This window comes from Ruegeria sp. H6, assembly GCF_056532975.1.
Genome location: NZ_JBQFOA010000009.1, coordinates 109976 through 166930, shown reverse-complemented (window position 1 = coordinate 166930; position 56955 = coordinate 109976). Strand labels below are relative to the sequence as shown.

Annotated in this window: 53 protein-coding genes (2 of these 53 only partly in view); 26 read left to right on the top strand and 27 right to left on the bottom strand. The window is 59.3% G+C overall.

Annotation, left to right across the window (positions count from 1 at the left end; translation table 11 throughout):
- A protein-coding gene (gene msrP / locus ACR0AG_RS15710) for a protein-methionine-sulfoxide reductase catalytic subunit MsrP (protein ID WP_480840570.1) crosses the window boundary here: on the bottom strand, positions 1-793 show its 5' portion. The gene continues 110 nt to the left of window position 1, outside the view; 793 of the gene's 903 nt are visible here — the first part of the coding sequence; it begins with the start codon at positions 791-793; the stop codon falls past the left edge of the window.
- A gap of 563 nt (positions 794-1356) precedes the next feature.
- On the opposite strand from msrP, the gene ACR0AG_RS15705 reads away from it, so the two are divergent.
- Positions 1357-2013, top strand: a complete 657-nt coding sequence (locus ACR0AG_RS15705) for a hypothetical protein (RefSeq protein WP_480840568.1) — start codon at positions 1357-1359, stop codon at positions 2011-2013.
- Positions 2014-2223: 210 nt separating this feature from the next.
- The gene (gene clpB / locus ACR0AG_RS15700; protein WP_480840566.1) at positions 2224-4842 is read left to right on the top strand and encodes an ATP-dependent chaperone ClpB; all 2619 of its coding nucleotides are present in this window, start codon (positions 2224-2226) and stop codon (positions 4840-4842) included.
- A 76-nt stretch (positions 4843-4918) separates the two neighbouring features.
- On the opposite strand, the gene ACR0AG_RS15695 is transcribed toward clpB, so the two are convergent.
- On the bottom strand, positions 4919-6604 hold the full coding sequence (locus tag ACR0AG_RS15695) for a tryptophan halogenase family protein (protein ID WP_480840564.1): 1686 nt from the start codon (positions 6602-6604) through the stop codon (positions 4919-4921).
- Between the two features lie 301 nt (positions 6605-6905).
- Between ACR0AG_RS15695 and ACR0AG_RS15690 the strand changes: the two genes are divergently transcribed.
- Positions 6906-7328: a tellurite resistance TerB family protein gene (locus ACR0AG_RS15690; protein ID WP_480840562.1), complete on the top strand. Its 423-nt coding sequence runs from the start codon at positions 6906-6908 to the stop codon at positions 7326-7328.
- On the opposite strand, the gene dacB is transcribed toward ACR0AG_RS15690, so the two are convergent.
- From dacB to ACR0AG_RS15665, 5 genes are all read right to left on the bottom strand, one after another.
- Positions 7329-8807, bottom strand: a complete 1479-nt coding sequence (dacB, locus tag ACR0AG_RS15685; RefSeq protein WP_480840560.1) for a D-alanyl-D-alanine carboxypeptidase/D-alanyl-D-alanine endopeptidase — start codon at positions 8805-8807, stop codon at positions 7329-7331.
- A 67-nt stretch (positions 8808-8874) separates the two neighbouring features.
- Positions 8875-9495, bottom strand: coding sequence for a nicotinate-nucleotide adenylyltransferase (locus ACR0AG_RS15680; RefSeq protein ID WP_480840558.1), 621 nt, complete (start codon positions 9493-9495; stop codon positions 8875-8877).
- 32 nt (positions 9496-9527) lie between these two features.
- Entirely contained in the window at positions 9528-9899 is a 372-nt protein-coding gene (locus ACR0AG_RS15675; RefSeq protein WP_480840556.1) for an MOSC domain-containing protein, read from the bottom strand.
- 168 nt (positions 9900-10067) lie between these two features.
- Positions 10068-10337, bottom strand: a complete 270-nt coding sequence (locus tag ACR0AG_RS15670) for a hypothetical protein (protein WP_480840554.1) — start codon at positions 10335-10337, stop codon at positions 10068-10070.
- Positions 10338-10373: 36 nt separating this feature from the next.
- On the bottom strand, positions 10374-10790 hold the full coding sequence (locus ACR0AG_RS15665) for an imm11 family protein (protein WP_480840552.1): 417 nt from the start codon (positions 10788-10790) through the stop codon (positions 10374-10376).
- 112 nt (positions 10791-10902) lie between these two features.
- Here ACR0AG_RS15665 and ettA point away from each other — a divergent pair, with 112 nt between their 5' ends.
- Positions 10903-12558, top strand: a complete 1656-nt coding sequence (ettA, locus tag ACR0AG_RS15660) for an energy-dependent translational throttle protein EttA (protein WP_480840550.1) — start codon at positions 10903-10905, stop codon at positions 12556-12558.
- 42 nt (positions 12559-12600) lie between these two features.
- Positions 12601-13266 carry a hypothetical protein gene (locus ACR0AG_RS15655; RefSeq protein ID WP_480840548.1) on the top strand — a complete coding sequence of 222 codons (666 nt, stop codon included), beginning with the start codon at positions 12601-12603 and terminating at the stop codon, positions 13264-13266.
- Positions 13267-13348: 82 nt separating this feature from the next.
- Here ACR0AG_RS15655 and ACR0AG_RS15650 read toward each other — a convergent pair whose 3' ends face one another.
- Positions 13349-13948 carry an REP-associated tyrosine transposase gene (locus ACR0AG_RS15650; RefSeq protein WP_480840546.1) on the bottom strand — a complete coding sequence of 200 codons (600 nt, stop codon included), beginning with the start codon at positions 13946-13948 and terminating at the stop codon, positions 13349-13351.
- 205 nt (positions 13949-14153) lie between these two features.
- Here ACR0AG_RS15650 and ACR0AG_RS15645 point away from each other — a divergent pair, with 205 nt between their 5' ends.
- Positions 14154-14360 (top strand): cold-shock protein, encoded by a 207-nt coding sequence (locus ACR0AG_RS15645; protein ID WP_170573203.1) that lies wholly within the window; start codon positions 14154-14156, stop codon positions 14358-14360.
- Positions 14361-14539: 179 nt separating this feature from the next.
- Positions 14540-15094 carry a L,D-transpeptidase gene (locus ACR0AG_RS15640; RefSeq protein ID WP_480840543.1) on the top strand — a complete coding sequence of 185 codons (555 nt, stop codon included), beginning with the start codon at positions 14540-14542 and terminating at the stop codon, positions 15092-15094.
- A 5-nt stretch (positions 15095-15099) separates the two neighbouring features.
- Here the strand turns inward: ACR0AG_RS15640 and ACR0AG_RS15635 are convergent, their stop codons facing one another.
- Both ACR0AG_RS15635 and ACR0AG_RS15630 read right to left on the bottom strand, forming a co-directional pair.
- Positions 15100-15711 (bottom strand): SOS response-associated peptidase, encoded by a 612-nt coding sequence (locus tag ACR0AG_RS15635; RefSeq protein WP_480840541.1) that lies wholly within the window; start codon positions 15709-15711, stop codon positions 15100-15102.
- A gap of 9 nt (positions 15712-15720) precedes the next feature.
- Positions 15721-16341: an arylesterase gene (locus tag ACR0AG_RS15630; protein ID WP_480840539.1), complete on the bottom strand. Its 621-nt coding sequence runs from the start codon at positions 16339-16341 to the stop codon at positions 15721-15723.
- A gap of 66 nt (positions 16342-16407) precedes the next feature.
- Here ACR0AG_RS15630 and ACR0AG_RS15625 point away from each other — a divergent pair, with 66 nt between their 5' ends.
- Positions 16408-17103 (top strand): ABC transporter ATP-binding protein, encoded by a 696-nt coding sequence (locus tag ACR0AG_RS15625; RefSeq protein ID WP_480840537.1) that lies wholly within the window; start codon positions 16408-16410, stop codon positions 17101-17103.
- Positions 17100-19628, top strand: coding sequence for an ABC transporter permease (locus ACR0AG_RS15620; RefSeq protein WP_480840535.1), 2529 nt, complete (start codon positions 17100-17102; stop codon positions 19626-19628). Before ACR0AG_RS15625 ends, ACR0AG_RS15620 begins: the two co-directional genes overlap by 4 nt.
- A gap of 8 nt (positions 19629-19636) precedes the next feature.
- Here ACR0AG_RS15620 and ACR0AG_RS15615 read toward each other — a convergent pair whose 3' ends face one another.
- Entirely contained in the window at positions 19637-20083 is a 447-nt protein-coding gene (locus ACR0AG_RS15615) for an RrF2 family transcriptional regulator (RefSeq protein ID WP_480840533.1), read from the bottom strand.
- Between the two features lie 95 nt (positions 20084-20178).
- On the opposite strand from ACR0AG_RS15615, the gene ACR0AG_RS15610 reads away from it, so the two are divergent.
- Complete coding sequence (locus ACR0AG_RS15610; protein ID WP_480840531.1) at positions 20179-20790, top strand: gamma-glutamylcyclotransferase family protein; 612 nt, start codon at positions 20179-20181, stop codon at positions 20788-20790.
- Positions 20791-20815: 25 nt separating this feature from the next.
- Here ACR0AG_RS15610 and gltX read toward each other — a convergent pair whose 3' ends face one another.
- Entirely contained in the window at positions 20816-22141 is a 1326-nt protein-coding gene (gene gltX / locus ACR0AG_RS15605; protein WP_480840529.1) for a glutamate--tRNA ligase, read from the bottom strand.
- Between the two features lie 138 nt (positions 22142-22279).
- Here gltX and ACR0AG_RS15600 point away from each other — a divergent pair, with 138 nt between their 5' ends.
- On the top strand, positions 22280-23212 hold the full coding sequence (locus ACR0AG_RS15600) for an MBL fold metallo-hydrolase (protein ID WP_480840526.1): 933 nt from the start codon (positions 22280-22282) through the stop codon (positions 23210-23212).
- 4 nt (positions 23213-23216) lie between these two features.
- On the opposite strand, the gene ACR0AG_RS15595 is transcribed toward ACR0AG_RS15600, so the two are convergent.
- From ACR0AG_RS15595 to ACR0AG_RS15585, 3 genes are all read right to left on the bottom strand, one after another.
- Complete coding sequence (locus ACR0AG_RS15595) at positions 23217-24548, bottom strand: NAD(P)/FAD-dependent oxidoreductase (RefSeq protein WP_480840524.1); 1332 nt, start codon at positions 24546-24548, stop codon at positions 23217-23219.
- Positions 24549-24707: 159 nt separating this feature from the next.
- Positions 24708-24971 carry a hypothetical protein gene (locus tag ACR0AG_RS15590; RefSeq protein WP_480840522.1) on the bottom strand — a complete coding sequence of 88 codons (264 nt, stop codon included), beginning with the start codon at positions 24969-24971 and terminating at the stop codon, positions 24708-24710.
- Positions 24972-25267: 296 nt separating this feature from the next.
- On the bottom strand, positions 25268-26926 hold the full coding sequence (locus ACR0AG_RS15585; protein ID WP_480840520.1) for an NAD+ synthase: 1659 nt from the start codon (positions 26924-26926) through the stop codon (positions 25268-25270).
- Positions 26927-27081: 155 nt separating this feature from the next.
- Here ACR0AG_RS15585 and ACR0AG_RS15580 point away from each other — a divergent pair, with 155 nt between their 5' ends.
- A complete protein-coding gene (locus tag ACR0AG_RS15580; RefSeq protein WP_480840518.1) occupies positions 27082-28554 on the top strand; it encodes an MORN repeat-containing protein in 1473 nt (490 codons plus the stop codon).
- Positions 28555-28560: 6 nt separating this feature from the next.
- Here the strand turns inward: ACR0AG_RS15580 and ACR0AG_RS15575 are convergent, their stop codons facing one another.
- Positions 28561-29226 (bottom strand): SDR family NAD(P)-dependent oxidoreductase, encoded by a 666-nt coding sequence (locus tag ACR0AG_RS15575; RefSeq protein ID WP_480840516.1) that lies wholly within the window; start codon positions 29224-29226, stop codon positions 28561-28563.
- 290 nt (positions 29227-29516) lie between these two features.
- Here ACR0AG_RS15575 and ACR0AG_RS15570 point away from each other — a divergent pair, with 290 nt between their 5' ends.
- On the top strand, positions 29517-31091 hold the full coding sequence (locus tag ACR0AG_RS15570) for a 2-isopropylmalate synthase (protein ID WP_480840514.1): 1575 nt from the start codon (positions 29517-29519) through the stop codon (positions 31089-31091).
- 156 nt (positions 31092-31247) lie between these two features.
- On the opposite strand, the gene ACR0AG_RS15565 is transcribed toward ACR0AG_RS15570, so the two are convergent.
- Positions 31248-32033 carry a 23S rRNA (adenine(2030)-N(6))-methyltransferase RlmJ gene (locus tag ACR0AG_RS15565; protein ID WP_480840512.1) on the bottom strand — a complete coding sequence of 262 codons (786 nt, stop codon included), beginning with the start codon at positions 32031-32033 and terminating at the stop codon, positions 31248-31250.
- A 155-nt stretch (positions 32034-32188) separates the two neighbouring features.
- Between ACR0AG_RS15565 and ACR0AG_RS15560 the strand changes: the two genes are divergently transcribed.
- Genes ACR0AG_RS15560 through ACR0AG_RS15535 form a run of 6 tightly spaced genes read left to right on the top strand, consistent with a single transcriptional unit; the run spans position 32189 to position 38753 of the window.
- Entirely contained in the window at positions 32189-33235 is a 1047-nt protein-coding gene (locus ACR0AG_RS15560; protein WP_008756832.1) for a rod shape-determining protein, read from the top strand.
- Positions 33236-33291: 56 nt separating this feature from the next.
- The gene (gene mreC, locus ACR0AG_RS15555; RefSeq protein ID WP_480840510.1) at positions 33292-34194 is read left to right on the top strand and encodes a rod shape-determining protein MreC; all 903 of its coding nucleotides are present in this window, start codon (positions 33292-33294) and stop codon (positions 34192-34194) included.
- Positions 34187-34723, top strand: a complete 537-nt coding sequence (locus ACR0AG_RS15550) for a rod shape-determining protein MreD (RefSeq protein WP_480840508.1) — start codon at positions 34187-34189, stop codon at positions 34721-34723. Before mreC ends, ACR0AG_RS15550 begins: the two co-directional genes overlap by 8 nt.
- Positions 34720-36669 carry a penicillin-binding protein 2 gene (gene mrdA, locus ACR0AG_RS15545; RefSeq protein WP_480840506.1) on the top strand — a complete coding sequence of 650 codons (1950 nt, stop codon included), beginning with the start codon at positions 34720-34722 and terminating at the stop codon, positions 36667-36669. Before ACR0AG_RS15550 ends, mrdA begins: the two co-directional genes overlap by 4 nt.
- A complete protein-coding gene (gene rodA / locus ACR0AG_RS15540; protein ID WP_480840504.1) occupies positions 36666-37805 on the top strand; it encodes a rod shape-determining protein RodA in 1140 nt (379 codons plus the stop codon). The genes mrdA and rodA overlap by 4 nt, the downstream gene beginning before the upstream one ends.
- 15 nt (positions 37806-37820) lie before the next feature.
- Positions 37821-38753, top strand: a complete 933-nt coding sequence (locus ACR0AG_RS15535) for a 2-hydroxyacid dehydrogenase (protein ID WP_480840502.1) — start codon at positions 37821-37823, stop codon at positions 38751-38753.
- Here ACR0AG_RS15535 and ACR0AG_RS15530 read toward each other — a convergent pair.
- From ACR0AG_RS15530 to ACR0AG_RS15505, 6 genes are all read right to left on the bottom strand, one after another.
- The gene (locus ACR0AG_RS15530) at positions 38750-40765 is read right to left on the bottom strand and encodes a M3 family metallopeptidase (protein WP_480840500.1); all 2016 of its coding nucleotides are present in this window, start codon (positions 40763-40765) and stop codon (positions 38750-38752) included. The two genes, ACR0AG_RS15535 and ACR0AG_RS15530, sit on opposite strands and share 4 nt — an antisense overlap.
- A gap of 72 nt (positions 40766-40837) precedes the next feature.
- Complete coding sequence (locus ACR0AG_RS15525; protein WP_480840498.1) at positions 40838-41884, bottom strand: HesA/MoeB/ThiF family protein; 1047 nt, start codon at positions 41882-41884, stop codon at positions 40838-40840.
- Positions 41884-42339 carry a dUTP diphosphatase gene (gene dut / locus ACR0AG_RS15520; protein WP_480840496.1) on the bottom strand — a complete coding sequence of 152 codons (456 nt, stop codon included), beginning with the start codon at positions 42337-42339 and terminating at the stop codon, positions 41884-41886. The genes ACR0AG_RS15525 and dut overlap by 1 nt, the downstream gene beginning before the upstream one ends.
- 30 nt (positions 42340-42369) lie before the next feature.
- Complete coding sequence (gene coaBC, locus ACR0AG_RS15515) at positions 42370-43566, bottom strand: bifunctional phosphopantothenoylcysteine decarboxylase/phosphopantothenate--cysteine ligase CoaBC (protein WP_480840494.1); 1197 nt, start codon at positions 43564-43566, stop codon at positions 42370-42372.
- Positions 43567-43629: 63 nt separating this feature from the next.
- Positions 43630-44454, bottom strand: a complete 825-nt coding sequence (locus tag ACR0AG_RS15510; protein ID WP_480840492.1) for a ChaN family lipoprotein — start codon at positions 44452-44454, stop codon at positions 43630-43632.
- Positions 44451-45329, bottom strand: coding sequence for an RNA polymerase factor sigma-32 (locus ACR0AG_RS15505; RefSeq protein ID WP_480840490.1), 879 nt, complete (start codon positions 45327-45329; stop codon positions 44451-44453). The genes ACR0AG_RS15510 and ACR0AG_RS15505 overlap by 4 nt, the downstream gene beginning before the upstream one ends.
- Before the next feature lie 99 nt (positions 45330-45428).
- On the opposite strand from ACR0AG_RS15505, the gene cobU reads away from it, so the two are divergent.
- Genes cobU through ACR0AG_RS15485 form a run of 4 tightly spaced genes read left to right on the top strand, consistent with a single transcriptional unit; the run spans position 45429 to position 49030 of the window.
- Positions 45429-45950 carry a bifunctional adenosylcobinamide kinase/adenosylcobinamide-phosphate guanylyltransferase gene (gene cobU / locus ACR0AG_RS15500; RefSeq protein WP_480840488.1) on the top strand — a complete coding sequence of 174 codons (522 nt, stop codon included), beginning with the start codon at positions 45429-45431 and terminating at the stop codon, positions 45948-45950.
- Complete coding sequence (locus tag ACR0AG_RS15495; protein ID WP_480840486.1) at positions 45947-46525, top strand: histidine phosphatase family protein; 579 nt, start codon at positions 45947-45949, stop codon at positions 46523-46525. Before cobU ends, ACR0AG_RS15495 begins: the two co-directional genes overlap by 4 nt.
- 58 nt (positions 46526-46583) lie before the next feature.
- Positions 46584-47468, top strand: coding sequence for a glutathione S-transferase (locus ACR0AG_RS15490; protein ID WP_480840484.1), 885 nt, complete (start codon positions 46584-46586; stop codon positions 47466-47468).
- 47 nt (positions 47469-47515) lie between these two features.
- Positions 47516-49030, top strand: a complete 1515-nt coding sequence (locus ACR0AG_RS15485; RefSeq protein ID WP_480840482.1) for a YifB family Mg chelatase-like AAA ATPase — start codon at positions 47516-47518, stop codon at positions 49028-49030.
- On the opposite strand, the gene gshB is transcribed toward ACR0AG_RS15485, so the two are convergent.
- The 3 genes from gshB to rsmI form a co-directional block, all read right to left on the bottom strand.
- Positions 49027-49959, bottom strand: coding sequence for a glutathione synthase (gene gshB / locus ACR0AG_RS15480; RefSeq protein WP_480840480.1), 933 nt, complete (start codon positions 49957-49959; stop codon positions 49027-49029). The genes ACR0AG_RS15485 and gshB overlap by 4 nt on opposite strands.
- A 61-nt stretch (positions 49960-50020) precedes the next feature.
- On the bottom strand, positions 50021-50389 hold the full coding sequence (locus ACR0AG_RS15475) for a YraN family protein (RefSeq protein WP_480840478.1): 369 nt from the start codon (positions 50387-50389) through the stop codon (positions 50021-50023).
- Positions 50390-50393: 4 nt separating this feature from the next.
- Positions 50394-51251 (bottom strand): 16S rRNA (cytidine(1402)-2'-O)-methyltransferase, encoded by an 858-nt coding sequence (gene rsmI / locus ACR0AG_RS15470; protein ID WP_480840476.1) that lies wholly within the window; start codon positions 51249-51251, stop codon positions 50394-50396.
- A gap of 87 nt (positions 51252-51338) precedes the next feature.
- Between rsmI and ACR0AG_RS15465 the strand changes: the two genes are divergently transcribed.
- Genes ACR0AG_RS15465 through murJ form a run of 3 tightly spaced genes read left to right on the top strand, consistent with a single transcriptional unit; the run spans position 51339 to position 56828 of the window.
- A complete protein-coding gene (locus ACR0AG_RS15465; RefSeq protein WP_480840474.1) occupies positions 51339-52511 on the top strand; it encodes a penicillin-binding protein activator in 1173 nt (390 codons plus the stop codon).
- Positions 52471-55290, top strand: coding sequence for a [protein-PII] uridylyltransferase (locus ACR0AG_RS15460; protein ID WP_480840472.1), 2820 nt, complete (start codon positions 52471-52473; stop codon positions 55288-55290). The genes ACR0AG_RS15465 and ACR0AG_RS15460 overlap by 41 nt, the downstream gene beginning before the upstream one ends.
- Entirely contained in the window at positions 55287-56828 is a 1542-nt protein-coding gene (gene murJ, locus ACR0AG_RS15455) for a murein biosynthesis integral membrane protein MurJ (RefSeq protein WP_480840470.1), read from the top strand. The genes ACR0AG_RS15460 and murJ overlap by 4 nt, the downstream gene beginning before the upstream one ends.
- On the opposite strand, the gene ACR0AG_RS15450 is transcribed toward murJ, so the two are convergent.
- Positions 56829-56955, bottom strand: the end of a protein-coding gene (locus ACR0AG_RS15450) for a rhomboid family intramembrane serine protease (protein WP_480840468.1). 560 nt of this gene lie beyond the right edge of the window; 127 of the gene's 687 nt are visible here — the last part of the coding sequence; its start codon lies beyond the right edge, outside the window; its stop codon occupies positions 56829-56831.

Below are 56955 nucleotides of genomic sequence, written 5' to 3'. Positions count from 1 at the left end.
GACGCTCTGAGGCTTGCGACCAACGCGGGTGATCCACGTTCGGGTTCACGTTGCTGTAGAATCCGTACTCGCGCGGCGCGGACATGTTCCAGCTTGTAGGCGGCTCAACATCTGTCAACGTGATGCGCACAATCGATTTGATCGACTTGAACCCGTATTTCCACGGCACCACCAAGCGCAGCGGAGCACCGTTCTGGTTCGGGATCGGGCGGTCATAGATACCGGTCGCCATGATCGTCAGCGGGTGCATGGCCTCATCCAAACGAAGACCTTCGCGATAGGGCCACTCAAGGATCGGAAACTGAACACCGGGCATTTCATCGGGCCGCAGGGCTGTTTCAAACGCCACATATTTGGCGCCTTCCTGCACACCGGCCATGTTCAGCAGGTCAGCAAGTTCAAACCCGTTCCACGGGATAACCATCGACCAGGCCTCGACACAGCGGAACCGGTAGATCCGTTCCTCGACCGTCATTTCGGACATCACGTCCTGGAAAGCATAATCACCGGGACGATCCACCAGACCGTCGATCTTGATGGTCCAAGGCTCGGTGACCAGCAAACCGGCGTATTTGACCGGATCATCCTTGCGAGTCCCGAACTCATAAAAGTTGTTATAGTGGGTGATCTCGTCCCATGTATTGGGCTCCAGCGCCTCTTGCGCCGCAGCCGGTCGCGCCACGCCCGCAAGCCCGACACCTGCCAGTCCGGCCATCACCTGCCGCCGGTTCAGAAACGCCGCCCTCGGGGTGACGTCTGCATGTGTCAATGTGTTGGTCCAGCGATGCGCCATTTGGATCTCCGTTATTCGTTCCCCTCTTGTTTCGAGGTAGTCCGCTCATAGCACAGAGCAAAGGCAACATGCGTCACGATTGAGCGAAGAGGCTGTAACGTTCGACTTGAAACGCCGATAAACCGGCCTAAAAAGCCACAACGCCGAATTTGTTGGCCTATCCTTGGCAGAAACCCTGGAAGATCACGATTTCGTTGGGTATCCGGGAAACATCCATGGATTGATTACAGACCAGACCATTGCTCGTATTACAAGCGTTTCCCCTGTCCCTTTCAATTTTCTGGCGTTTCGCGCTGGCTTTGCCCATCATCCTGATTGGCTTGTTTCTCTACGGCTTTGCAGGCGGGTTCATCGGATTTCTCCTCGGGCTTATCTTTCCCCCGCTGGCTATCTTTGTAACCTTCTTAATCAGTGCTTCATCCGGGGTGATTCCGGCGTTGGTCGGAGCGCGGTTCGGGCTGCAGGCGCGCGGTATCGTGCCAAAGCTCGGGTATCGTGCTTTGATCGTACCCGCTCTGGCTTATGGCGCCGTAGAAGGCATCATCGCAACGATTTGCCTGGCTTTGGCGTTTGGCGCGTTTTTATTGCTGACCTCTTTCAGTTCTACAAATTTGGCTGTTCTGGCTGACAACCCTGAACTGGCGGCAAGGCTTTGGGACCCATCGCAAACCCTTCCGGTTGTTGCCGCTCTTGCTATTTCCTTTCTGGGTATTTGCGCGATACGTGCTGGTTTGCTTGTTCCCATCGCCTCAGGCTCGATTGGGCGTGACCCGGATGATCGTCCCTACACACCGTTTCGACACTTTGGTGCGTCGTTTGCTTCGATTTATGCCTTGGTAATTCTCAGCTATTTGGGCTTGATTATTATCTATGCCCTCGGAGTTATTTTGGTTTTTGCGTCGGGATTTGTCACCCAGTTGCAGGAAGACATTTTAGAACTGGGCAATATGATCAGCGGCACCGCTTCGATCCGCCCCCTCTGGTCTTTGATTTGCCTGCTGATTGCCAATATCCTGATAGGGTTTTGGGCTTTCAGCCTTCAATGTGCTGGCGGCGCGCTGGGGTATCTCAAACTGCGCGATGAGCTAGGGACCGCCATGCAATTCGACGCGGCACAACCCGTTCCGCAACCGTCGCCGGCGATCCCATCTTCGGGTCCGCGTTTATCTTCAGACGAGCTGCGCGCCTTGCGCAAAAGCCGCGAAACCGGGCACCATTAGTGCGAACCCATCCAAGTTTCGAGCGCCCGTTTGACCCGTGATCAAAGGCCGGTGTCTTCGATTTCAATCAGACTGAAAAACGGTGCTTTTTAGTGGGCTCTGGGGCTTGAATACACTCAGATATTTCCCAGATTGAATGTGAGGCCCAAACAGATGCGTGCCGCCAAGCGGGCGCATCAAACCAAGGGCGCTTATGAAAAGGAGAATGCTATGGACTTGAACAAGTTCACCGAGCGGGCACGGGGATTCGTGCAGGCGGCGCAGACCATTGCGCTGCGCGAGGGGCACCAGAGACTGGAACCCACGCATATTCTGAAAGCATTGATGGATGACGATCAGGGGCTGGCCAGCAACCTGATCACACGCGCAGGCGGCGCGCCCAACCGCGTGGTTGAGGCGTTGGATGCCGCGATGGGCAAGATCCCCAAGGTCAGCGGCGACGCGAGCCAGATCTACATGGACAGCCAGACCGCGAAAGTTCTGGACGAGGCCGAGAAAATAGCCACCAAGGCGGGCGACAGTTTTGTGCCGGTCGAGCGCGTGTTGATGGCGCTGTGCATGGTGAAATCCAAAGCCAAAGAGGCGTTGGAAGCCGGGGCCGTTTCCGCTCAGAAACTGAACGAAGCCATCAATGATATCCGTAAGGGCCGCACTGCGGACAGCGCATCAGCGGAAGAGGGCTATGACGCTCTCAAGAAATATGCACGCGACCTGACCGAGGCTGCGGCTGAGGGCAAGATTGACCCGATCATCGGGCGCGATGAGGAAATTCGCCGCTCGATGCAGGTTCTGTCGCGCCGCACCAAGAACAACCCGGTTCTGATCGGTGAGCCCGGCGTCGGTAAAACCGCGATTGCCGAAGGCATGGCCCTGCGCATCGTCAACGGCGACGTGCCGGAATCGCTGAAGGACAAGAAGCTGCTCGCGCTCGACATGGGCGCGCTGATCGCCGGTGCGAAGTATCGCGGTGAGTTCGAAGAGCGCCTCAAGGCCGTTCTGACCGAAGTGACTGAGGCCGCCGGTGAGATCATCCTGTTCATCGACGAGATGCACACGCTGGTCGGCGCAGGGAAATCCGACGGCGCGATGGATGCGGCCAACCTGATCAAACCCGCTTTGGCGCGGGGGGAATTGCATTGCATTGGCGCAACGACGCTGGATGAATACCGCAAATACGTCGAAAAAGACGCAGCCCTTGCGCGCCGGTTCCAGCCCGTCGTCGTGGCTGAACCGACCGTTGAGGACACGATCAGCATCCTGCGCGGCATCAAGGAAAAATACGAATTGCACCACGGCGTGCGGATTTCCGATTCGGCGCTGGTTTCGGCGGCGACCCTGTCGCATCGCTATATCACCGACCGATTCCTGCCCGACAAGGCTATCGACTTGGTCGATGAAGCGGCGTCGCGCCTGCGGATGGAGGTGGATTCCAAGCCCGAAGAACTCGATCAGCTGGATCGTCAGATCCTGCAGATGCAGATCGAGGAAGAGGCGTTGAAGCTTGAGGACGACGCGGCCTCCAAGGATCGTCTGGAAACCCTGCAGAAGGATCTGGCCGACCTGCAAGAGCAATCGTCAGAGATGACAGCCCAATGGCAGGCCGAACGTGACAAGCTGGCCGGTGCGCGGGATCTGAAAGAACAGCTCGACAAAGCACGCGCTGATCTGGAGATCGCCAAGCGCGAAGGCAATCTGGCCAAGGCGGGTGAGCTGTCCTATGGCGTCATCCCCGAGCTTGAGAAAAAGCTGACCGAAGCCGAGAACGCCGAAAGCAACGCCATGATGGCAGAGGAAACCGTGCGTCCGGAACAGATCGCCAGCGTCGTTGAACGCTGGACGGGTATCCCGACCTCGAAAATGCTGGAAGGTGAACGCGAAAAGCTGCTGCGGATGGAAGATGAATTGCATTCGCGTGTCATCGGTCAGGATGCGGCGGTCACTGCCGTTGCCAACGCCGTGCGCCGTGCCCGTGCCGGTCTGAATGACGAGAACCGCCCGCTGGGCTCGTTCCTGTTCCTCGGGCCGACCGGCGTGGGGAAAACCGAGCTGACCAAGGCTGTGGCGAACTTCCTGTTCGACGACGACAATGCGATGGTGCGCATCGACATGTCCGAGTTCATGGAGAAACACGCCGTTGCCCGTCTGATCGGTGCCCCTCCGGGCTATGTCGGCTATGACGAAGGCGGTGTGCTGACCGAAGCCGTGCGGCGCAGGCCCTATCAGGTCGTGCTGTTTGACGAGGTCGAAAAGGCGCACCCGGATGTGTTCAACGTTCTATTGCAGGTTCTCGACGACGGTGTTCTGACCGACGGTCAGGGCCGTACCGTGGACTTCAAGCAGACGCTGATTATCCTGACGTCAAACCTTGGGTCGCAGGCGCTGAGCCAACTGCCCGAAGGCGCCGACAGCGCGCAGGCGCGGCGCGATGTGATGGATGCGGTCCGGGCCCATTTCCGGCCCGAATTCCTGAACCGTCTGGACGAGACCATCATCTTTGACCGGCTCAAGCGCGCCGATATGGATGGCATCGTCGATATTCAGATGGCGCGCCTGCAAAAACGTCTTGCCGCCCGCAAGATCGAGCTGGCGCTAGATGACGGAGCCAAGGAATGGCTGGCCAACGAAGGCTATGACCCAGTCTTCGGCGCCCGCCCGCTGAAACGTGTGATCCAGCGCGCCCTGCAGAACCCTCTGGCCGAGGCGCTGCTGGCCGGTGAGATCAAGGACGGCGAGATCGTTCCGGTAACCGCCGGGGCAGACGGTCTGATCATCGGCGACAGGTTGGGCACATCCGAACGCCCACGCCCCGACGATGCGGTCGTTCACTGATCGACACACATCAAAGGAAAAGACCCGCCATCCCGGCGGGTCTTTTTTTAAAGCGTCGCGTGTTCCTTCTACAAGCCTAAAACAGCTGCAAATCCTTGGCACCGCTTTGAATTTCCGCAAGATTCGGCATGTTTTGGATTGTAACCGGCGCTTGTTTTGCACCCGGCATCGCCACCGTAGGCTGCATCGCCGCCGCCATGCCAAAAGCCGGTTTTTGCAACTCTCCCCGGATATCACGCAACAGCGTTTTGTGATCAGGCATTGACTTGAGGATCTGCGCCAGATCCACTTTCGCACCCTTCCACCATTGGAACCAGATCGGCTTTTTCAGCGGCCGCACGCGATCGCGAATACCGGTTCCGTACCCTGTGTCATAGACCTGCTTGCCCAGCAGAACGGTCTGGAACACGCGGTGGTCAAACAGCGTGGCGAACTCGACATCATGCTGCATCGGCAGGCGGTGCTGCCAAAGCTCAAGGTTTTCGGCCAACCGATCCGGCACTTTCATCTCGGTGCGAGCGTCGATCCAGTATTGGTCGTCGGTCCGGTTGCCCAGTTGGTAGTGCAAGCTGATGAATTCCAGAACCTCGTTATAAAGCTTGTCCATCTGCCGGTTGTATCTGGCCCGCAATGAAGGCTCGATATCTCGGGTGGGCAGATGCTCGGCGAACCAGCGGATGGAATGGTCGATCATATGGATCGCGGTGCTTTCCAATGGCTCGATGAAGCCACCCGACAGGCCGATTGCAACGCAGTTCTTGACCCAGGCGTTGCGCACTCGCCCGACGCGCATCGGGATCACGCGCGGCGTCAGACCCTTGCCGCTTTCGCCCAGCCATTCAAGATACTCATCCGCGGCCTGATCATCCGTGCGGTGGGCCGAGGAATAGACATATCCTGTGCCGACCCGGTTATAGAGCGGTACCCGCCACGTCCAACCCGCACCCAAAGCGGTGGAGCGTGTGCAGCTTTCGATCTTGTCCGGGTCGGGATGTTCGATCTGCAGCGCCATGGCGCGGTCGTTGGGCAGATAGTCCGAGTAATCCAGAAACGGCTCACCCAGGGCCTGATTGATAATGAGCCCGCGGAAGCCGGTGCAATCAATGACCATCTCGATGTCATACCGGCCCTTGGCCTCAAGCATCAGGTGGCTGACATTGCCCTGTTCATCCAGCTCGACCGACTGCACCTCATCCTGGATGTGCTCAACACCCCGCTTGATACATATTTTGGTCAGCATGCCGGCAAACTTCACCGCATCCAGATGGTAGGCATAGCCGAACCGTTGCTCGAATTCCGGCTGCCCTAGCATGCGCGCACCTTTGCACAAGCGCGCCAGATCGTCGTGCGGCGAGATCGACTGCGTGAAATCCCGATTGCCGTTGCCAAAGCGCAGGAAATACTCGGCGGATTCCAAACCTTCCAGCATCTGACCATGGGCAAACGGATTCATATAATCGATGCGGTTGCCCTTGGCGTCGTTATTCCAGTTGCAAAATTTCACACCCAGCTTGAATGATGCGTTGGTCTCGCGGAAAAAATCCCGTTCAGAGATACCGGCTTGCCGGAGCGTGACCGGCATGCGCGGCACCGTCGCCTCGCCCACCCCAACGGTCGAGATGTTCGGGCTTTCAATCAGACAAATGCCTGGACGGTCTTTGGGCGCAGACGTTCGGGAAAACACCATATCCAGGATCAGTGCGGTCATCCATCCTGCCGTACCGCCACCAACGATGGTGATTTTGCGCAAACGATTATTCATGTGTTTAGGGTCCCTGTTGGCTCTGGGGTTTTTAGTGTCCCCTTTTCTAGCTTGAGAGAAACATAGCAGCTTTCCCGCGTTCAGCTAGGGCTTAGGCGGGGGATGCTTTGATTTTGGAACGACGACCTCGTTCACGGATCGGAAACGCGGCATTCCCCAAGCGCTCAAAGCAGGCGCTCAGACTCCAGACCCAAACACGCTGTTCTTACAATCGTGTCCCTTGCGCCATCAAACTACCTGTTGAACCTCTTCGCCCCCGCTCCTATCGTGCGGCAACAGACGTATCATTCAGGACGACCCAATGCCCGAGCAAGCCCCTCATCCAATGTCCCCGCAGGATTGCCTTGTCGCGATCATGGTGGCGATCTCTGCATCGGACGAAACGATCCGCACGGCTGAGCTGGTCAAGATCGAAGGGGCGGTGAATATGCTGCCCGTTTTTGCCGGATACGATATTGACCGCACACGGCGCGTTTCGCAGATCGTATTTGACCTGTTTGAACAAGTGGACGGGCTTGACGCCCTCTTCGGTCTGATCCGCGACAACCTGCCTGAGCGGCTGAACGAAACGGCTTATGCATTGGCCTGCGATGTTGCCGCTGCTGATGGCTCACTTGCAGAAACAGAGCTTCGCCTGCTGGAAGAGATCCGGTACGAGCTGAACATCGATCGCCTGCATGCCGCAGCCATCGAACGTGGGGCACGGGCGCGTCACACGACCTGATCAGCTGCCGTAAAGGGCCCCCCAGCGTTCGATCAAAGCACGCTGCAATTTGCGCGAACGCCTGTTCCAGCTGCGCGCGCCATCCGGCCTTTCGCGCTGAGCGCGCGGAATCGTTGCGCGGTGGCCCACATCCGCAGTGAAGATCGCAAAAGCCAGTTCATTTCCCTGAGCACTGGTCAGAAATCCACCCAGGCCCGACACGAAATTCAATGTCCCGGTTTTGGCATCCACCTTGATCGGATGATCCTTGACCACCCGACCCTGACTGTCCGTCAGGGCAAACGGTTTCAGCAGAGGCCGCAAAGCACCGGATTTGCGCGCCTGCACAAGTGCGGAAACCAGATCCCGCGGCGCGACGCGCGATGCGTCACCCAGCCCGGAATGGTCAACCATCTCGATGCCGCTGACACCATAGGTTTCCGTGGCCCATCGGTTCATCTCTGCCGCAGAATCCGCCAGTGACCCCGGGGCCGCGCCTCGCGCCACCGACGCAGCCAAACCAATCATTTCCGCAGTAATATTGGTCGAATATTTCAGCATACCCCGCAGAATGCTGTCCAACGGATCGCTTTGAAAAATCACCAACGGCGTGCCCTTGGGCGTTTCTTGCGTGACCTGCACACGGCCCAGAATGATGCCATTTGATCTGGCCAGAGTGCGAAACACATCGCCTGCATAAAGCGCAGGCTTGCGCACGGGCAGCCAACGCGCGCCCTCATTGCCAAGCGCGCCCTTGGCCACGGTCCAACGATCCTGCCGCGCACTGGGTTGGTAGGTATAGATTGGCAGGCTACGATCTTCGACCCGCATGGCCGCCATATCGACCGCCGGATTGAACCGCGCGCTGCGTGCATCCATGCGGATATCATACCCCGCGCCACCCCGTTTCCACTCAAAATGCACCCGGTTGAAATTCAATGAGATTCCGCTGATTGCAGGACTGTAGCCGACATGGTCGGGCTGACCCGGGTCAATGCTGAACACAAAAGGCAACGCACCATCATAGACCTTGAACGCGCCTTGAACCTCGGTGATCCCAGCCTCGCGCAGATTGGCCGCCATGCGCGCCAAAGCGTCGGTGTCCAGCAGAGGATCACCACCACCAACAAGGATCAGATCGCCTTTCAGAACCCCATTTTCCACCGGCCCATCCGCCAGCAGCGCGGTTTCAAACCGGTAATCAGCCCCCAGAACATCCAGCGCATACAAGGCCGTCAGAGCCTTGGCGACACTGGCCGGCGGCAAGGCCGTATCCCCACCGATCGATTCCAGCTCAGCCCCGGTTTCGACATCAGCCACCGCAAAAACAACTTCACCCTTCAGACCGGCTTGCTGAACAAGTCGCTCGGCGCCCGTTGATGGAACGCCACGTAGAACGGGTCGCAACGAAACCAGCGGCGCCTCGGCCAAACCTGCGGCGGGAAACAGCGCGGCCCCGAGCCCGCCCAAAAACAATCGACGCGAAATACGATCAACCATGGGTCAAATAAAATCCCAGAGCTTAAATTCAGACAATCACTCGATTAAGATTATGCGCTGATGGGAGTCATTCGGGCAACACCCCGGGTCCCCAGATGCCGCGATTGCGAAGATCCGTTGAACTGACGTCAACCATCGGAGCATTCACAAAGCACCAGGCCGGGGCCTGCGCCCGCCCCAACAGATGCCGCGCCTGACCGTCGATCCGGTATTTGGCGTAAAGGCGAGCCGCGGGCGACATCCGGGCCGAGATCCGGTCGCCCGGCCGGGCCACGACACCAACGGGGATCGTGTCCATGATCCGCCGCCAGTCTTTCCACTTGTGAAACTGCGCCAGATTGTCAGCGCCCATGATCCAGACAAACCGGACCTGCGGATAAAGCCTGCGCAGCGCAGCCAGCGTGTCCGCCGTGGCCCGCGTGCCGGTCACCGCCTCGATATCCGTGACCGCTACGCGTGGGTGCTGCATCACCGCCCGGGCCGCATTTACCCGTTGCGTCAAGGGGGCTGGCCCCCGCTTTTTCAACGGATTGCCCGGCGATACCAGCCACCAAACCCGATCCAGCCCGAAGGCCTTCATCGCCTCAAGCGTCACATGCACATGGCCCTGGTGCGGAGGGTCAAAAGACCCACCGAACAATCCCACGACCTGCCCGGGCCGCGCATATGGAAGAGTGCTCCGCTGCATCCCTTGCTGATGTTCAGAACTGGGACAGCTTGTCAATCAATCGGCTGCACCACATCGCCCAGCCTGACCCGCCCGGGCCGGACCACTTCGGCGCACCATCCCCCATGCCCCCGCACGGCAGAGTAGCCACCTTTACCCAGCGCCTCCTCCATCCGACTGCATGGCGCGCAGATCACGGTAAAGCGCAGGATGGCCTCACCCACCTGCACCTCGCGCCCTTTGAGCGCCGACAGATTGATCCCCGAAACCACCAGATTGCGCCGCAGGACGTCGGGTACCACCGGCTCCTGCCCCAGATAAGACCCAATCGCCGCCAGATGTTCTTGCTGGATCAGAGTCACCGCCCGTTTCCCCGCCCTGCTGCGGTCGCCTTCCAGGCCATCGACAGAGATCCAAGCGTTCATAGCGGGGACCATGTGAGCCCGTCTCTCGGGTCGGAGTCCAATCCAGCGAACGTGTCCAGATTGCGCCCAACCGACTATCAGCGCTTTCAAAGACATCTTCGGTTCTCCTTACGCCTCATCTGGACAATTGTTTCCTCAACTACAACCCGATGTCGTCTATCCGACGGGTCAGGCATCTATCAGTTTGTAGTGTTTAGGTATGCGAAGCCCTGCCTTATCAATTTCTGACTTCAATACGTCTGAGATAAAGATACGTGGCCTGTCCATCTTCACGTCCCGCCACAAGTGGGCGCCCCTCACCACTTCTCCGCTGACGGCCAGTCCATTGCAGTGCTTTTTGTCGCTGCTTGCAGCGACAAAGTAAGCACCAGCACTTTTCCACGCGCCTTCGACGCTCTTCTCCGGAAGAAAAGCATCCAGATGCTGGCCAATAACCATGAAAAAATATCTCTTTTCTGGTTGTTTCCCACGTGGCTATTGCACGTCTACACACCAGAATTGGTGTACTGAGGGCTCTATGCCCTCAATAATCTCCTTCATCGCTTCCTCTACGATCATAAACCCGTGATTCACAAAAAAGAGGGATGCTAGATTTTTCGGAGTTCTAGGCAGCACCAACTGGGTTGGTTTTTCAAAGTCCTCGAAGACCGCACCCTTGGCAGAGTATTTCTTACCCACCTTGGACAGGAACTTGACAACCCAGTCGTCGTATTCGGCTCGCTCTTCGTCTGTCAGAACCTCGTTGAAATGACGCTCGATCTTTTCTTCGTTGTCGGCGAAATCGGCCGCTTCCGGTGAAAAATCGCCGCTTCCATACGGAAACAAAACACCCCAAGTCATTAAATCTCTCAAAATCTTGCCTGCTTTGATCGGCACCATGCCAACGGTCACCCATGGGTGCAATCCTGATCGCACCTCTTACCTGACGACAACTCATTGCCCCCACCCACCGCATCCGCTATCACACCGCCCAACTCAATTTCCCCGACCCAGAGGACGCGACATGGCCGCCTATCAATATGTCTACCACATGCAGGGTGTCTCCAAGACCTATCCCGGTGGCAAGAAGTGCTTTGAAAACATCCACCTGAGCTTTCTGCCCGGCGTGAAAATCGGTGTTGTCGGCGTCAACGGCGCGGGTAAATCGACCCTGATGAAGATCATGGCCGGCCTCGACAAAGATTTCACCGGCGAGGCCTGGGCGGCCGAAGGCGCAAAAGTCGGTTACCTCCCGCAGGAACCGAAGCTGGACGAAACCCTGACCGTCCGCGAAAACGTCATGCTGGGCGTGGCGGAAAAGAAGGCGATCCTCGACCGCTATAACGAACTGGCGATGAACTACTCGGATGAGACAGCCGACGAGATGGCCAAGCTGCAGGACGAGATCGACAGCCAGAATCTCTGGGATCTCGACAGCCAGATCGACGTCTCAATGGAGGCCCTGCGCTGCCCGCCCGACGATGCCAACATCGCCAACCTTTCGGGTGGTGAGAAACGCCGCGTGGCGCTCTGCAAGCTGCTGCTCGAAGCGCCCGATATGTTGCTCTTGGACGAACCGACCAACCACTTGGACGCCGAAACGATCGCCTGGCTGCAACAGCACCTGATCGACTACAAGGGCACCATCCTGATCGTCACCCACGACCGCTATTTCCTGGATGATATCACCGGTTGGATCCTCGAACTCGACCGTGGTCGTGGCATTCCATATGAGGGCAATTACTCCGCATGGCTGGAACAAAAAGCCAAACGGCTCGAACAGGAAGCGCGCGAGGACAAGTCCAAGCAGAAGACTCTGCAGCGCGAACTGGAGTGGATGCGTCAGGGTCAAAAGGCCCGTCAGGCCAAATCCAAGGCCCGGATCAACGCCTATAACGAGCTGGCCGAACAGTCCGAACGCGAAAAGCTGACCCGCGCCCAGATCGTCATCCCCAACGGCCAGCGCCTTGGCGGCAAAGTGATCGAGGTTGAGGGCCTGTCGAAGCACATGGGCGACAAGCAACTGATCGAAGGGCTGGACTTTGCCCTGCCCCCCGGCGGCATTGTCGGTGTCATCGGCCCCAACGGTGCCGGTAAATCGACGCTCTTCAAAATGCTCACCGGTCAGGAACAACCCGACAGCGGCACAATCACGCTGGGCGACACGGTCGAGCTGTCCTACGTTGACCAGTCCCGCGACGATCTTGCCGACAACGATACCGTGTGGGAGGCAATCACCGGCGGCGCCGAGATCATCCAACTGGGCGACGCACAGGTCAATTCCCGCGCCTATTGCTCGTCCTTCAACTTCAAAGGCGGCGATCAGCAGAAAAAGGTCTCGCTGCTGTCAGGTGGTGAGCGCAACCGTGTCCACATGGCCCGGCTGTTGAAAGAGGGCGGCAACGTCCTGCTGCTCGACGAACCGACCAACGATCTGGACGTCGAAACCCTGCGCGCGCTGGAAGACGCTTTGGTCGATTTCGCGGGCTGCGCCGTGGTCATCAGCCACGACCGCTTCTTCCTCGACCGGATTTGCACGCATATTCTGGCCTTCGAAGGCGACGCCCATGTGGAATGGTTCGAGGGCAACTTCGAGGATTACGAAGAGGACAAAAAGCGTCGTCTGGGACCGGACGCGCTGGAGCCCAAGCGGTTGAAGCATAAGAAGTTTGCGCGTTGATCTCCGCTTGAAATCAGTGTTATAAAATCCCATCTGGGATCTATGAACACTGCATTTCGTTTTGCAAAATGGTCGCTAGCGGCAATTGGTGTGCTAGCGACTTTCATAGGTTTGTATGAATATTTTTGGGCCACAAGAACTGCACCCTATCTCAATACGCACATTACGTCCTGTTTGCCCGATAAAGTTGGCCACGACTTCGGCAATCGAGAAGCGGAAAGGCAAGAATTTCTTCAGTTCTTAAGTGATAATGCATGGTCTCTAGTGGTGCTCGATCTCATTATTGATCATGATGCATGCGACCATCCCGAGGCGATCTATTTTTCCGAAGAGTTCCCTGAAATAGTAGAGTTCGAATTGGGATACGATAAGCGCTATTCACCTGGGTACGGCGCACAAGGAAGGTTTCGGCAAGTCGGGGATTTCCATGACAGATCGTGGTTCTCAACTGTCAGGTTTGAACAAGAACGCTTCTTTGATGACGTGATCGCCAATAGCAGTTTTGCTGACGATGACGGCGCACACGGTATTGTCGGCGTGTTCTTCAATTCAAACATGAGTCACGAAGAAGGCTTCAACCGATATGTGATTGTCCCGGTTCGCTATTCGTCGAAGAATGAGCTCGTTTTTTCCTGTACCGTTGCCATCGAAAGTTCCAGCAGCAAGTTCGCACGTCTTGGAGCATATATCTCCGAGTGTCTTTTCTAGCGTGCGTAGGATGGGTGCTCGCACCCATCGCTCCTCAATTCACCAATCCAACCAAGTCAAATGATGGGTGAAATCACCCATCCTACGGTTCTCCGAACGCGCAATCAGTGACCACCCCACTCCACTCCGGATCAACCCGACCTGCGCGAATATCGCGATGGATCGACGAATAGGGCCATTCGGTCGGGCGCTTCACCAACCCATGTTTGACCGGATTACCCCAACAATATGCCATATGATTGCGGTAATCTTGTTCGTCGCGGATACAATGTTCCCAAAACCGGCGTTGCCAAATCGGCGCTTCGCGTTTGTTCTGCCGTAGGCCGGGCTTCAGCCCGGCATATCTGCCGGATGTTACAACCGGCAACTCCCTCGGCACAGGTACCGGGATGAAGCCCGGCCTACGCCTTGCCTCTTTTATGCGCATGGTAAAACGCGCCTTGATTGCACCCCACCTGGTGGAATAATCCGCGTCCCCTGGCGGCAGTGTCCAAACCGCGTGCAGGTGATCCGGCAACACCACAAACGCATCACACCAAAACGGTCGCTCTTTCTGCGTCACTGCAAACGCAGCACGCAAATGCATTACCTCTCGCACCAACAAATCCGATGATCGGTCGGCGAGCGAGACGGTGAAAAAATACTTCGCTCCGGATATTCGGACACGCCGGTAATTGCTCATAGAAGCATCCTGCCGTCTTCATCGCTACCAAACCGTTAACCAAATTCCACCCTTGCCACATCCCTGCCCCAATGCCATATCCAAGGGGCTAACGTTTTTCTATTTCGACCCACTGTCTCCTTTCACGGCGCTCAGTCTATCGATCCAGACAACGACGCCAGGCTGCCGCATCCACGTGGGCAGCACCAAACAGGAGAAAACGGATATGCCTGCAGGCACCGTAAAATGGTTCAACACCACCAAAGGCTACGGCTTTATCGCGCCCGAAGATGGCGGCAAGGACATCTTTGTACACATCTCGGCGGTCGAACGTTCGGGCCTCACCGGTCTGGCCGACAACCAGAAAGTCACGTATGAGCTGCGCGCCGGTCGTGACGGCCGTGAAAGTGCTGACGACATTCAGCTGGCCTAAGACATTGAAAGGGTGGGGTTTTCTCCCACCCTTTCGCTTTGACACTGCGATGCCCCGCAAAGGCGGTGTGGCACGCAGAATACATCACATTTTAGTTATGTAATCCCGGCGATTGACCAATTCTGCTATCGTTTCGAAACTGTAGCGAAAAGCTCATTGGTCTTTGGAAGGGACGAAACATGTTTACTCGCCGCGCCTTTATGGCCGGGACGGTCGCCTTTGCGCTGCCCGGTGTCGCCAGCGCAAAGAAGGCGGTCGAATACGATCCGACGCCGCAATATGTGCGCATCAAGAAAGAGTTTTTGCCGGGTCAGCTGCTGGTCGTGCCGCGTTCGTTCTACCTCTATTTCGTGACCGAACCGCGCAAGGCGATCCGATATGGCTGCGGCGTGGGCAAGGCCGGGCTGGAATTCACCGGCACCGCCACGATCGATGTCAAGAAAGAATGGCCCACATGGCGCCCCACCAATGAAATGATCGAACGAGATCCCGTTGCCTATGCGCGCTTCAAGGACAACGACTATGTGCAACCGGGGGGCGGAGACAATCCGCTGGGCGCCCGAGCGCTCTATCTGTTCCAGAATGGGGTCGACACCTATTTCCGTATTCACGGCACGACGCAGCCGTCCACCATTGGGCGTGCGGCCTCGAACGGGTGCATTCGCATGCTGAACCAGCATGTGATCGACCTGTATCAGCGTGTCCCGATCGGAACCGTCGTCACCGTTGTCTGACCTGATTAGGGCGCTGACCAGTCCACTTCATCGGCCTTTTCGACCTTTAACCGCCCGTCCGGCCACGGGCGGGTAAGGCTTTGGGCCTCGGCCTCGGTGCCAGTCAGCCAGGTCGTCACGTCCGCAGGTTCTAACAGAACGCCCATACGGTGGTGGATCGGCTGCACATCTGCATTGGGTTCACATGTCACGGCTGCAACCTGATCCACGCGCAATCCACCCGGCGCCTCCCACACGTCTGTTATCGCCGCAAAAATCAGCGGAGCGCCATCCAGGGATGAGATACGCCACGCGGTCTTCTTGCGCTTCTCACCCGTCCATTCATACCAGCCATCCACAGGAATCACCGCCCGCCCGACGCCTTGGAATGCGGATTTGTCAAACACCGTCTCGGACCGCGCGTTGATGATCGTCTCCATCACCGGACGCCCGCGCGCATTAACCCGACCAACGGGGATCATGCCCCAGCGCATCAATCCCAACCCGTCTCTGGTCAGAACCGCCACCTCCTGGCCCGGCTGGATGTTTCTGCGTGGCTCCTGCGCGATGCCATCGGACGCACCGAGATAAGCGGCGACCTCGGACATTGGTCGTGTCAGAAAGAAGCGCCCCGGCATCCGTGTCTCCTATTGCCCGGCGCGCTCGGCCAGTTGCAGGACCTGCGGGCCAAGGTTTTCGACAATTCGCGCGACCCCGGCGGCATTGGGATGAATGCCATCACCCTGCATATACTGACCCACCGCTGCAAGATCGCCCTCGCCAGAGAGACCCGCAAAAAAGCTCTCGGCGTAGAGCGCGCCGTGGCTTTGCGCCAGATCGGGATAGATCGCATCAAATCGTTGTTTATAGTCCGGGCCATAGTTCCCGGGGGCCTGCATCCCGACCAGCAGGACATCGATATGCGATGCATCGGCCGCGTTCATGATGGTTTCGAGGTTCGCGCGTGAGACATCGGGATCGATGCCTCGCAGAACATCATTGCCCCCCAGCGCGACGATCATCCCATCAACGTCCGGTGTCAGCGTCCAATCCACCCGGGCAGCCCCGCCCGCTGTGGTGTCGCCAGAAACGCCGGCATTGATCAGGCGTATGTCTGCGCCCTGATCCAGCAGCCAGCGCTGCAACTGGGGTACGAACCCATCCTGTTCCGGCAACCCATAGCCTTGGGTCAGGGAATCGCCCAGGGCGGCAATGACAACCGGTTCGGCTGTTGCCGCGAAACCCCAATTGACACATATCCCTAGCATCAATGCCTTGCGTAACGTTTGCACCGCGCCATATCCCAATTGATTGCTCCTCAGACGGACGAACCCATGACCTCACCGATCCTGACCCTTCAAAATGCCGCTTTGTCGCTGGAAGGCAATGCCGGACGGGTGGATATCCTGCACGATATAACGCTGACCGTCGACCGAGGAGAGACACTGGGCCTTGTCGGTCCGTCTGGATCAGGCAAATCCTCGCTGCTGATGCTGATGGGAGGGTTAGAGCAGGCCACCAGCGGCAACGTCACCGCACTAGGGCAGGATCTGAGCGGTATGGATGAAGACGGGCTGGCCCGGTTTCGGCGCGACCGCATGGGTGTCGTGTTCCAAAACTTCCATCTGATCCCTAGTATGACAGCGTTAGAGAACGTGGCTACCCCTCTGGAACTTGCCGGGCATTCGGATGCCTTTGCCCGCGCCGAAGCAGAGTTGGACGCGGTTGGCCTAGCGCATCGCCGCTCTCACTATCCAGCCCAGATGTCGGGGGGTGAGCAGCAACGCGTGGCGTTGGCGCGTGCGTCAGCCCCGCGCCCAGAGATTCTGCTGGCCGATGAGCCGACGGGAAACTTGGACGAATCCAATGGGGCCGCAATCATTGATCTGCTGTTCGGCCTGCGCGATCGGCACGGTGCAACGCTGGTTCTGGTGACACACAGCCACACGCTTGCGCAACGATGCGACCGCGTTGTCCGTCTGCGCGACGGGCGCATTTCAGAAGATGCACAAAGTGAGGCCGCAGAATGAGCCTGCGGCAAGCGGGCCGTCTTGCACGGCGGGAATTGCGCGGCGGGCTGCGGGGGTTCCGCATTTTTCTGGCCTGCCTTGCACTGGGTGTCGCGGCCATTGCCGCTGTTGGATCGGTACGACACGCGATCCAGGCCGGTTTGGAGCAGGAAGGGGCAGCCCTTTTGGGCGGAGATGCACAGCTGGAATTCACTTATCGCTTTGCCGATGACCGGGAACGCGCCTGGATGGCGGAAAACGCATTGGCCTTGTCCGAAGTGGTTGATTTTCGGTCGATGGCCGTGGCCGGACCACCAAAGGACGCGCAACGCGGGTTGACGCAGGTTAAAGCCGTCGATGCGGCGTATCCCTTGCTCGGCACTGTCGAGCTGGACCCAAAGCAGGATTTATCAACCGCCCTGGACGGCGCGGATGATCTTCCCGGGGCGGTCATGGACCAGACCTTGATTGACCGGCTTGGCATCGCACCGGGTGACAGATTCAGGCTTGGGACACAGGATTTTGTGCTGACCGCGGCACTGGTTTACGAACCGGACGGCGCAGCAGATGGGTTCAGTTTGGGGCCCCGAACGCTGGTTCGGACGCAGGACCTGCAGAATTCGGGTCTGCTGACACCGGGTACACTGTTTTCAACCAAATATCGCCTCAGCCTGCCGCAAGGCACCGATCTGGCCACCCTGTCCGAAACGGCCTCGCAGGACTTTGCCAATGCAGGGATGCGTTGGACCGACGCGCGAAACGGCGCGCCCGGTATCGCCGAGTTTGTTGCCCGCCTCAGCGCCTTTCTGGTCCTTGTCGGCCTGTCCGGTTTGGCGGTCGGCGGTATCGGAGTGTCTGCCGCAGTCCGCGCATATCTGTCACAAAAAACCGAAACCATCGCAACGTTGCGCACATTGGGCGCAGACCGGGCTACGATTTTCCAGACCTACATGATCCAGATCGCGGCGCTTTCGGGTATCGGCATCCTGATCGGCATCACTCTGGGCGGCGTGCTTCCGGTGCTGCTTGCGCCTGCGATAAAGGGCGCGCTACCGGTTCCGGCGGTTTTCGCCATCTATGCCAGCCCGTTGGCTGAGGCGGCGATTTATGGCCTGCTTACCGCGTTTCTCTTTACGCTCTGGCCGCTGGCGCGCACCGAAAATGTCCGTGCGGCAACACTGTTCCGCGACGCGCTGTCGTCAGCCAAAGCGCTGCCGCGCGCCGCATTCCTGATCGCGACAGCCATCGGCCTTGCCGCTCTGATCGGCATTGCCGCATGGTTCAGCGGATCAATTCGCCTGACACTCTGGACCAGTGCGGGGTTGGCCGGGGCGCTCGTCCTTCTGGTCTTTGCCGCCTTGGCAATCCGGTGGCTGGCCCGCCGAACCACTCCGCTAATGCGCGGTAGACCCGCCTTTCGCTGGGCGCTTTCTGCAATCTCGGACCCACGCGAGGGCGCGTCCTCGGTGGTTTTGTCCCTTGGATTGGGCCTTTCGGTTCTGGCCGCTGTTGGCCAGATCGACGGCACGCTGCGCAACGCGATCTCGGGCAATTTGCCGGACGTGGCCCCCTCCTTCTTCTTTGTCGACATCCAAAAAGACCAGATGCCCGGCTTTTCCGAACGGCTTGAGTCGGACACCGCGGTCAGTCGCATCGAAAGCGCCCCGATGCTGCGGGGGATCATCACGCAGATCAATGGACAGCCTGCCCGAGAAGTCGCGGGCGATCATTGGGTGCTGGATGGGGATCGCGGCATCACCTATTCCGCAACCCCGCCCGCCAATACGCGCGTCACCGCCGGTAGCTGGTGGCCCGACAATTATGACGGCACTCCACAGGTCAGCTTTGCCGCTGAAGAAGCGCAGGAAATGGGACTGAAACTGGGTGATGAGCTGACGGTCAATATCCTTGGCCGGGATATAACGGCCCGGATAACATCCCTGCGTGAGGTGGATTTTTCGAACGCCGGAATTGGTTTTATCATGTCGATGAACCCTGCGGCCCTGGCTGGCGCGCCGCACAGCTTCATCGCCACCGTCTATGCCGAAGAAGCCGCCGAATCCGCGATCCTAGGCGATCTGTCCAATCAGTTTCCCAACATCACCGCGATCCGGGTCCGCGACGCCATCGACCGGGTATCCGGCTTGCTAGCAGGGATTGCTGCCGCCACCTCTTACGGGGCGGGCATTTCGCTGTTGACCGGATTTCTGGTCCTGATCGGAGCTGCCGCAGCAGGCGAACCCGCGCGAAGGTACGAAGCCGCGGTCCTGAAAACCCTGGGCGCAGGCAAAAACACCATCCTGTTCAGCTTTGCATTGCGGGCCGTCTTTTTGGGCGCGGCAGCTGGATGTGTCGCCCTTATGACCGGTATCCTCGGCGGTTGGGCGGTGGCCACCTACATTTTCGAGACGGATTTTTCGGTGATCTGGCGTTCGGCCATCGGAATCATTTCCGCCGGAATACTGGTGACGCTGGGCGCAGGCCTCGCCTTTGCTTTGCGGCCCCTATCCGTGCGGCCCGCCCGCATATTGCGCGCCTCAGATTAGCGCCCGAGCTACCGTGCGCACACCACAGGTTGCAGGATTTTCAACAACGGCCCGTTGTCACACACCAGCGCATCCAATGTGATGTCATCCAGCGAGGCATAAAACACCTCGGCCGCATCCTGCAGCGCCACGCGCAGGCGGCATGCTTCGGTCAATGGGCAGGTATTGTCCGCATCGGCAAAGCATTCGACGATCGGCAATGGCCCTTCCACGTCGCGAAACACCGCGCCGATCCGGATCTGTTCCGCCGGGCGTGACAACGTCATCCCCCCATTCCTGCCGCGTTGGGTGCTGAGATAGTCCAATTGGCTGAGCTGGTTGATGACCTGCGCCAGATGGTTTTCCGAGATATTGCACACATCGGCAATCTCGGTCTTGGTGACCAATCGATCCTTATGCGCAGCACAATACATCAGCAAACGCACCGCAATGTTTGTCCTTTTGGTAATTCGCATGAGGTCCTCCCGGATTTCACGATGCTGCGTTATTGCATGTTCGGCAAAAAACCGGTTTGACATACATCAATCATCGCAAAAGGACCCTTATCGCCATGGCTGACCCTTATTTCTTTGGCTACGGCAGCCTTGTGAACCTTGCCACCCACGACTTTCCCAATCCGCAAAAGGCCGTTCTAAAGGGTTGGCGGCGCGCGTGGCGGCATACGGATCTGCGCCCAGTTGCCTTCCTGACAGCTGTGCCTGACCCGGCCTCCGAGATTGAAGGCATGATTGCCCATGTCCCGAACGATGACTGGGGCGCATTGGACGAAAGGGAATGGGCCTATGACCGGGTGCCCACCACGCAATCAGTATCCCACCCGCTGACCCACGCGGTTGAGATCGCCGTCTACGCGGTTCCGCATGACCGACACACCGCGCCGGACAATCATCATCCACTGCTTCTCAGCTATATCGACGTGGTCGTGCAGGGATATTTGCGGGCCTTCGGGCAAGACGGGGTGGATCGGTTTTTTGCCACAACCGATGGCTGGGATGCTCCGATCCTGAACGATCGGGCGGCGCCCAGATATCCACGGAACCAGCCCCTCAAACCCGCCGAAACCGCGCTGGTGGATGACAGGTTACAGCGTGTCTCGGCGCGCGTTCTGCAACCCGGAGAGCCCAGACAGGCCGGTGAACTGCCGGCGTCGTTCGTGTTCTAAAGATTGTTGCTGCAGGCGCCGCGGGTCAGCCCCGCGCGCGGATCACCTGCAGCAATGGCAGCAGGGTCGCCATTTCCGGCCCGCGCTCCTTCCCGGTCAGCGCCTTGCGCAGCGGCATGAACAGCCCTTTGCCCTTGCGGCCCGTGGCTTGTTTCACCGCTGTGGTCCAGGCCCCCCAGGTTTCGCCATCAAACGGACCTTCGGGCAGCAAATCCATGGCCTGAGCGATGAAGTCACGATCTTCGTCGGCGATCAGCGGCTCGGCCCCGTCGCGGCACAGCTCCCACCAGCCTTTGAGATCGGTCAGAGTGGTGATGTTTTCACGGGCCATGGCCCAGAAGGGCTCGGCCAGTTCGGCAGGAACACCTGCCTCGGTGACCGCATCACCCACCTCTGCCAAAGACAGCGTTTGCAGGTGTTTCGCGGTCAGCGGGAACAAGTCCTGTACATCGAACTTGGTGGGCGCAGCGCCGAACCGATTGATGTCAAACCCATCGATCAGTTGCGCCATGTCCGAGCGCAGTTCGACCGGATCGGACGAGCCCAAACGTGCCATCAGGCTCAGCAGTGCCATCGGCTGCACGCCCTGTTCACGCAGGTCGCGCAGGGCCAGCGTGCCAAGTCGCTTCGACAGCGCCTCACCCTGTGGGCCGGTCAGCAGCGAATGGTGGGCAAAACGCGGACATGTCCCGCCCAGCGCCTCGATGATCTGGATCTGCGTAGCGGTGTTGGTCACATGGTCCGACCCGCGGACCACATCGGTCACGCCCATCTCGGTATCATCCACAACAGACGCGATTGTATAAAGAACCTGACCATCGCCCCGGATCAGAACCGGGTCCGAGACCGAGGCCGCATCGATCGAGATATCGCCCAGAATCCCGTCATTCCACTCGATCCGCTCATGGTCCAGTTTGAACCGCCAAACGCCGTTGCCGCGTTCGGCACGCAGCGCCTCTTTTTCCGCATCCGAAAGGGCCAGCGCAGCGCGGTCATAGACCGGAGGCTTGCCCATGTTCAGCTGTTTCTTGCGTTTCAAATCCAGTTCAGTCGGCGTTTCAAACGCCTCATAAAACCGACCCATCTCGCGCAGCTTGTCAGCGGCCTCGGCATAACGGTCCAGACGGTCCGATTGACGTTCAACCTTGTCCCAGTGCAGGCCCAACCACTCAAGATCCTGTTTGATCGCGTCGACATATTCTTCTTTCGACCGCTCGGGATCGGTGTCGTCGATACGCAGGATGAACGTGCCGCCAGCCTTGCGGGCGATCAGATAATTCATCAAGGCGGTACGCAGGTTGCCCACATGGATGTAACCGGTGGGCGACGGGGCGAAACGGGTCGTAGTCATGGGTGTCTCCTGTTGGCTGTCTGGTGTCACACCAAGCGGGTTTTGTCCAGCCGCAGCCCTGGTTACGGTAACGTGAAGTGGCAAGTTCCAATCTGCGACCTATCTTTGGGGGGCTGGCACTTTCAGGGAGACCCCAAAATGACACTCAAGATGACCCGCCGAGCCGCATTGGGCGCGGCTGCCGCTATTCCGTTTGCCTCAGTCGCTGCGCCTGCGTTTGCGGCAACACCCGAAACCAAGGCCAATTCGACCGTCGCGCGTTCCTTCAAGCTGGGCGACTTCACGGTAACCACATTGTTGGATGGCTCTGTTCCGCGCGAAGACCCCAAGGCGCTGTTTGCGCAAGAAGCCTCGGACGAAGAGTTCGCCAAGCTTTCAGCCGAGAATTTCGTACCAACCGACATGGCGCAGTTTTTCTTTACACCTTCGCTTGTAAATACCGGTTCCGAGCTGGTTCTGTTCGATACCGGTCTGGGTCAAGGCGGCATTCAGGCAGCACTTGCGGATGCTGGCGTGACGCCTGACCAGATTGATGTGGTTGTCATCACGCATATGCATCCCGATCACATCGGCGGGATGACAACAAATGACGCGCCAACCTTCCCGAACGCGCGCTATGTGACCGCCGCCTCAGAATATGACTTCTGGTCCGGTCAGGACGCCGGTAACCGGGTTGGCGACCTGGTGGCTGCCAAGGTCACGCCGCTGGCTGGAAAGATGACCTTCATCGACGACGGGGGCGAAGTGTCCTCGGGCATCACCGCCGTTTCTGCGAATGGTCATACGCCGGGTCATACGGTCTATCACCTGGAAAGCAACGGTCAGAGACTGATCCTGACCGCTGATCTGGCAAACCACTATGTCTGGTCCTTTGCCCGCCCGGATTGGGGCTTCAGCTTTGACATGGACAAAGAGGCGGCCGCCGCTTCGCGTCGCAAAGTGCTGGGAATGCTGGCTGCGGACAAAGTTCCGATGGTCGGCTATCATATGCCTTTCCCCGGTGCGGGCTTTGTTGAAACCCGTGGTGACGGCTTCCGGTTTGTCCCGGTCAGTTACCAGATGATGGGCTAAGCCCCTAGTATCCCGGGTCCGGCCGCACCACAGAGCCATCCGTAAAGCGGGACAGGCGAAAGGCGGCCGGATCTACGCAAGGTGTTGACCCTGCCACAAGATCAGCAACCAACCGACCGGCCCCCGGCCCTATTCCAAAGCCGTGGCCGGAAAACCCGGTTGCAATGAAAAACCCGTCAGCCCCATCGACGCCTGAGATAACGGGGATCGCATCCGGCGTAACATCGATCATGCCCCCCCAGCTTTCCACAATCTCGGTTTTTTGCAGCGCGGGGAACACGCGTTTCGCGTTTGACCAGGCCTTTCTCAGAACTTTTTGCGAGGGCTCGGGATCCAGCACCCGGCAATGTTCGAACGGGGTAACGTCCGTTGGCAACCAACGACGATCCTGCCCGGCCTCAATTGCCCATCGGTGCGATACCCGAAAGCGCAGCGACCGCCATTCCTGTTTCAGTGCGGGCAAGAACTGACGCCCAAGCCGGAAACTGTCAGGTACAATATCCACGACGTTTTCATGGCCTGCCGCGACCGTGTAGCCACCATCTGACCGTTTTCGGACCGCAAACCTATCCGACCACAGCGCGGGTTGGGGGCCGTCTTCGGCAGGCGATGTCCGCAGGACCGAATTCAGAACCTTGAGTTGAGGCAACTCGATCCCTGCATTTCCGGCAAAAAGACGCGACCACGCCCCCCCGGCCAGAACCACTTGGCCGCAGGTGACCCGGCCACGCTCGGTCACCACTCCGACAACGCGACCCTCTTGCATATCCACAGTGCGCACAGCGCAGTTGGTCATCACGACCGCGCCGCGGTCTCGCGCGGCCTCCGCTATCGCCGGCGCGGCCCATTGTGGCTCTGCCCGGCCGTCCTGTGGTGTATAAAGTGCGCCAACAAAATCGATCTGATTGTCGGGAAAAAGGTCTGCGGTTTCCGGACCTGTCAGAATGCGCGCACCCGTTTGCAGACCTTCAAGATGGCGAATCCAGTGCTTGTATTCGTCCAGCGCCTTGTCCGAGCTGGCACCAAAGACAATACCGGACTGGGTGTAACCTGTCTTGCGCCCCAACCGCTGATCCAGGTCTTGCCAGATGCGAATTGCCTCATGCATCAACGGCACCTCGCGCGGGTCCCGCATGCCCAGACGGACCCAGCCCCAGTTACGCGAACTCTGCTCGCCTGCGATTCGACCTTTTTCGCACAGCAACACCGACAAGCCGCGCTCGGACAGTTCAAGCGCGGTTGATGTTCCAATGATTCCGCCGCCGATAACGACCGCGTCGACAGTTTTGGGAAGGTTCAGATCGGATTCTACAGGGATAGGCTTTGGACCGGGCATAATCCGCTCGTTACTGACACATTGGATCAGTATCGAGCCAAAGCCCAAAGGGCTTGGCAACAGCGGAATACCCCAATTTCAAGAAAATGCAGGACATGTGGCGGATCAGCCAATGTCATGAGTTGACGCCCGGCTGGCGTCAACCATTTCTATCATACGTTAGGCAGCGCCGGACAACAGCGGCCATCTGGTGCGCGAGGATTCATTCGCTCTCGAGTCTTTCTCGATCGCAATAGTTTCCTGCGACTTCAGATCCGGAAATTCGGAACGTTTGACAACAACTTTCTTGTCAGCATGTTCATCCGAACTCAGCAAGTCTGCGATCGTTGCGTCCAGCGCAACTTCGTCCAAATCCTGCGCCGGAGACTCCATCGTCTTGTACTGAGGAGGCGAGTGGAGCGGCTTATCATATCCATCTATCATTTTTGACCACCAAAACATTTACAGCACCCAAACAAACGAGCGCTTTTTACCCAGATCCGCGTCCCGTGCGTTTCGCCCTTTGCAAGAACAGAAACCGGTCGGCGCCACGTTTGCCCGAACTGAGACAAACCCCGTAGTCAAATATGGCAAAATGGTGTCACAATTGCAAGGTCATTATGACCAAATTCCCGCCAAATGGCTGATTTTCGACGACAATAGGGACCTCGAACAGTGACTGTTCGTCTACCGCGAACTATTAGCCCCAGTTCAGCGTCAAATAAGGCACGCAGCGACCCTCAGGTCTTGTCGCGCCATCGATTCACAATCGGATAGCGACGATCCAGCCAAAAGGCGCGTGGCGTCAGACGCGCACCGGGCGCAGACTGAAACCGTTTGTATTCGCTGATATAAATCAGATGCTCGACCCGGCGCGCGGTGGCCTCATCGAACCCTGCGGCGACGCAATCGGCAATCGACCCTTCCTGATCGACCAGAATATCCAGAATGGCATCCAGAATCGGATAGTCGGGCAGACTGTCATTGTCCTGCTGGTTCTCGCGCAGCTCGGCACTGGGTGGTTTGTCGATGACCGATGGGCGGATGACCTCACCCGCGGGGCCCATCATCCACGCACGGTGATTAGCATTGCGCCAACGGCAGGTTTCGAACACGCGGGTCTTATACAGATCCTTGATCGGGTTATAGCCGCCGTTCATGTCGCCGTAGATCGTTGCATAGCCAACCGCGACCTCGGATTTGTTACCGGTGGTCAGCAGCATCTCACCAAACTTGTTGGACAGCGCCATCAGCAGCAGCCCGCGCAGACGGGACTGGATGTTTTCCTCGGTCAGATCCTCGTCATGACCGGCGAATAAAGGCGCAAGCGTTTCCGTCACCGCCGCACGGCTTTGCGAGATCGGCACATAGTCATAGCGCACGCCCAAAGCCTTGGCCACGGCCTCGGCATCGTCCAGCGAGGCCTGGCTTGTGTACTCTGATGGCAGCATCACGCAACGGACATTTTCCGCCCCGATCGCGTCCACGGCAATCGTGGCCACCAACGCGGAATCGACCCCCCCGGACAAGCCAAGGACTGCCTTCTTGAACCTGGTCTTGCCCATATAGTCGCGCAGCGATTGAACCATCGCGCGATAGTCCTGCTCCCATTCATCCGGCAGCGCTGAGATCTCGGCCGGGGAAATGCGCCAGCCATCATCCGTGCGCGTCAGATCGATGTTGGTGATCGCTTCATCAAAGACGGGCATCCGAAACGCCAGCTCACCACCCGGATTCAGGCCAAAGGTTGCCCCGTCAAACACCTGATCATCCTGTCCGCCCACCATGTTCAGATAGATGACCGGCAGACCGGTCTCGACCACGCGCGCGACCATGTGGTTCAGACGGACATCGAATTTGTTTCGGAAATACGGCGATCCGTTCGGGATCAGCAGGAATTCCGCCCCCGTTTCTTCAAGCGTTTCCGCCACATCCTCGTGCCAGCCATCCTCGCAGATCGGGCTGCCGATTCGGATATTGCCAACCGCGTATGGCCCGCCCATCGGACCCGCATCAAAAAGGCGCACCTCGTCAAAGACCGTTTCGTTCGGCAAATGGTGTTTCAGCACCGTGCTGACGATGTTGCCGCCTTTGAGAATGAAATAGGCGTTGTACAGCTTGCCGTCTTCGACCCACGGCCCGCCAATTGCCATCGCGGGTCCTTCGGCGCAATCCCGGGCCAAGGCCTGCACTGCTGCCATCGCGGCCTGATTGAACACAGGCCTCATGATCAGATCCTGCGTGTTGTACCCGGTGATGAACATCTCGGTGAAGGCCACCAGATCCGCCGAGTCCGCGCGCGCGATTTGCCAGGCCGCACGTGCCTTGGCCGCATTTCCGTCGATATCCCCAACGGTCGGGTTCAATTGCGCCAGCGTGATGCGGAACCGGTCGGCCATCTTTGCCCTCATGTCCAGTGCAGGTTTTACACGGATTTAGCAGATCACAAGCTGAGTGAAAGGCAAATGCGGCAAAACTCGTTGCTCTGCCAATCATGCTGGCCTAGTTTCACGCAAACACGCACATTCCCGAGGCCCAGGCAGGCAGGTACATCATGAATTTGATCCGCAACTCAATTGCCGCTTTTGTTGTTGCAGCGACAGCCCAAAGCGCCGACGCCCAACAGGATGGCCAGATCGTCACCGCAGATGACGAAGTTGGCGGCGTTTATGAAGGGACCTTTGAAAACGGCCTGCGCCACGGGACCGGCACCTATCGGCTGCCCGATGGGTTTGAATATACCGGCGAATGGGTCGAAGGCGAAATTCAGGGCCAAGGCACGGCGCGATACGCCAATGGATCGATCTATGAGGGCGCTTTTGTCAAAGGCCAGCCCGAAGGCACCGGAAAGATCACCTTCAACGATGGCGGCACCTATGAAGGGGATTGGGCAGGCGGATTGATCAGCGGGGCGGGCATCGCAAACTACGCCAATGGAATGCGCTATGAGGGTGCGTTCAAAGCCGGTAAACACCACGGCAAGGGCGTGATTACCACGCCCGAGGGGTATTCGTATGACGGCGATTGGGTCGATGGTGTCAAGGAAGGCCTGGGCAACATCAGCTATTCCGACGGCACCAAATATCAGGGCGATGTCAAAGGCGGAAAACGCAATGGCAAAGGCACGCTGACCCAGCCGGACGGGATGGTCTATGACGGCGATTGGGTCGACGACCGCATCACCGGCAAGGGGCGTCTGACTTATGCCAATGGTGACGTCTACGAAGGTGATCTGACCGAAGGTCGGCGCCAGGGCAAAGGCAAGGCCACCTATGCCAATGGCAGCTCGTATGAGGGCGATTACGACGACGATTTGCGCCATGGTCAGGGGACGTTCAAAGGCACAGACGGATTTCTTTATACCGGTGAGTGGACAAAGGGTCAGATCGAGGGATTGGGAGAAGTCAGCTATCCCGACGGATCGGTCTATACCGGCGACTTCAAGGCCGATCTGGCCGATGGCAAAGGCCGCATCGTTTATCCCGATGGGTCCAGCTATGACGGTGACTGGGTGGCAGGTGTGATCGACGGCACCGGGACCGCCAGCTTCACAAACGGGACGGTTTACAAAGGCCAGTTCAAGAACGCGCGCAACCACGGCAAAGGTGTTCTGACCTTTGCCGACGGGTCCAGCTATGATGGCGACTGGATCGATGGTGTCCGTCAAGGCCAGGGAACCGCCACCTATGAGGACGGCACCGTTTACACCGGCGCCTTCGATCAAGGGCAGCGTCACGGTGACGGCGAGATCAAAATGTCGAACGGGTTCAGCTATTCCGGGCAGTGGACCAACGGCAAGATCACCGGGGCCGGTATCGCGACCTATCCCAACGGAGATGTTTACGAGGGCAATTTCGTGGACGCCAAGCGACAGGGCAGCGGCACCATGAAATATGCCAATGGCGACGTGGAAACCGGTGTTTGGGAAAACGGCGCGTTGAGATCAGAATCAGCTGCGCCTGCCGAGGGCTCTGCCGAAGACGGGTCTCAGTCTGAAGAACCGGCCGCACCGGCAAGCGACGGCTAAAGCCATCTACCAGGGGATCGTTTTCCCGGCCCAGTCAAAAAACCCTCCGGTTTCTTCCGGCGTCAGGCTGTCTGCGACAGCCAAAAGGTTCGCTGCGGCCTGATCCGCTTCGACGGTCGGGTGGCGGCCTACGTATTTCTCGGTGAAAGCCGTTTTCACCGTCCCAGGATGCAAAGACACGCAGATAGCCTGCGGATGCGTTCGCGCCAGTTCGATCGCTGTTGTATGCACAATCTGGTTCACCGCGGCCTTGGCGGCGCGGTAACTGATCCAGCCACCCAATCGATTGTCCCCAATCGATCCAACCCGTGCGGACAGCACTCCTATGACAGCGCGCCTATCGCGCGGCAGCAGGCGCGCGGCATGTTTTAAAACCAGCGCCGGGCCAATAGCGTTCAGGGCAAACTGATCCATCATCGCCTGCGCCGTGATCGCGCGCACGGTCTTTTCGGGGGCCGCCCCATCAATTTCCAGCGCACCCGACGCTACAAGGATCAGATCAAAAGGCCCGCGCAACTGCGCCAGCCTTTCCTCGGCGGCGTCCGGGTTGGTCAGGTCCAACCCGTCGATGGACCTCGACAGACCTGTGATGTGGACATTGCGTGAGCCAAGCTGCGCGCTCAGGGCCGAGCCGATACCGCCACTTGCGCCAATAACCAATGCGTTTTCCATGCCATCGAACCTAGGAGAACCCGGAGTCAGATCAACAAATTCCCTGCCATTTCCTGTTCGGAGTAACGCAGCTTGAAAATTCGCACTTTTCATTCTCAATCCGACCTGTATAACCTCAACCCCATGATCAACCGCGCAGATATCCCTTTTGCCGACACCGCCCTTTGCGGTGCGTTGCTGCGTGGCCTACTGATCCTAATCCGCCTCTGAGCGTGCCATCCGGCGCGCCCGCTCAGAGGAGGACGCCCGCGCGCCATAGGCTTTAGGACAGAAGAAGAAAGTGAATTCCCATGACACATGTGACCGACCAAGACCGCGTCGTGATCTTCGACACCACTTTGCGCGACGGTGAACAAAGTCCCGGCGCAACCATGACCCATGACGAAAAGCTTGAGATTGCCGAGCTGCTGGACGACATGGGCGTCGACATTATCGAAGCCGGGTTTCCCATCGCCTCCGAAGGCGATTTCAAAGCCGTATCCGAGATTGCCCAACGCGCCAAAAACAGCCGTATCTGCGGGCTGGCCCGTGCCAATTTCGCCGATATCGACCGCTGTTGGGAGGCGGTGAAACACGCCGAAAAAAACCGGATTCACACGTTTATCGGCACCTCGCCGCTGCATCGCGCCATTCCGAACCTGACACAGGATGAAATGGCCGACAAAATCCACGAAACCGTCAGCCACGCGCGCAATCTCTGCGAAAACGTGCAGTGGTCGCCGATGGACGCAACGCGGACTGAATGGGATTACCTCTGCCGTGTGATCGAGATTGCGATCAAGGCGGGGGCAACCACGATCAATATTCCTGATACGGTGGGCTATACGGCTCCGATGGAATCCGCAGACCTGATCAAACGCCTGATCGAGACAGTGCCGGGCGCGGATGAGGTCGTCTTTGCCACCCATTGCCACAACGACCTTGGCATGGCGACCGCGAATTCTCTGGCCGCAGTCGCGGGTGGTGCGCGGCAGATCGAATGCACGATCAACGGGCTGGGCGAACGCGCGGGCAACACGGCTTTGGAAGAGGTGGTGATGGCTTTGCGCACGCGCAACGACATCATGCCGTGGCACACCGGCATCGACACCACCAAGATCATGCATATCTCACGCCGCGTCGCGACGGTTTCAGGCTTCAACGTGCAGTTCAACAAGGCCATCGTCGGCAAGAACGCCTTTGCGCATGAAAGCGGCATCCATCAGGACGGCATGCTGAAAAACCGCGAAAACTTTGAGATTATGCGCCCCGAAGACATTGGCCTCTCGGGCACCTCTTTACCGCTGGGCAAACATTCGGGTCGCGCGGCCCTGCGCGACAAGCTTGAAACTCTGGGCTTTGAGATCGGGGACAATCAGCTCAAGGACATCTTCGTAAGGTTCAAGGATCTGGCGGACCGCAAGAAAGAGGTTTTCGACGACGATCTGATCGCGTTGATGACGCTGGATGACGACGAAGCCAATGATCACTTGCAGCTTGTTTCAATGAAGGTGACCTGCGGCACCGTCGGACAGGCCGAGGCGACGCTGGAGATAGAGGTCGACGGCACAGACGCAATCGCGACCGAGTTTGGCGATGGCCCGGTGGATGCCACCTTCAAGGCGATCCGGGCGATTTACCCAAATACAGCGCGGCTGCAGCTGTATGAGGTCCATGCGGTGACCGAAGGCACCGACGCGCAAGCCACTGTGTCTGTCCGGCTGGAAGAAGACGGCATGATAGCCACCGGGCAATCTGCCAACACCGATACTGTCGTGGCGTCTGCCAAAGCTTACATCCATGCCCTGAACCGCCTGATCATGCGTCGTGAAAAAGCAGGCCCCGGTGCCGATACGCGTGAGATCAGCTATAAGGACTTGACCTGATCTAAGGACAAGCCAAAGGGCTCCCGCACCCGCGGTTGTCCGGCTTCGCCGGACCCCCTGGCGGCTTTGGGCCCGGCACCGCGCCTTGGCGCGGTGCCGGGCCCAACATGTTTGACGGCATCTCTGATGCTGGCAAACGTGGCGGGAGCCTCAAGATCAAAGCTTCGCGAAAATTTCCGACAGGCGTGCCGTTTCCGCCTCGATCCCGTAGGGCGCATTCAGGATGAACATGCCCGACCCGATCATCCAGTGTCCTTCCCGGGCCGGAGGAAATCGAACCTCGTGGCAGATCACCTTCGGGAAGTTCTGCGCTTTCAAAGCCCTAACCATCGCGCGGTGGCGATTGTCCTGCAGGATCGGATACCACAGCGCGATCACGCCGACATTCCATTTGCGATGCAGGCTGGCAATCACCTTTGGCAGGCGATCGTAATCCGCCTTCACCTCATAGCTGGGATCGATCAACAACATCCCGCGCCGAGGCGTTGGCGGCAGAAGCGATTGCGCCAGCTCAAATCCGTCCTGGTGGTACGTTTTGGCGTTGTAAGGCGACATTGCCAGTGCCAGGGCCGCGTGCTCCTTTCGGTGCAGTTCGGCCAGATGCGCGCAATCCTGATCACGCAGCAGGTTGGCGGCGATCAAGGGGGATCCGGGATATGCCGCAGGCCCATAGCGTGTCTGCACCGCGTTCAGCACCCCAGACATCGGATGATCCGGCCCAAACCAGCCCTCGGCCTGCGCCCGAACGATGCCTGATTGCGCCTCGCCGGTCTTGACAGCCTCGACCGCATCAAGCTGGTAAAGGCCTCGCCCCGAATGCGTCTCGACATAGCTCAGTGGTTTGTCTTTTCGGGTCAGATATTCCAGCACCCAGGCCAATAAACCGTGTTTTTGTACATCAGCCAGATTCCCGGCGTGGTAAATGTGTTGATAAGACAGCATTAAGCCTTCTAAAGTCCCCATCAAAGAAGCGGAAAGGTGCTGACTATCGCGGAATCAGCCCTTTTACCGGGCGAGATGGCACCCTATAAGGCATCCGTCCCGGAACCGTCGAGTCGCGGGCAGTGGAAATTCTGACAAACGGGATCAGGAACAATATGGGCATTTTCGGCAATCTGGGCGGCCTGTTCACGGCGGACATGGCTATTGACCTCGGAACCGCGAACACATTGGTCTATGTCAAGGGACGCGGTGTGATCCTGTCTGAACCCTCTGTGGTGGCCTATCACGTGAAGGACGGTGTCAAAAAGGTTCTGGCCGTGGGCGAAGACGCCAAGCTGATGCTGGGCCGCACCCCCGGCTCGATCGAAGCGATCCGCCCGATGCGTGAAGGCGTCATTGCCGATTTCGACACCGCCGAGGAAATGATCAAGCACTTTATCCGCAAGGTACACAAACGCTCGACCTTCTCGAAGCCCAAGATCATCGTTTGCGTACCACACGGCGCGACACCCGTGGAAAAGCGCGCGATCCGTCAGTCGGTTCTGTCAGCAGGCGCGCGCCGGGCCGGCCTGATTGCCGAACCGATTGCAGCGGCAATTGGGGCCGGCATGCCAATCACTGATCCGACCGGGAATATGGTGGTTGATATCGGCGGCGGTACAACCGAGGTCGCAGTTCTGTCGCTGGGAGACATCGTCTATGCGCGCTCGGTCCGGGTGGGTGGTGACCGGATGGATGAAGCCATCATCTCATATCTGCGGCGCCAGCAGAACCTGTTGGTCGGTGAATCCACCGCAGAGCGGATCAAAACCACCATCGGCACCGCGCGGATGCCCGACGATGGCCGGGGCCAGTCGATGCATATCCGTGGGCGCGACCTGCTGAATGGTGTGCCGAAGGAAATCGAAATCAGCCAGGCTCAGGTGGCCGAGGCGCTGTCAGAGCCCGTTCAGGCAATCTGCGAGGCGGTCATGACGGCGCTGGAAACCACGCCGCCCGATCTGGCAGCGGATATCGTTGACCGGGGCGTCATGCTGACCGGTGGCGGCGCGTTGCTGGGCGATCTGGATCTGGCCCTGCGCGAACAAACCGGTCTGGCCGTGTCGATTGCAGATGAAAGCCTGAATTGTGTGGCTTTGGGCACCGGCAAAGCGCTGGAATATGAAAAACAGCTGCGCCACGCGATTGACTACGAAAGCTAAGGCGCGCACCCTTTTGGGGTGAGAACTCGGGCACGAGCAGCACGGGAAGGTAGCCTGTGGCAAAGGACCGATCACAGCGCGACGAATACACGACACCCCTGCGCCGGTTGTTGCTGGGGATTTTGGTGTTGTGCCTGCTGGGTATCTTTCTGGTCTGGCGCATTGACAGCCCACGCGTTGAACGGTTCCGGGCCCAGGTTGTGGACAAGGTGGTTCCGTCAATGGAATGGGCCATGGTCCCTGTCACCGCGATTGTGAACCTTGCGCGGGATTTCCAAAGCTACCAACGGCTGAGCGAGCAGAACCGCGAACTGCGCAGCGAGCTGCGCCTGATGCGCGCCTGGAAAGAGGCCGCCTTGCAGCTGGAGCAGGAAAACGCGCGTCTGCTGGACCTCAACAACGTGCGGCTTGATCCGCGCCTGACATATGTGACCGGCGTTGTGATGGCCGATAGCGGCTCGCCCTTCCGGCAATCCGTTCTGCTGAATGTCGGCGAACGCGATGGGATCATCGACGGCTGGGCCACGATGGACGGGATTGGCGTGGTGGGCCGGATTTCGGGCGTCGGGCCGAACACCGCGCGCGTGATCCTGATGACCGACGCCTCTAGCGCGATACCGGCCACCATTCAGCCCTCGGGGCAGACGGCCCTTGTCACCGGCGATAACACTGCAGCGCCGGTGGTCGAATTCCTTGAGAACCGCGAGCTGGTGCGCCCCGGTGACCGTGTCGTGACCTCGGGCGATGGCGGCGTCTTTCCCGGCGGCTTGCTGATTGGCCAGATCACGGCCGATCCGGGCGGTCGCCTGCGCGTCAGGCTGTCGGCCGATTTCGAACGGTTGGAGTTCCTGCGCGTGCTGCGCTATCAACCGGTGCAACCGATCCGCGACCCCGGCGGTATCGTCGGCCCCCAACGCCCCGAGGCAACGCTGATCCCGCCGGAGGCTGGGGATGGATAAACCGGTCTCATATCTATGGATCAAACGGAGCCTCTATCTGCTATTGGCTCTGGTGATCCTGTTTCTGCATTTGCTGCCGCTCGATACCAAACCTGATCGCCTACCCTTTCCCGATCTGCTGATCGCATTGACATATGCCTGGGTTCTGAGGCGGCCGGAATATGTTCCGATCCTCGGCATCGCATTTGTCATGCTAATGGCAGATTTTCTGCTCCAACGCCCTCCGGGCCTGCTGGCCGCATTGGTGGTGCTTGGGGCGTCGTATCTGCGAAATGCGGCACCGGGAATGCGAGAGCTTGGGTTCATGGCGGAATGGACGTCGGTCGGCGCGGTGATCACTGCAATTTTTGTGCTCAACCGGATGATCCTTGCTATTCTGTCCGTGCAACAAGCAGCTTTAGGCCCGGTGGTGATCCAAGTGGTGCTGACTATCGCAATTTATCCCCTGATCGTTCTGCTCAGCCAGAGCGCCTTTGGCGTGCGGCGCATATCACCGGCGGACACTGCGACACTGGGGGGCCGGTCATGAAGCCGAAACAGGCCAAATCGCAGGGCCTTGCCTATAAACGCCTGCCGCGCCGGGCGCTGGTGCTCGGCGGTCTACAGGCCGTCTTCATTGGCGGGCTGGCCGCGCGGATGCGGTTCATGCAGGTGGATCAGGCGGACGAATATCGCCTTCTGGCCGAGGAAAACCGGATCAACATCCGCCTCATCCCGCCCACCCGTGGCCGTATCTACGACCGCAACGGGCAGATCATCGGGCAGAACTCGCAATCCTACAGAATCGTGATGGTGCGCGAAGATGCGGGTGATATCGACAAGGTCATCACCAAACTGTCCGAACTGATCCCCCTGACCCAGGAAGAGATCGAGCGCGCCAAGACCGAGATGCGCCGCTCGGCCCCGTTCCTTCCGGTCACACTTGCTGATCAGGTGACGTGGGAAGACATTTCGAAAGTTGCCGTTAACGCCCCTGCCCTGCCCGGTGTCACGCCCGAGGTCGGGATGACACGGCAATACCCGCGCTATGAGGATTTCGCCCATGTGGTCGGATATGTCGGCCCGGTCAGTGATTATGATCTGAGCCAAATCGAAGACCCCGAGCCGGTTCTGCGCATTCCACGCTTTCAGATCGGCAAGGTCGGTCTGGAAGCCAAGCAAGAGATCAATCTGCGTGGCCGGGCGGGTGCAAAGCGGGTCGAGGTCAACGCAACGGGCCGTGTCATGCGTGAACTGGACCGGCAGGAAGGCACCGCAGGAGCGGATCTGCAGCTTTCTGTTGATGCCGATCTGCAGCAATACGCGCAGGCGCGACTGGCCGGGGAAAGCGCCGCCGCCGTCGTGATCGATTGCGAAACCGGCGATATCCGCGCCATCAGTTCGGCCCCCAGTTTCGATCCAAACCTGTTTGTGCGCGGCATTTCTGTCGCCGATTACCGAACGCTGACCGAAGACAACTATCGCCCGTTGGCCAACAAAACGGTGCAAGGGACCTATCCGCCCGGCTCGACCTTTAAGATGATCACCGCCATGGCCGCGCTTGAGGCTGGTGTGATCGGCCCCGGCAACACTGTTTACTGTCCCGGTCACCTGAAGGTTGGCAGCCGCCGCTTTCATTGCTGGAAACGCGGCGGGCATGGCACGGTCGATTTGAACCTATCGCTGAAACGCAGCTGCGACGTCTATTACTATGACGTGGCCCTTCGGACAGGTATCGACAAGATATCCGATATGGCCCGCACCTTTGGCCTCGGCGTCAAACACGACATTCCCATGTCGGCCGTCGCCGCAGGCCTTGCGCCCAATCGAGCGTGGAAAGAGCGGGTGCATGGCGAAGGTTGGCTGGTCGGCGACACCGCAAATGCCTCGATCGGGCAGGGCTTCATGCTGGCCTCACCGCTGCAGCTGGCGGTTATGACGGCACGGATCGCAACCGGGCGCGCGGTCAAACCGCGTCTGGTGCGGTCAGTAAACGGGGTTGAGGAACCGTCGGGCGCGGGCGAGCCGCTGGCCGTCAATCACAACAATCTGGAACAGGTGCGCAAAGCGATGTTCTCGGTCTCGAACGACCGAGGCGGCACGGCGTATCGCAGCCGGATCATCGCCGATGATCTGCGCATGGCAGGCAAGACCGGAACTAGTCAGGTGCGCAACATCACCAAGGCTGAACGCGCCGCAGGTGTGATCCGGAACGAAGACCTGCCGTGGGAGCGACGCGACCACGCGCTGTTCGTCAGCTTTGCACCTTATGACAAACCCAAATACGCCATCGCGGTTGTGGTGGAACATGGCGGCGGCGGATCAAAAGCCGCCGCACCCGTTGCCCGGGACATCATGCTTCAGGCGCTTTACAACGGCACTCCTCCGCTTGAGGCCTATCCCGCAGGGGATCGCGAACGGATCAAGGAACAGCAAAAACAGCTTGAGGGCGACCGTCGTCCCAAAGCGCGTCCGGATGGCAAGGATCGCGCATGAGCTATTTAGAATACGCTGTCAAATCCACACCATCGGGATTTCGCAAAGTCCTGTATATGAACTGGCCACTGACGCTGTTGCTGATCAGCGTGGCCTGCGCCGGGTTCCTGATGCTGTTTTCCGTGGCCGGTGGGTCGTGGACGCCATGGGCCGAGCCCCAGATGGAACGGTTCGGGTTGGGCATGGCGGCCATGTTCATCGTGGCAATTGTTCCGATCTGGTTCTGGCGCAACATGTCCGTCGTGGCCTATCTGGGCTCAATCGGATTGCTTGTTCTGGTTGAGCTGGTCGGGACCGTCGGTATGGGAGCGCAGCGCTGGATCGACCTGGGTTTCATGCGCCTGCAACCGTCCGAATTGATGAAGGTCACGCTGGTGATGTTGCTGGCCGCCTATTACGACTGGCTACCCTCGCACAAAACTTCGCGCCCCTTATGGGTGTTGATCCCGGTTGTGCTGATCCTGGTCCCGACTGCCCTGGTTCTGAAACAGCCCGATCTGGGTACCTCAATCCTGCTGCTTGCGGCCGGCGGCGGGTTGATGTTTCTGGCCGGTGTCCACTGGGCCTATTTCGCAGCCGTCATCGCCGCGGTTGTTGGCCTGATCGCCACGGTCTTCAATAGCCGGGGCACCGATTGGCAATTGCTCAAGGACTATCAATTCCGCCGCATCGATACGTTTCTGGACCCTTCGACCGATCCGCTTGGGGCCGGGTATCATATTACCCAATCCAAGATCGCCCTGGGCTCGGGCGGCTGGAACGGGCGCGGGTTCATGCAGGGAACTCAATCACGCCTGAACTTCCTGCCGGAAAAACACACCGATTTCATCTTCACGACGCTTGCCGAAGAGTTCGGCTTTGTCGGTGGCATTACCCTTCTGATCCTCTACGGCCTGATCCTTATCTTCTGCATGGTCACCGCGCTTTCGACCAAAGACCGGTTCTCATCACTGGTGACGCTGGGCATCGGATTGAACTTTTTCCTGTTCTTTGCCGTCAATATGTCGATGGTCATGGGGCTTGCCCCGGTTGTGGGCGTGCCGCTGCCAATGGTCAGCTATGGCGGCTCGGCCATGCTGGTGCTGATGGCGGCCTTTGGTATCGTGCAAAGCGCCCATATCCACCGCCCCCGGTAATCTGAAAGGCCCCTTATGACAGTCAATGTCCTGTTTTCCGCGCGCCCTGGCTTGTGGCCCTTGTATCAGCCGCTGCTGGAAAAGGGCTTGAAAGAGGCGGGGCTGGACTTTCATCTGGCGACCGACTTTCCGCCGGATCAGGTGGACTATGTCGTTTATGCCCCCAACGGTGGGGTATCGGATTTCACCCCCTTCAATCGGTTGAAAGCCGTTCTCAGCCTGTGGGCCGGGGTCGAGAAGATTGCGGACAATAAGAGCCTGACCGTTCCGCTGGCGCGTATGGTGGACCATGGGCTGGCGCGCGGCATGACCGAATGGGTCGTGGGTCACGTGCTGCGCTATCACCTTGGCATGGACAGCCACATTACGCAGCAGGACGGAAACTGGGTGCCCGCGCCCCCGCCGCTGGCGCAGGATCGCACGGTTTGCATCCTTGGCCTTGGGGCTTTGGGCAAGGCCGCTGCCGAGGCCCTGTCTGCCTTGCACTTCCATACAATTGGTTGGAGCCGCACGCCCAAGGACATTCCCGGCGTCACCTGTCTGCATGGTGATGCCGGTCTGCGCGAGGCGTTGTCGCAGGCCGAAATCGTTGTGCTTCTTTTGCCCGAAACACCCGCGACCGAGAATACGTTGAACGCCAAAACGCTGGCCTGGCTGCCCAAGGGCGCAAAGATCATCAACCCGGGGCGCGGACCTCTGATCGACGACGATGCGTTGCTGGATGCGCTGAACAAAGGCCAGGTTGGGCATGCCACGCTGGATGTGTTCCGCGTAGAACCCCTGCCCGCTGATCACCCCTATTGGGCGCATCCGAATGTGACCGTGACCCCGCATATCGCGTCGGAAACGCGACCACCCACAGCAGCACAGGTCATTTGCGAGAACATCAGACGAGGTGAGGCGGGTGAGCCGTTCCTGCACCTCGTCGACCGTGATCTGGGGTACTAGGCAGCGATCAGGCCACGGCCTTTCAGCAGCGCCTCGACCCCCGGTAACCGGCCCCGGAACGCCAGGTAGAGGTCTTCGGCCTCGCGCGAGCCTCCGGTGGACAGAATATTGTCCTCCAACGCCTTTGCGCGTTCTGGGTCAAAGGCACCGCCGGCCTCTTCAAAGGCCGCAAACGCATCGGCATCCATCACTTCGGACCACATATAGCTGTAATAGCCCGAGCTGTATCCGTCACCGGCAAACACATGGGCGAAATGCGGCGTCGCGTGGCGCATTCCGATGGCCTGCGGCATGCCTAAATCAGCCAGAACCTGCGCCTGTTTTTCCATTGGATCAGCCGGGGCCGCGCCCTCATGAAACGCCAGATCAACCAGGGCCGAGGCGACATATTCGACCGTCTGGAATCCCTGATCGAAATTGGCGGCACTCAGCACCTTGTCCAGCATCTCTTGCGGCATTGCTTCACCGGTTTCGGCATGTGTCGCGAACTCTGCCAGAACCTCGGGCACTTCCAACCAGTGCTCATAAAGCTGGCTGGGCAGTTCCACGAAATCCCGCGCCACGGACGTGCCCGAGATACTTTCATAAGTCACATTCGACAGCATCTGGTGCAGCGCATGGCCGAATTCGTGAAACAGCGTGCGGGCATCGTCATAGGACAACAGCGCCGGATCGCCCTTGGCGAAGTTGCAGACATTGATCACCACAGGCGCCTGCGTCTTCGGAAACTTCGCCTGCCCGCGCATCGCGCTGCACCACGCGCCCGAGCGCTTTGAGCCTCGCGCGAAATAGTCACCGATGAAGACGGCGACGTGCTGACCGTTGCGCTTCACCTCCCACGCGCGACAATCGGGGTGATAGAGCGGCACGTCCAGTGGTTTGAACGCCAACCCGAACAAGCGGTTTGCACAGGCAAACGCCGCCTCGATCATACGATCGAGTTGCAGGTAGGGTTTCAATGCCGCCTCATCCAGATCATGTTCTGCCTTGCGGCGTTTCTCGGCATAGTAACGCCAATCCCATGCCGCCAGAGGGCCGTTGATGCCGTCCTCTTGCATCATTTCGGTCAGAACGTCCGCGTCCGCATCAGCGCGGGTCTTTGCGGGGTCCCAAACCTGCATCAACAGATCGCGCACCCGAGACGGAGTGCGGGCCATCTCGGTTTCCAGCTTGTAGTCGGCGAAGCTGTCATAGCCCAAAAGCTTGGCGCGTTCTTCCCGCAATTTCAGGATCTCGGCTGCGATGTCCCGATTGTCAGTCTCACCGCCGTTGGCCCCACGTGCGGTCCAGGCACGATAGGCTTTCTCGCGCAGATCGCGACGCGGCGAGAATTGCAGGAACGGTACAATGATCGACCGTGACAGAGTCACCACCGGACCGTCCGCCCCCTTTTCCGCCCCCGCAGCGCGCGCCGCGTCCACGACGAAACCCGGCAGGCCTTGCAGGTCGTCTTCGGACAGGTCCATGTACCAATCCCGCTCATCCGCCAGAAGGTTCTGGGTAAAAGATGTGCCCAGCGAGGCCAGACGCGCCTTGATCACTTGCATCCGGGCATCTGCGTCACCTTCCAGCGCCGCACCTGCGCGGACAAACCCGCGATGGGACAGCATCAGAACACGGGCCTGTTCATCTGTCAGGCCCAGGTCATCCCGGTGGGCCCACAGATCGGCAACCCGATGAAACAGGGCCTTGTTTGAGGAAATGCCCGAGAAATGCGCGGCCAGTTTTGGGGAAAATGCCCGCTGCAACTCTTCGCGTTTTGGGTTGCTGTCTGCGCCAGCGACGGTGAAGAACACCGACGAAACCTTGTCCAACTGCTCACCCGCCGCCTCAAGCGCTTCGACCGTATTGGCAAAAGTAGGCGCTTCGGGATTGGCCGCGATTGCGTCGATTTCCGCGTTATGCGCCTTTAATGCGTCGTCCAGGGCGGGCGCAAAATCATCGTCGGAAATCGCCTCGAACGGTGCGATTTCGAATGGCGTGGTCCAGTCGGACAGGATCGGGTTGGTCATTCAGATCTCCTTTGAACCTATAGCTAGGTAAGCCGGGTCAAATGATCCAGAGCGGCTTGCGGTATTGTTAAACTAATCCGCCGCACCACAGATCGGACAATCGTCGCGTCTGGACAATGTGATCTTGCGACTTTCCCCATAAAGCGCGTCATAGATCAGCATCTCACCGCGCAAGGCCTGCCCTGCGCCCGTGATCACCTTGATCGCTTCGACGGCCATCATCGACCCCACCACCCCGGGCAGAGGTCCGATCACCCCCGCCTCAGCGCAAGATGGCGCAAGACCGGCTGCCGGGGCTTCGGGGAAAATACACTGATAACAGGGACCGTGTGTGGCGGGGTCAAACACGCTCAGCTGTCCTTCCCATTGCGACAAGGCGCCTGAGATCAGCGGTTTGCCCGCAGCAGCGGCGGTGCGATTAGCCAGATACCGGGTGTCAAAATTGTCGGTGCCATCCAGGATCAGATCGAAATCCGCAAACAGATCCGCAGCGATATCCTCGGTCAATCGGCGATGATACGGCAGGACCACCACGTTGGGGTTCTGAGCCTTCATCGCCTGTTGCGCCGAAAAGACCTTGGGCATTCCGATATCGGGATCGCGGTGAATGACCTGCCGCTGCAGGTTGGCATTTTCCACGACATCATCGTCGATAACACCAATCGTACCGACACCCGCTGCGGCCAGGTATTGCAGCGCAGGCGCGCCCAATCCGCCAGCGCCAATCACCAGCACCCGCGCTTTCTTTAGCCGCTTTTGACCCGGTCCGCCCAGTTCGCGCAAGACGATATGGCGCGCATAGCGTTCCAATTCGGTTTCAGTGAATTGATCGGATGGTTTAGCCGGTTGGTCCATCGGTGTTTTTTCTGCCTTGTTTCGCAACGCCCTTAGACCTTTTGCATACAAAAGAACCAGCAGGGCACCGCCCCCCAAAATCAACCACATCGCAGCAGATCCGCCCGTCGCCTCGCGCAGAGGATGCCCGTCGGGCAACACTAGATGCGCAAGAACGACACCCGTCAGCAATGCGGCCACAGACACGATCCGCGCGGTCCGAGAGGCCCCGGCCAAATAGCCAACACCCCAAAGCCCGGCCACAAGGAACAAAACCAGCAACATCAGCCGCGCCCGGTCGAACCGAAACCGCCCACACCGCGATCAGTTTCGCCCAGCGCGTCAACGGTTTCAAAACTGGCCTGCACCACGGGTGCGACGATCAACTGAGCGATCCTGTCACCATGGGCAATTTGGAACGCCTCTTGCCCCGCGTTCATCACGATCACCCCCAGTGGCCCGCGATAGTCGCTGTCAATGGTGCCCGGCGTGTTGGGCAGCGTGATGCCATGTTTGAGCGCCAACCCGGATCGCGGCCTGACCTGCACCTCGAACCCCGGCGGGATTTCGATCCGCAGCCCTGTGGGCACCAGAAATCGCGCGCCGGGTTGCAGAACGATGGCCGTTTTGTCCGGCAGGTTCGCGCGCACGTCTGCGCCAGCGGCACCCGTCGTTTCGTAAGACGGCAGTGCCACGCCCGGATCAGCCCAATCTTCGCGGATCACACGAATTGCGACCATCTTTGCTCCCTCGTTTGTCTTAAACTGCGATCACGTCGCCAAAGCCTCGGCGATTTTCTGGGCCAGCCTGTTTGCGACCACATCCTTGCCCATGCGTGGCCATTCCTCGGCCCCCTGATCGGAAATCAGGGTCACCGCATTCTCGGCACCGCCCATGATCCCGGTTGACGGGCTGACATCATTGGCCACAATCCAGTCGCACCCCTTGCGCGCCCGCTTGGCCGTGGCGTGTTCGATAACGTTGTCCGTTTCTGCGGCAAACCCGACAACCAGCCCGGGCCGCCCGCTTTTCAGATGCGCCACGCGTTTCAGGATATCCGGGTTCTCGGCAAATTCGAGCGCAGGCAGACCGTCGCGGGATTTCTTCAGCTTCTGATCCGAGGCGCTGGCGACGCGCCAGTCGGCGACTGCTGCGGCAAAGACCCCGGCGTCGGCAGGCAAGGCGGCATCAACCGCATCCGACATCTGCTGGGCCGTCTCGACCGCAACCACCTGCACTCCTTCCGGCGCAGGGATGTCCGCCGGGCCGGTCACAAAAACGACCTCGGCCCCCAATGCCGACAGGGCACGCGCTATGGCTGTGCCTTGCGCCCCGGACGACCGGTTGGCGATGTATCGCACGGGATCAATGGGTTCATGCGTCGGCCCCGAGGTGATGATGATGCGTTTGCCCTTTAGCGGTCCGTCCGTCAGCAAGCCCTCGACCGCCACAACGATCTCAAGCGGTTCTGACATGCGGCCGGGTCCGTATTCACCGCACGCCATGTCCCCTTCGTTCGGGCCGACAAAGTGGATGCCGTCTGCCTTAAGCTGCGCGAGGTTCCGCTGTGTCGCTGGGTGGTCCCACATGCGCACATTCATCGCGGGCGCACACAGAACCGGCGTGTCCGTTGCCATCAACAAGGTCGAGGCCAGATCACTCGCCAGACCCCCAGCCATCTTGCCCATCAGGTCCGCCGTTGCCGGGGCCACAACAATCAGATCGGCGGAACGTGACAATTGAATATGACCCATCTCGGCCTCATCCGTCAGATCAAACAGGTCGCGATAGACCTTTTGACCGGCCAGAGCCGATACGGAAAGCGGTGTCACGAATTCCTCGGCTGCGCGTGTCAGAACCGGTGTGACCTGCGCGCCGCGCTCGGCCAAGCGGCGGATCAGGTCCAGCGACTTATAGGCCGCGATCCCTCCGCCGATGATCAGCAGAATACGTTTGGATGCCAGCATGTTCAGCCCTTCCCCTCCCGGTCGCCCCAGAGATTAGGCAACGCGGTATCCGAGTTCCAGCAGTTAATTGTCTGTCTCGAACGCTTTGCAGGGATCTTCGCGCTGAACCAAGGGGCTGTCGATCACCGCGTCAAACTCGCCTTCGATCTGCCCGCCCTCTGCCTGACCCAGCACAAAGACCTTCAGCCCGGGACGCATGCGCGACAGAAAAGTCGGAATCCCGCGGTCTTTGCGGGCGTGCCCATTGCCGGTGATGACCGCGACCGGGCCGCCGGTCTCTTCGGTCGCCTCCAGAATCGCACGGGTCAGCACTGCATCGCGCAGACGCTGGATCGCAACCATCTGCGGCAGCGCCTCAACCGGGATCGCATCACAATGGGCAGCCAGTTGATCGGCTTCGCGCGCGGCCTGATCGTCGGCGGCCAGAGGTACGGTCAGACCATAGCGTGCCGCATCCGCACCCAGCGCTGTGGCTGCACCCCGTTCCATTGCTGCGCGCGCGGCGGCACGGGGGACCATTGCGCCATAGACCGGCGCATCAGAGGCCTGAAAGACCGGATAATACATGCTCAGCGGTGGCCAGCCGGATTCAGCCCAGCGCAGAATGCGCGACAGCTCTTCGGGGTTGGTGGCCGCCTTTTGCGCCAGACGCTGCGCGCCTTCCTCGGTTATCATTTCCCACACCACAGCGGATGGCGAGATCGCCGCGATCGCTTCGGTCTGGACCATGTGATGGCCGGGATTGTCGTGAATCTCGCCCAGGATAATGACGTCGGCCTCTTGCATCGCCGTCAACACGTCATCGGGGACCAGATCATCCGCCGCGGCGCAGAGGGCAGAGCCCAGGCACAGCGCAACCGAACAGGCCAGAATCGCAATTTGTTTCATGCGAAGAAGTGTTGCACCTCACGCGACTGCGCTTCAAGGTTCTTGCGCATCTTGACAAAGGCCGCCGCCTCAAGCTGGCGGACACGCTCTTTCGACAGGCCCAGTTCCTGTCCCAGGCTTTCCAAAGTGCGCACCGGATCGCGCAGCTTGCGTTCGCGTATGATGAACCGCTCGCGTTCGTTCAGGGATTGCATCGCGGTTACCAGCCATTCGCGCAATTGCTCGGTATCGTGGCTGTTTTCAACGGTCTCGGCAGCCTGTTCGCTGTCATCTTCCAGCGCATCGATCCATTCGCGACCGTCTTCATCCGCAGATTGCACGGCGTTGAGCGAGAAATCCGAACCTGCAAGCCGGCCTTCCATCATCTCGACATCGCGCAGGGGCACACCGATCTCGGCAGCAATCAATTGATGCAGCTGGTGGCGGTCCAAATCCTGACCTTCGGTGGCGGCTTCCCGCTCCAACCGGGCCTGAACCCGGCGCATGTTGAAAAACAGTGATTTCTGGGACGAGGTCGAACCTGTGCGCACCATCGACCAGTTGCGCATCACATAGTCCTGGATGCTGGCCTTGATCCACCAGACCGCATAGGTCGAGAACCGCACGCCGCGATCCGGGTCAAACTTGTCGGCCGCTTTCATCAGGCCCAGACCGGCCTCCTGGATCAGATCATTCATCGGCGCGCCATACCGTTTGAACTTGGCCGCCATGGAAATCGCAAGCCGCATATAGGCTGTGATCAACCGATGCAGGGCCTGTTCGTCCCGTTCGTCTCGCCAGGCATATGCCAGCTTCAACTCGGTTTCAGCGTCCAGCAACTCGGCCTTCATCGCCTGTCGGGACATCGAAAAATCGTTCGCATTGTCCAGTGCCATGCAACTCTCCCATTTTGTCGGCGCTGGCCGGGCTTGCCTTGCCGACCTGTGGTCGATACGCAGGACAGCACGGGGTGGATCACCAGAAAGGTAACAACAGTGCGTCCCAATTTAACCTTTATATTGGGCGGTGCGGCTTCGGGTAAGTCGGCCTATGCCGAGCAACTTGTTGTTTCATCTAAGAAAAACCGTATTTACCTTGCGACATCACAAGTGTTTGATGACGAGATGCGCAACAAGGTCGATCTGCATATTGCGCAACGGGGCGGCGGGTGGACAACCATCGAGGCACCGTTGGATCTGCATCCCGCACTCTCCGGCGTTACAGACGCGGATATCTGTCTGATCGACTGCGCCACCATGTGGCTGACCAACCATCTGCTGGCCGAGCACGACCTGGAACAAGCACAGGACGCTCTGTTTTCAGCGCTGGACGCATGTCAGGGCGAAATCGTCATCGTTTCAAACGAAGTTGGACACGGAATCGTACCGGACAATGCACTGGCCCGTACGTTTCGTGAGGCACAAGGCCGGTTGAACATCGCTTTGGCAGCGCAAGCCGATTTGGTGGTTCAGGTCGCAGCCGGTTTGCCCCAAGTCCTGAAAGGGCAGTTGCCATGACCCGTCTGCATCTGGTTAGGCACGGTCCGACCCATGCCAAGACGATGGTCGGCTGGTCTGATCTGCCCGCAGACCTGAGCGATCAGGCCGCGATTGACCGGCTCAGCTTCCATTTGCCCACCGAGGCGGTGGTCGTGTCATCTGATCTGTCGCGGGCTGCCGATACCGCAACGGCCATACAAGGGTCACGCCGACGGTTGCCGCATCATCGCGATCTGCGCGAAATCAATTTCGGAACATGGGAGCTGCGCGCCTTCGCTGATATCGAAGCAGAAGATCCCGAACGCGCCTTTGCCTATTGGGACAATCCGGGCGAGGTCCGCCCGCCAAATGGCGAAAGCTGGAACGATGTGTGTGCCCGCGCCAATCGGGCCGTCGATCAGCTGGTCGGCGACTTTGCCGGGCAAGATCTGATCATCGTCGCGCATTTCGGGGTCATCCTGACCCAAGTTCAGCGCGCGTTGGGCGTCGATGCGAACCAAGCGTTGTCGCATCGGATCGACAATCTCTCGGTCACTGAGATCGCTTACCATGACAGCCAGTGGTCGGTCGGGCGCATCAATCACCTTCCGTGATCGGCGCGCGCACAATTCACTGTTTTACCTTTGGATTACCCTGCCGCATCGTTGGTCCATGACCTATGATCTCTTTATCGGGGACCGGTTGTTTTCAAGCTGGTCCATGCGCGGCTGGCTGATGCTGGAACAATTCGGCCTGCCCTATCGCAGCCATATGATCGGCCTTTATTCCGGTACAATGGCCGATGACATGGCCGAATTGGCCCCCGCTCGACTGGTTCCCGCCTTGCGACTGCCAGATGGCACGGTTGTCGGCGAGAGTCTGGCAATGGCCGAAACGCTGGCAGAGCGTCACCCTGACGCGGGCCTCTGGCCACAAGACCCTGCGGCCCGCGCCACAGCCCGCTGGCTAAGCGCGGAAATGGTTGCCGGATTTCAGGCCTTGCGCGGCGAATGCCCCATGCAAATGCTGTACTGCTGGCAAGGTTTCTCGCCCGCATCTGAAACGCGCGCAGACCTTGAACGCATCGAAACGCTCTGGGCCCATGCGCGCTCTGTCTCCGGGGCTACAAGCGGGCCATTGTTCGGGGCGTATTCGCTGGCGGATGTGTTCTACACGCCGGTCGCGGCGCGCATTGTCGGATACGGTTTGCCCGTGTCCGAGGCCAACCTCGCCTATTGCATGGACCTGCTAAGCATGCCAGCCGCCCGGCGCTGGCGCGCCATGGCAATGACGGTTTCATATGAGCCGTTTCCCTATGCGCTGGATCTGGAAACGCGGGATTGGCCCATTGGTACCGCAGCTCAGGCCAAGCCGGTCGAGAGTGGAACCGCTTTGAATGCCGCCTGCCCCTATTCGGGAAAACCGGTAACGCATCTGATGGAACTGGACGGGCAAATCTGGGGCATGTGCAACGCGTTCTGCCGCGACAAAACCGTCGCAGACCCCGGGGCTTGGCCGCAATTCACCAAAATGGTCGCCGCCGTTAACGATTCCTAAACCGCAGCCATGGCAGCAACGTCCTGTTAACCAAGAACAGGGAAGCCATGGTCTGTCGCGCTCATACGGTTGCGTTTCAAGGGGTTGATGCCCGCCCGGTTGAGGTTCAGTGCGGCGTGTCACCCGGCTTGCCTGCCTTCTCGATCGTGGGGTTGCCGGATAAGGCCGTGTCCGAGGCACGCGATCGGGTCCGCAGCGCGCTCAGCGCCATGGCCATCGCGTTGCCGTCAAAACGGATTACAATCAACCTGTCCCCAGCCGATTTGCCGAAAGAAGGCAGTCATTTTGACCTGCCTATCGCGATGGCATTGCTATCTGCACTGGATATCATTCCCGCAGATGCCGCCGAAGGCTCGCTCGCGTTAGGAGAGCTTTCGCTGGACGGATCACTGGTACCCGTGGTCGGCGCCCTGCCCGCCGCGATGACCGCTGCCGCGGAGGAACGCAGTCTCGTGTGCCCCAGCGCCTCAAGCGCCGAGGCCGCATGGGTCGATGCAACACAGGTCATTGGGGCAGAGTCGCTGGGCGACATCGTGCGCCATTTCACCGGGCAAGCGCCGCTCCCCGCCGCAAGGCCGGGCGAGGTGACCCTGGACCCGAGCAGCCGCGATATGCGGGACGTCAAAGGGCAGGAACGTGCAAAACGGGCGTTGGAAATCGCCGCCGCGGGTCGTCACCACCTGATCATGATCGGTACACCTGGGTCCGGGAAATCGATGCTGGCCGCGCGCCTGCCGGGTATTCTGCCACCGCTGACGCCAACCGAAGCGTTAGAGACCTCGATGATCCAGTCGCTTTGCGGGCTGATCGATCAGGGCGGTATCAGCAGAACGCGACCCTTTCGCGAACCGCATCACACGGCCTCGATGGCGGCGATTGTCGGCGGCGGCAAAGGCGCCAAACCCGGTGAGATTTCGCTGGCGCATAATGGCGTGCTGTTCATGGATGAATTCCCTGAATTTCCACGCACCGTTTTGGAAACGCTGCGCCAGCCCATTGAGACCGGCGAGGTCATGGTGGCCCGCGCCAACGCGCATGTAAAATATCCCTGCCGCTTCATGCTGGTGGCTGCAGCCAATCCCTGCAAATGCGGATATCTCAGCGATCCGTCCCGCGCGTGCTCTCGCGCGCCGGGCTGTGGTGAGGATTACCTCTCCCGCATCTCCGGCCCGCTGATGGATCGTTTCGATCTGCGTATCGAGGTGCCCCCTGTTGCGTTCACCGATCTGGATCTGCCGCCCTCTGGCGACAGTTCGGCGGATATCGCAGCACGGGTCGAGGCCGCTCGGGCCATTCAGGCCCAGCGCTTTCGCGATACCCCGAAGACGCGCCAAAACGCCGATGTCGAAGGCAAACTGCTGGAGGAAATCGCGGCACCTGACGCCGAGGGGAAAGAGCTGTTGCTAAAGGCGGCGGATCGGTTCGGCCTGTCAGCCCGGGCGTTTCACCGCATCCTGAGGGTCGCCCGAACCGTTGCGGACCTTGAAGGCGCTAAAGACATACGACGCCCGCATGTGGCCGAGGCGCTGAGCTTTCGCGCCAGCGCTCGGGTTGCCGCCTAGACCTTGGCCTCAATCGCCTCCCAGATCTTGCCGGCGATGTTCACACCGTCAAACCGTTCAAGCTCTTGAATGCCGGTGGGCGAGGTTACGTTGATTTCGGTCAGATAGTCGCCGATGACGTCGATCCCGACAAAAATCTGTCCCTTTTCTTTCAGCAATGGGCCGATGGCGGCACAGATTTCCAGATCGCGCTCGGTCAGGCCTACCTTTTCCGGCCGTCCACCCACATGCATGTTCGAGCGTGTCTCACCCTTGGCAGGAACGCGGTTGATGGCACCGACAGGTTGACCGTCAACCAGAATGACACGCTTGTCGCCATTGCTGACATCAGGCAGGAATTTTTGCACAATCAGCGGCTCACGTGAGAAACCGGTGAAAAGCTCATGCAATGAGGTCAGGTTCCGGTCTCCCTGTTCAAGGCGGAAAACCCCTGCACCGCCGTTACCGTAAAGCGGTTTCAGGATGATATCGCCGTGCTTTTCCTTGAACGCTTTGATGGTGCGCAGGTCGCGTGCAATCGTCGTGGGCGGGGTCAGGTCGGGGAAATCCAAAACCAACAGTTTTTCCGGGTAGTTCCGCACCCAGAACGGATCATTCACCACCAATGCCTGACCCTTGAGCCGGTCCAGCAGATGCGTCGACGTGATGTAATGCATGTCAAAGGGCGGGTCCTGACGCAGCCAGATGACATCGAACTCGGCCAGATCAACCTCGTGTTCGGGCCCAAGGATGGCCGGGTCACCGGCCACGCGTTGCACTTTCATGTCCTGGCCCAGCGCCGTGATCCGCCCTTCCTGATAGGCCAATTGATCGGGGCCGTAGAAAAACAGCTCGTGCCCCCGCGCCTGCGCTTCTTCCGCCAGCCGGAACGAGCTGTCGGCGTTGATGTCCACGTCCCCGATCGGGTCCATCTGAAAGGCGATTTTCATGGCATATCCCTCAATTCCACGCCCGATACATGGCTCAGCGTGGCCAAGGGTTCAATGGGGATCAATCATGCCCGAACGCGTTTTCAATAATTTGAACAGCACCAGTGGCGTCCACCAACGCCGCATCAAAGCGCATATTGGTCAGCTGGCCCTGTGGTTCCCCTTCGAGGAATTGCTGGGCAGACGCGGCTATTCGATCCATCTGGCGACGCGTAATTCTGGCCGCTGCCTTTTCGAAACTGTCGCTTTTCTTGACCTCGACAAAAACGAGCGTGTCCGGGCCTTCCACGATCAGATCAATCTCGCCCCCGCGCCCGCGCCAACGGCGCTGGCGGATGCGGTATCCGCAGCGCTCATACTTTGACTCAACGATGTGTTCTGCCGCCTGACCTGCATGATAAGAAACCGAGCTTTGGACAGATCGTTGCACCACATCATCCCTTTCCCAGTTTCAGCGCCTTTTGATAGATCGGACGGCGCGGCAGTTTAAACATCTCGGCCACAAGATCCGCTGCATCCCGCACGGAATGGGTTTCCAAGGCCTGCACCAAAGCCTCTTCTACGTCCGTTTCGTTAACAGATTGCGAATGCCCGCGATCCACGAGCAAAACGATTTCGCCTTTTGGGGATGTGTCCGCAAACTCTGACGCCAGCTCTGCCAATGTGCCGCGTCGAACTTCTTCGAACTTTTTGGTCAATTCCCGGCACAGAGCCGCCGGCCTGCCTTCGCCCAAAACAAGAGCCAGGTCTTTCAAGCTGGCAGAGACGCGTTTGGGCGATTCGTAAAAGACCAGGGTTCCCGGAATGTCGCGCAGGGCCTCGATCCGCGTTTTTCGTGCGCCCGAAGCATTGGGAAGAAAGCCTGCAAAAAAGAAAGCATCTGTCGGCAGGCCCGCCAGCGTCAACGCCATCAAGGCGGCCGAGGGGCCCGGGGCGCAGGTCACCACATGCCCGGCCTCTGCGGCCTGACGCCCCAGATCGTATCCGGGGTCGGCGATCAGTGGCATCCCGGCTTCCGAGGCGTAGGCGACCGACTGCCCCTGCGCCAACGCGTCCAGTATCCTGCCCCGCGCGCCTGCGCCGCTGTGGTCGTGATAGGCCTGAATGCGCCGGCCTTCCAAAGGCACCCCGTGAATTTCCATCAACCGGCGCAGGCTGCGCGTGTCTTCGGCCGCGATCATGTCAGCCGAGGCCAGCACGTCCAGCGCCCTGAGCGTGATATCGCGCGCCGCGCCGATAGGAGTGGCAACGAAATACAGACCGGCGCTCAATCTGATCTTTTGGAAATTCAAAGCTGGACCCTCACAGCGTGACGTTTATTATCGCGGCGCAACAGATAACGGTATCCAAGGCCGATGGATCAGGGAGTTTTCAATTAGATGTTCAGCGTTTGCAAGCCCACCCGCAAACTGGCGAAGACCGCCATTGCCCTGGCCACCGTCGCGTTTCTGACCGCGTGCGATACCGTTCCAAATGCGGGCGGGCCATCGATCAATGCCTCGGAACCGGTTCCCGTTGCCCTGCTTGTGCCCAGCGGATCGGGCCAGTCCGGTGACGCGGCGTTGGCGACCAGCCTGGAAAATGCCGCCCGTCTCGCGATGTCGGATCTGCCCAATGTGACGATCGACCTTCGGGTTTATGACACCGCGGGCAATGCAGGCACAGCTGCCGCGGCCGCGCAACAAGCCGTTGCAGATGGCGCCAAGATCATCCTGGGTCCGGTTTATGCCCAGGCCGCAAACGCGGCTGGGCTGGCCGTGCTGAACAACAACGTCAATGTCCTGTCTTTCTCGAACAACACCAGCATCGCGGGTGGCAATGTCTTTGTGCTGGGTCCGACCTTTGACAACACTGCCAATCGCCTTGTCAGCTATGCCGGGCAACAGGGCAAAAACGGCATGGTCACGGTACACAGCACCGATGCCGCCGGGCAATTGGGCCAATCGGCCATTGCCAGCGCGCTCAGCAACAGCCGTGTCTTCGACTCGGGCTCGGTCGCTTTCGACCGGTCGCAGCAGGGCGTCATCAACTCTGTCCCAACGATCAAGTCCACTGTCGATTCGACGGGTGCGGATTCGATTTTTCTGACGGCCACCACCGCAGGCGCGCTGCCTTTGTTTTCGCAACTTCTGCCCGAGGCGGGTTTGTCGCCCTCGACCACGCAGTATATCGGCCTGACACGCTGGGATATCCCGGCGCAGACGCTGGAGCTGCCGGGGGTACAAGGCGGCTGGTTCGCGCTGCCCGACCCGGCCAAAGCACAAGCCTACCGCCAGCGGTACAACAACACCTACGGAGAGGCCCCACACCCGATCAGCGGGCTGGCCTATGACGGGATCGCAGCAATCGGCGCGCTGGTCAGCCAAGGCAAATCAAACGCCCTGACCGGAGCTGCCCTGACGCAAAACGCCGGGTTCCAGGGCGTCGGCGGCATCTTCCGCCTGCGCTCGGACGGTACAAATGAACGCGGTCTGGCGGTTGCCACGATCCAGAATAAACAGGTGGTTGTGATTGACCCTGCCCCACAAAACTTCTCTGGTGCTGGATTCTGATCGACCGGCCACGCGCGCAGCGGAAGAGGCTGACCTGATCTGCGATGCGCATAAGGTTTTTGACAGCGAACGTGTAAATACCGACCTGTCAAAAGCTGTGAGAGACGCAAAAGACAACAGCGCCAAGCGTGCTGAAACGGTCCGTATTTTGCGGGATGCGCAAAAGGCCGGCCGTGCCGCGATTGCCGATGCGTTCGCCGAACGGCCCTTTGCCGCGCGCCCGTTGACGCGGTCCTACACCTATCTGACCGATCAATTGGTTGGTACAGCCATGCGGGTTGCCAGCGAAGATCTGCACCCGCTTGCCACCCCGACCCAGGGCGAAAAGATCGCCGTCCTTGCGGTGGGCGGATACGGGCGCGGGGAAATGGCCCCGTTCTCGGATGTCGACCTGCTGTTTCTGACGCCTTACAAGATCACCGCCTGGGCCGAAAGCGTCATCGAATCGATGCTTTATATCCTTTGGGACCTGCGCCTGAAGGTTGGCCATTCTTCCCGCACCATCAAAGACTGCCTTCGATTGGGTGCCGATGACTTCACCATCCGCACCGCGATGCTGGAACAGCGTTATCTGGCAGGGGACCAGACACTGGCGGATGAGCTGGAACAACGCCTCAAAGCTGATCTTTTCAAGGGCAGCGAGCGCGAATTCATCGAGGCCAAGCTGCAGGAACGCGAAGCGCGCCACCTGAAACAGGGCCAGCGGTATATGGTCGAGCCGAACGTCAAGGAAGGCAAAGGCGGGTTGCGCGATCTGCAATCGCTCTACTGGATTGCGAAATATATCTACGGCGTTCACGAGGTCGATGAACTTGTGCCTCTGGGCCTGTTCACCGACGAAGAGTTTCAGAAATTCGCCGAGGCCGAGGATTTCCTCTGGGCCGTGCGCTCTCATCTGCATCTGGTCACCGGGCGCGCGACAGAACAGCTGACCTTCGACCTGCAGGTCGAGGTTGCCGAGCGTATGGGCTATGAGGATCGCGCCGGACGTCGTGCGGTCGAAGTGTTCATGCAGCGGTATTTCCGCGAAGCCACACGTGTAGGAGAGCTCACCCGCATTTTCCTGACCAAGCTGGAAGCATCCCACGTCAAAGGCGCGCCGCTGCTGGAGCGTATTTTCCGCCGCCGCCCCAAGGTCAAGCCCGGCTATTCCGTGGTGCATGGCCGTCTGGATGTGGCCGACCCCGATACCTTCCTGTCGGACAAGCTGAACATGCTGCGCCTGTTCGAAGAGGGGTTGCGAACCGGGATGTTGATCCATCCCGACGCGATGCGCCTGGTTGCGGCCAATCTGAACCTGATCGACGACGAGATGCGCAATGACAAAGAGGCGCGGCGCATTTTCCTCGACCTGATGCTCAAACACGGCAACCCTGAACGTGCCCTGCGCCGGATGAATGAGTTGGGCGTTCTTTCTGCCTTTTTGCCCGAGTTCGAGCACATCGTCGCGATGATGCAGTTCAACATGTATCACAGCTACACGGTGGATGAGCATACGATCCAATGCATCGTAAACCTGGCGCAGATTGAACGTGAAGAGCTTGTGGAATCTCTGCCGCTGGCCTCGTCCATTCTGAAAAGAGGGATCAATCGCAAGGTTCTCTATGTCGCGCTTTTGCTGCACGACATTGCCAAGGGTCGACCCGAAGATCACTCGATTCTGGGGGCACAGATCGCGCGCAGGGTCGCCCCCCGGCTAGGGCTGAACAAGGCGGATTCCGAGACAGTAGAATGGCTGGTTCGTTACCATCTGCTGATGTCGGATATGGCGCAAAAGCGCGATATCTCGGACCCGCGCACAATCCGCGATTTTGCCAAGGCCGTTGAAACGACCAAGCGGCTTGATTTGCTGACCGTCCTGACCGTCTGCGATATTCGCGGGGTTGGGCCGGACACGTGGAACAATTGGAAAGCCACATTGTTGCGGGCGTTGCATGCCGAAACCAAACGCGCGTTGGAAACCGGTATGGAAGACCTCAGCCGGGCCAATCGCGGCGCGGGCGCGAAAAAGGCACTGCGGGCTGAGCTTGCGGATTGGTCCAAAGCAGATCTCAAGACCGAGACGGGGCGGCATTACGATCCCTATTGGCAAGGGTTGAACCTGTCGACCCATGTGGAATTTGCCGAGATGCTGCGCGCGCTTGAGGACAGCGGTGATCCTGGCGGCGTGGAAATCCGTCTGCATCCGGATGTGGATCGGGACGCCACCCGGGCGTGCTTTGCCATGGCCGATCACCCCGGCATCTTTGCCCGCATCGCTGGAGCGCTGGCCCTGGTTGGGGCAAACGTCGTGGATGCGCGCAGCTATACGACCAAGGATGGCTATGTGACGGATGCGTTCTGGATTCAGGATGCCGAAGGGCACCCGTTTGAATCCAGTCGGCTGCAACGGCTCACGCAGATGATCCACAAAACGCTCAAGGGCGAAGTGGTGGCCCGCGACGCGCTCAAATCGCGCGACAAGATCAAAAAGCGCGAACGGGCCTTCAACGTGCCCACCCATATCACCTTCGACAATGAAGGGTCCGAGATTTACACGATCATTGAGGTCGATACCCGCGACCGGCCCGGTCTGCTGTACGATCTGACCAGAACGCTTGCGGCGGCAAATGTGTATATCGCCAATGCGGTGATCGCGACCTATGGCGAGCAGGTGGTCGACACCTTTTACGTCAAGGATATGTTTGGTCTGAAATACCATTCGGACAGTAAACAGCGGGGATTGGAAACCAAACTGCGCAAAGCCATCACCGAAGGCGCGGAGCGCGCGGTTTCATGAAGCAGATCCGTCTGTTTTCCGGCTTTTTCACCGTCGGTTTCTGGACACTCGCAAGCCGCATCCTGGGGTTTTTGCGAGAGATCCTGCTGGCGGCTTACATCGGCCCCGGGCCTGTCATGGATGCCTTTGTGGCCGCCTTTCGCCTGCCCAACATGTTCCGCCGCTTTTTTGCCGAGGGCGCATTCAACGCGGCCTTCGTGCCGATGTTCTCGAAACGGCTCGAAGCTGATGAGAATGCGCAGGGCTTTGCCCAGGATGCGTTCAACTTGCTCGCCGTCGCCGTGCTGGCTCTGGTTGGCCTGGCGATGGTGTTCATGCCTGGATTGGTCTGGATCACGGCCGAGGGGTTTTATGGCGGCGAGCGGTTCGATCTGGCGGTCGACTATGGCTATGTCCTGTTCCCCTACATTCTGTTCATGTCGCTGGCAGCGCTGTTTTCGGGCGTCCTGAATGCGACCGGGCGCTTTGCTGCGGCAGCCGCCGCGCCGGTATTGCTGAACATCTTCGCCTGCACCGCCCTGATCCTTGGCGCCATGTCCGGCGGGGAAGTGATCCGCTGGTTGATTACCTTCATCCCATTGGCAGGCGTGGCGCAGCTTGCGCTGGTTTGGTACGCGACCGAGCGGGCGGGCATTCGCATTCGCCCCGGACGACCCAGCCTGAGCCCCGAGATGCGCAACATGGTCCGTGTGGCGGTTCCGGCAGCGTTGGCGATGGGGGTCACTCAGGTCAATCTGGTGGTGGGTCAGCTGGTGGCGTCGAAAACCGAGAAAGCCGTCAGCTGGCTATTTGCAGCCGATCGCCTGTACCAACTGCCGCTTGGTGTGGTCGGTATCGCCGTGGGCATTGTCCTGCTGCCCGACCTGTCACGCCGTCTGCGCGCAGGCGACAAGGACGGCGCGCGCAACGCGTTTTCGCGTGCAGGAGAATTTACGCTGCTGCTGACGATCCCCTCGACCGTCGCGCTGGTTGTGATCCCTAACCCTCTGGTTTCGGTTCTCTTCCAGCGCGGTCAGTTCACTGCCGAAGATACCTCGGCGACCGCTTTGGCCGTGATGATCTATGGTCTGGGGCTGCCTGCCTTTATGTTGCAAAAACTTCTGCAACCCTTGTTCTTCGCGCGCGAGGATACGCGGTCGCCCTTTCACTATGCCCTATTCGCGATGGTCGTGAATGCCGCGCTGGCGTTTGGTCTGTTCCCGCTGGTGGGCTGGATCGCACCAGCCATTGCCGCTTCGGTTGCGGGTTGGGCGATGGTGGCTTTGCTGGCCCTCGGGGCGCGCAGGATGGGTGAGGAAGCCCGATTTGATACCCGCTTCAAACGCCGCATCTGGCGGATTTGCGCCGCGTCTCTGGGCATGGGACTCGTCTTGTTTGCGGCGGTCAATCTGTTTGGCGGGGCATTTGAAACGGCGGGCTTGCGCTATCTCGCTCTGATCGCCCTGATCGTGATGGCGGCGGTCACCTATTTCGGCCTTGGCCACCTGCTGCGCGCGTTTGAGCTATCGGAATTCCGCAAGGCCCTTCGGCGCGGCTGATCAGTCGCGTCGAATACGGCTGACGATCCGCGCCCATGCGCCGGGCGCCAGAAGGAATGACAGGCCAAACCCCGTTGCAAACCCGCCCAGATCGGCAACCCAGTCCAATGTGCCGCCAAACAGCAGG

Bases quoted from the DNA above. Each gene is read 5' to 3' on its own strand.
- ACR0AG_RS15655 (WP_480840548.1), top strand. From the start codon at position 12,601: ATGAACACTGCATTTCGTTTTGCAAAATGGTCGCTAGCGGCAATTGGT.
- ACR0AG_RS15485 (WP_480840482.1), top strand. From the start codon at position 47,516: ATGGTCTGTCGCGCTCATACGGTTGCGTTTCAAGGGGTTGATGCCCGC.
- ACR0AG_RS15630 (WP_480840539.1), bottom strand. From the start codon at position 16,341: ATGCTAGGGATATGTGTCAATTGGGGTTTCGCGGCAACAGCCGAACCG.
- ACR0AG_RS15610 (WP_480840531.1), top strand. From the start codon at position 20,179: ATGGCTGACCCTTATTTCTTTGGCTACGGCAGCCTTGTGAACCTTGCC.
- ACR0AG_RS15590 (WP_480840522.1), bottom strand. From the start codon at position 24,971: ATGATAGATGGATATGATAAGCCGCTCCACTCGCCTCCTCAGTACAAG.
- ACR0AG_RS15650 (WP_480840546.1), bottom strand. From the start codon at position 13,948: ATGAGCAATTACCGGCGTGTCCGAATATCCGGAGCGAAGTATTTTTTC.
- ACR0AG_RS15550 (WP_480840508.1), top strand. From the start codon at position 34,187: ATGGATAAACCGGTCTCATATCTATGGATCAAACGGAGCCTCTATCTG.
- murJ (WP_480840470.1), top strand. From the start codon at position 55,287: ATGAAGCAGATCCGTCTGTTTTCCGGCTTTTTCACCGTCGGTTTCTGG.
- ACR0AG_RS15535 (WP_480840502.1), top strand. From the start codon at position 37,821: ATGACAGTCAATGTCCTGTTTTCCGCGCGCCCTGGCTTGTGGCCCTTG.
- ACR0AG_RS15625 (WP_480840537.1), top strand. From the start codon at position 16,408: ATGACCTCACCGATCCTGACCCTTCAAAATGCCGCTTTGTCGCTGGAA.
- ACR0AG_RS15575 (WP_480840516.1), bottom strand. From the start codon at position 29,226: ATGGAAAACGCATTGGTTATTGGCGCAAGTGGCGGTATCGGCTCGGCC.
- ACR0AG_RS15580 (WP_480840518.1), top strand. From the start codon at position 27,082: ATGAATTTGATCCGCAACTCAATTGCCGCTTTTGTTGTTGCAGCGACA.
- rodA (WP_480840504.1), top strand. From the start codon at position 36,666: ATGAGCTATTTAGAATACGCTGTCAAATCCACACCATCGGGATTTCGC.
- ACR0AG_RS15675 (WP_480840556.1), bottom strand. From the start codon at position 9,899: ATGAACGCTTGGATCTCTGTCGATGGCCTGGAAGGCGACCGCAGCAGG.
- ACR0AG_RS15510 (WP_480840492.1), bottom strand. From the start codon at position 44,454: ATGAAACAAATTGCGATTCTGGCCTGTTCGGTTGCGCTGTGCCTGGGC.
- ACR0AG_RS15585 (WP_480840520.1), bottom strand. From the start codon at position 26,926: ATGGCCGACCGGTTCCGCATCACGCTGGCGCAATTGAACCCGACCGTT.
- ACR0AG_RS15620 (WP_480840535.1), top strand. From the start codon at position 17,100: ATGAGCCTGCGGCAAGCGGGCCGTCTTGCACGGCGGGAATTGCGCGGC.
- mrdA (WP_480840506.1), top strand. From the start codon at position 34,720: ATGAAGCCGAAACAGGCCAAATCGCAGGGCCTTGCCTATAAACGCCTG.
- ACR0AG_RS15690 (WP_480840562.1), top strand. From the start codon at position 6,906: ATGCCCGAGCAAGCCCCTCATCCAATGTCCCCGCAGGATTGCCTTGTC.
- ACR0AG_RS15645 (WP_170573203.1), top strand. From the start codon at position 14,154: ATGCCTGCAGGCACCGTAAAATGGTTCAACACCACCAAAGGCTACGGC.
- ACR0AG_RS15680 (WP_480840558.1), bottom strand. From the start codon at position 9,495: ATGCAGCGGAGCACTCTTCCATATGCGCGGCCCGGGCAGGTCGTGGGA.
- clpB (WP_480840566.1), top strand. From the start codon at position 2,224: ATGGACTTGAACAAGTTCACCGAGCGGGCACGGGGATTCGTGCAGGCG.
- dacB (WP_480840560.1), bottom strand. From the start codon at position 8,807: ATGGTTGATCGTATTTCGCGTCGATTGTTTTTGGGCGGGCTCGGGGCC.
- ACR0AG_RS15600 (WP_480840526.1), top strand. From the start codon at position 22,280: ATGACACTCAAGATGACCCGCCGAGCCGCATTGGGCGCGGCTGCCGCT.
- ACR0AG_RS15495 (WP_480840486.1), top strand. From the start codon at position 45,947: ATGACCCGTCTGCATCTGGTTAGGCACGGTCCGACCCATGCCAAGACG.
- ACR0AG_RS15670 (WP_480840554.1), bottom strand. From the start codon at position 10,337: ATGGTTATTGGCCAGCATCTGGATGCTTTTCTTCCGGAGAAGAGCGTC.
- ACR0AG_RS15570 (WP_480840514.1), top strand. From the start codon at position 29,517: ATGACACATGTGACCGACCAAGACCGCGTCGTGATCTTCGACACCACT.
- dut (WP_480840496.1), bottom strand. From the start codon at position 42,339: ATGGTCGCAATTCGTGTGATCCGCGAAGATTGGGCTGATCCGGGCGTG.
- ACR0AG_RS15525 (WP_480840498.1), bottom strand. From the start codon at position 41,884: ATGTTGCTGGTTTTGTTCCTTGTGGCCGGGCTTTGGGGTGTTGGCTAT.
- gshB (WP_480840480.1), bottom strand. From the start codon at position 49,959: ATGAAAATCGCCTTTCAGATGGACCCGATCGGGGACGTGGACATCAAC.
- ACR0AG_RS15595 (WP_480840524.1), bottom strand. From the start codon at position 24,548: ATGCCCGGTCCAAAGCCTATCCCTGTAGAATCCGATCTGAACCTTCCC.
- coaBC (WP_480840494.1), bottom strand. From the start codon at position 43,566: ATGCTGGCATCCAAACGTATTCTGCTGATCATCGGCGGAGGGATCGCG.
- ACR0AG_RS15505 (WP_480840490.1), bottom strand. From the start codon at position 45,329: ATGGCACTGGACAATGCGAACGATTTTTCGATGTCCCGACAGGCGATG.
- ACR0AG_RS15635 (WP_480840541.1), bottom strand. From the start codon at position 15,711: ATGCCGGGGCGCTTCTTTCTGACACGACCAATGTCCGAGGTCGCCGCT.
- ACR0AG_RS15565 (WP_480840512.1), bottom strand. From the start codon at position 32,033: ATGCTGTCTTATCAACACATTTACCACGCCGGGAATCTGGCTGATGTA.
- gltX (WP_480840529.1), bottom strand. From the start codon at position 22,141: ATGACTACGACCCGTTTCGCCCCGTCGCCCACCGGTTACATCCATGTG.
- ACR0AG_RS15530 (WP_480840500.1), bottom strand. From the start codon at position 40,765: ATGACCAACCCGATCCTGTCCGACTGGACCACGCCATTCGAAATCGCA.
- ettA (WP_480840550.1), top strand. From the start codon at position 10,903: ATGGCCGCCTATCAATATGTCTACCACATGCAGGGTGTCTCCAAGACC.
- ACR0AG_RS15465 (WP_480840474.1), top strand. From the start codon at position 51,339: ATGTTCAGCGTTTGCAAGCCCACCCGCAAACTGGCGAAGACCGCCATT.
- ACR0AG_RS15490 (WP_480840484.1), top strand. From the start codon at position 46,584: ATGACCTATGATCTCTTTATCGGGGACCGGTTGTTTTCAAGCTGGTCC.
- ACR0AG_RS15640 (WP_480840543.1), top strand. From the start codon at position 14,540: ATGTTTACTCGCCGCGCCTTTATGGCCGGGACGGTCGCCTTTGCGCTG.
- ACR0AG_RS15615 (WP_480840533.1), bottom strand. From the start codon at position 20,083: ATGCGAATTACCAAAAGGACAAACATTGCGGTGCGTTTGCTGATGTAT.
- ACR0AG_RS15560 (WP_008756832.1), top strand. From the start codon at position 32,189: ATGGGCATTTTCGGCAATCTGGGCGGCCTGTTCACGGCGGACATGGCT.
- ACR0AG_RS15695 (WP_480840564.1), bottom strand. From the start codon at position 6,604: ATGAATAATCGTTTGCGCAAAATCACCATCGTTGGTGGCGGTACGGCA.